Genomic DNA, 55595 nt, shown 5'->3' with positions numbered 1-55595 from the left:
GGGCATGCCACCGTGGAAACGGCGTATCAGTACTACGCCTCGGGCGCCCAGCCGCTCCGCGAAGACATGCGCCGCGCCTTCCCCTTTGCCGGCATCCTGTTCGAGGAATACAACGCCTCGGTCACGCTCTCGAACGGCACCACCGAGCGGCTGATCCCGGCGGGCGAAGGAATTGCCTTCCCGATGGGCACGATCGACACCTTCACCACCTACGGGGCGCCGGCCAACCTGATCGAGACCGCCAACACCGTCGGCCTGGAGCTCTACGCCCGCCAGATGACCCGCGAGCGCGGCGACGGGATCGATCTGCTCACCGAGGCCTCGATCCTGCCGGTCAACAAACGCCCCGCGCTGGCCGTGCGGCTGTTTTCCTCGAACTGAGGCGGGGTGACATGACTGCCTTTGCGGCGGCACTGGATGCGCTCTTTGCGGATATCAACATGGCAGTGGACGCCACCTGGTATCCGGCAGGTGGCGCGCCGCAGCCGGTCCGCGTGATCCGCAAGGCGCCGGATGACGTCACCGCATTCGGGTCTGCGCAGATCCTGTCGGAGACCACGATCATCGACGTGCGGGTGTCAGAGATGCCAAACCCGAAGCCGGGGGATGGGATCAGCATCGGTGCCGAAAACTTCACCATCCAGGGCGAGCCGAAGCGGGATCGGGACCGGCTGCTCTGGACCGTTGAGCTGGTACCGGCATGAAGCTGACGTTCCACACCGAGGAAGATCTACAGGCGCAGCTCCATCGCGAGTATCTCGTGGGCGAGCGGGCCGTCTCGCTGGCGATGGACAAGGCGGGCAATGCCGTAAAGCGCGGCTGGCGCGGGCAGATCACCGGGGCCGGGCTCGGGCGCCGGCTGGCCAACACCATCCGGGCGAAGCGCTACCCGGAAGGTACCGCAAGCATGAACGCCGCGGCCCTGATCTGGTCGAAGGCGCCGGAGATCGTCGGCGCGTTCGAGCGCGGGGCGCTGATCCGCTCGAAGGACGGGTTCTGGCTGGCGATCCCGGTCGACCGGGTGGCGAAGCGCATGCGCGGACCTAGAGGCGCCCGCATCATGCCACACATCTGGGAAGAGCGGACGGGCCGGCGGCTGCGGTTCGTCTACCGCCGCGGTCGCCATCCGCTGCTGGTGGACGATGGCACGGCGCGAGCGCGGAAAACGGCAGACCCCCTGCATTGGACGGCATCCAGGCGGCGGTTCCGGAAGAATGTAACGATCCCGATCTTCATCCTCGTTCCGCAGGTGAAACTGCCCAAGCGGCTGGACCTAATGGGCGAGGCAGAACGGGTGGCGGGTGAAGTCCCGAGTCTGATTGTGAAGAGGTGGGGGAATTGATCGCAACAGGCGTCGCAGAGCATCGCTCGGCGCAGGGGAAACGGGGGCTTTGCCGGTCACAGACCCAGCGCGTAGTCCAGATCCCCATGTTCGAACGCTGGCGCCATCCGGTCCATCTCGGCCGCAGGAGCCTGCCTGCGCCTCGCATAGCTGCGCCAGTTGCGGACCACGGCGGCACATTCCCGGATGATCTGCGCCCCCTCGGCAGGGCGCAGAAAATATTCGGCCACCTCCTGCAGCAATCGCAGCGATGCGGTCGCGTCATCAAAGTCGATCCGCGTCTTGAGAATGCGCGGGGCGTCCGCCACGGGGTTCAGGTCGTAGCACGGGCTGAGCGTCCAGCCGTGGCGGCCGCTCCAGAGAAAGCCATGGTTGCGCAGGTGGTCGTCGGTGTTGCTGATCAGGATGTTGAAGGCGATACGGCGAAACAGTTCGGTGCGGTCCTGCACGGGGTTGGCGCCGTGATCCGTGATGACGTCGACGATTTCGAGATAGCTGCCGTCCTCGTCGCCATCATCATGTTCGGTCATCGCCATGGCGCTGACGAACGGGATGCGAATGTTGCCCCTGCGGTCGAAACGCCGGGTGAGGAAGATGGGCCCGTGTGGGCTTGGCAGCAGATCGTAGTCGATCGTCGTGATGCCGCAGTCCCGGGCCATGTCGAGCGCGATGGCCTCCCACCGCGAGATCGAATAGCGGTCGGTTTCCTTGGGAAATTTCGCGATCGACAGGTGGCCGTGCTGGTCGAAAACGCTCGCCTTGGGCCGTGCGCCGCCCAATGACGAACCCGGCGCAAAGATCAGAAGAAGGTCCTCGTCGGTTTCCTCGCCACGCAAAATCCGTTGCGAGGCGGCAAGCAGGTCGCCGAGCGCAAGTGTCGTTGGAACGCCCCGCGTCTGAGGCGCCTGAAATTCGTCCTCGCCTTCAAACCGGAAACGCAGCGCACCAAGCCGGGTCTCGTCCGAGACGCCAAGCAGGTAGTCGGTTTCATGCAGGGTTCTGACAGATCGGCCTTCGCGCTCGGCCGCGCGGCGCTCGGCCCGGCGCATGAGCTCGCGCCCCCAGGTGTCCGGTGCGCTGTCCCCAAGTGCTGCGAACATCTCCTTGCCGCCGGGCGGAGAAATGGGGCCGTGCACAAGCGGCAGGGTGGGATCGTACTGGAATGCTTCGGGCGAGGTCAGCCAATCGGGATCGTGTTCGTAGGTCACGCGTTCCCGGCGGGCACCGGCATGGCGTCTCAGAAGGCCGATGCGGCGCAGCCTGCCATACGCGTCGAGAAAGACTTCGATGTTACTCACGGCTGCGGGCCCGTTTGGGAAGAAGCTCGGCGCCGAGCTGTTCGCTCAGAGCATCCTTGACGTCGCCAAATCCCTTGAGCAGGCCGAGCGCCTGCAGCACCAGCATGTAGGCGCCGATGCGCACGTTGGGATCACCACGTTCAATGCGATAGAGCGTGGCCCTGCTGGTTCCGGCACGCTCGGCGACCAGCTCCATGGGCAAGCGCCGCAGCAGGCGGGCCCGCTTGATGCGCGCGCCGAGCGTTCGCAATTCCCGCTTGACGGCGGGTGAAATATTCAGCGTCGGGGCCGGCATACTGTCTTACCTGTGATGCGAAGTCGCCGTTTATGTAATACAGGTAATTCAAAATGGCAAGATATACGGACTTGGCACCCACCCGGAAAACCATGCAGCGGCAACGTGAATATCAAACTGAAACGCAGCAGCGATAATGCCCACCCCCCGCGAAACCATCCTCTCCGCCCTCCACACAACCCTGCAAACCGTGCCCAACGCCACCGTCCTGCGCGGCGAGGTTCTGCCCGAGCGCGTGCCGACGGGCGGCCTGGTGATCCTGCGCGACGGCGAACCGGGCGAGCCGGAAGTAACGCTCTCGCCCCTGCAATACCACTGGCAGCACCGCGCCGAGGTCGAGGTGATCGTACAGGGCCGGACGCAGGAGGCCCGCGATGCGGCCTTTGATGCGCTCGCCGCCGCCATCGGCGCGACCTTGGCCGCCGACCGCACGCTGGGCGGCTTGTGCGATTGGTCCGAACCGGACGCGCCGCAACCGGCGGACCTGCCCATCGAGGGCGCGCAGGCGCTGAAGGCCGCGGTGATCGCGGTGACGCTGATCTACACGACGAGCGACCCGCTCGGCTGAAACGACAACGAAAGGATTGACGCATGGCACGCGCACAAGGCGCGCGGTCGCAGCTTGCGGCCGCGTTCGAGACTTCCTATGGCACCGCGCCCACCAGCAGCTTCTACCAGATGCCCTTTGCCACCGTATCGCTGGGCGCCGAGCAGCCGCTGCTGGAATCGGAACTGCTGGGCTACGGGCGCGACCCGCTCGCCCCGATCAAGGATGCGGTGACGGCCGACGGCGATATCGAGGTGCCCGTCGACCTCGAGGCGCTGGGCTTCTGGCTGAAGGCCGCATTCGGCGATCCGGCGACCACCGGTACCGCGCCGGATTACACCCATACTTTCACCTCCGGCAGCTGGTCCCTGCCTTCGATGTCGATCGAGGTGGGGATGCCGGAAGTGCCGCGCTTTGCCATGTATTCAGGCTGCGTGCTCGACCGCCTCGGCTTCCGGATGGAGCGCGCGGGGCTGCTGACCGCAACGGTCGGGCTGGTGGCCCAGGGCGAGGCAGTGGCCACGTCCAGTCAGGCCGGCACGCCCACCGCATGGGCGCTGCAGCGCTTCGGCCATTTCAACGGGGCGATCACGCGGGACGGCGCGAGTCTCGGCAACGTGGTCTCCGCCGAGCTCACCTATGCCAACAACCTCGACCGGATCGAGACCATCCGCAGCGACGGGCGCATCGACGGGGCGGACCCGTCCATTGCCGCGCTCACGGGCCGGATCGACGTGCGCTTTGCCGATACCACGCTCATGGATCAGGCGCTGAACGGCACGGCGGCCGAGCTGGAGTTCTCCTGGACGCTCTCGGCCACCCAGAGCCTGACGATCACGGCGCATGCCGTCTACCTGCCCCGCCCGAAGGTGGAGATTCAGGGCCCGCAGGGCATTCAGGCGAGCTTCGACTGGCAGGCGGCCTATGACAGCGTGGCCGGGCAGATGTGCACGGTGGTCCTCAACAACCAGGTGGCGGCATACTGATGATCAGGCTGGAGCTTTCGACCGAGCCGAAATGGCTCGACCTCGGGCGCGGCGTCCGCGTGAAGGTGGTGCCGCCCGTCAGCGCCATCGCCGCGCAGGTCTGGCAGGAAATGGCAGAGGCCGGCGCCTTCGAGGACGATGCCGAGATCGACGCCGGCGTTCTGGAGGCGAAAGCCTGGGCGCGGCGGGTAATCATCGAATGGGAAGGCGTCGGCGATGCCGAAGGCGCGGTGCTGGAAAAGCCCGCCCCTGCCCTGATCGACGCGCTGATGGACGTGCCCTGGGTCTATCTCGCCTTCCGGGCGCTCTATCTGGCGCCGTTGCACGCGCTGGAATCGGAAAAAAACGCCTCACCGCCCTTGCCGAATGGGAGTTCGGCGGGGGCGGCAGATACTGCGAATCCTGCGAAGGGCCGTGCCCGGAATGCCCCCGAAGCCTGAATGCGCCGCAGACCGTTGAGGGGTGCCAGGTCTGGGATTTGGTGGGCCGGCTCGGCGGGCAACTGCGTGTCTCGCCCTCGGGCGGGATCATCGGCTGGGACATGGGCGCGGCGCTGGCTCTGGCCCGGGCGCTGGGGTGTGAGGCCGCGGCGGTCGGCCACCTGCTGCCCGCGATCGAGGCGGTGATGGTGCGCTCCATGAACGAAAAGAACGAGGAATGATCCATGGCCGAAAAACGCGTTAGCGTGCGGATCGGCGCGACGGGCGGCAAGCAGGTGCGGGCCGAGTTTCGCGGCATCGGCGACGAGGGCAAGCGGTCCTTCGCCATGGTCGAACGCGAGGTCGACGGGCTGAACCGCCGCCTCGGCGTGCTCGGTCGCACCTCGCGCGGATCGCGCAATGCGCTGCGCAACATGGGGCTGCAGCTCAACCAGGTGGCCCAACAGGGCGCGGTGACGGGCGATTATTTCCGGGCCCTGACCATTCAGATGCCCGACCTGCTGCTGGGCTTCGGGGGCCTCGGCATCGCCATCGGCATCGTCGCGGGCGTACTCGGCCCTTTCATCGTCGACATGCTCAAGGCCTCGGATACCAGCAACAGGCTGGCCGACAGCATCAAGGGGCTGGAGTCCGCTGTTTCCGCCTATGCCTCGAGCGCGAAAAACGCGGCCGCCCCCACCAGTGATCTGGTCAAGAAATACGGCGCGCTGGCCGGCGAAGCCCGCGCCCTGCTGGTTGTGCAGCGCGATCTGGCCAAGCTCGAGGCGCTCGACCAGATCGCCGTCGGCATGACCGCCGCCCGCGATGCGCTGGGCGAAATCGGAAGCCTGACCCGCGCCGAGTTCGAAAAGGCGGCAGGCGAGGTCAGCAGGGTCAATGCCGAAATCGAGCAGCTGCGGCAGGAGCAGCGCCGGCTCGTTAGCAAAGGCCTGGACCTGGGCGACAACGCCCGGCGCAACCTCGAGATCATGAGCCGAATTTCCGAGCTGCAGACCAGCCTGATCTCGGTGGGCGATCTGACCGGCCCGGTCTATGAACTGAGGGACGCGCTCGGCATCACCATGAAGGATGCCGTCGCCCTTGCCGGGGCGATGGCCGACCTGCGGGACGCCAAGGGCATTGAGGACCAGGCGGCGGCGCTCGAACGCTTGCGCGAGTCCTACACCGCAGCGCTGGGCGGTGTCGAGAACATGACCGCCGAGCAGCGCACCCTGCTGAAGCAGCTCACCGACGCGGCGCTCGCCACGATCCGGTTCCGCGCGACCATGGACGATGCATCGGACTCGGTGGGCGGCGCGGCGGCGCAGGCGACCACGCTGGCCGACGAACTGGCCCGCGCCGCCGGCAACGCCATGTCGCTGGTGGCCCAAAGTCTCTCGTCGCTCCGCCAGAGCGAAATCCGCCTGAAGTTCAAGGACGACCCCACAGGGCTGGCGAAAGCGCTGGCGGGCGCGCGGTTCGATGCCCGCGTGGGCGACATCTCCGGGGCCGATCCGATCCTGCAGGAAGGGCTGCGTCGGCAGCGCGAGGCCTACGTCGCCAATGCCGAGGCCGTGGCCCGCAACCAGAAGACCTTGGCCGCGTGGAACCGCGAACAGCGCCGCGCCGCCGCTTCGGTGCGCGCCGCAAAAAAGGCGCTCGAGGAACAGGCCACCGGACTGGATGCGGCGAAGGAAACGCTGACCGCTTACGCCGAGAAGGCGGCCGATCTCGGCAAGGGCATCGGCGACAGCCTGGTGGGCGCCTTCCGCAGCGCCGAGCAGGCCATCGGCAATTTCGTGCGCACCGGCAAGCTGGATTTTCGTTCGCTGGTGACCTCGATGCTGGCGGATTTTGCGCAACTCTCGGCCCGGCGGTTCCTGCTGGGGCCGCTGGCGAACGTCCTGTCCGGCGCGCTGGGCGGGCTTGGCGGCACCGGCGGGCTGCTGGCCAATGTGCTGCACTCGGGCGGCGTGGTCGGCGCTGGTGGCCCGACGCGGGCGGTTCCGGCCCTGGCCTTCGCCGGTGCTCCTCGGATGCACAGCGGTGGGTGGGCCGGACTTCGGCCCGACGAGATCCCGGCGATCCTGCAACGCGGCGAGCGGGTGCTGTCGCGCCGCGAGGTTACGTCAGGCACAGGTCAAGCCGCCCCGGTCAACATCACCATTCAGACCCGTGACGCCGAGAGCTTCCGGCAGTCGCGTGCCCAGATGGCGGCCGACATCGCGCGGGCGGTCGCACTGGGCCGAAGGGGGATGTAGGTCATGGCTTTCCACGAAGTCAGGTTTCCCGACGACATCAGCCGAGGAGCCCGAGGAGGCCCCGAGCGGCGCACGCAGGTGGTCGAACTCGCGAGCGGCGACGAGGAACGCAACGCCAGCTGGGCCAACTCGCGCCGGCGCTTCGATGCGGCCTATGGCATCCGGCGGGCCGACGACCTGGCGGCGGTGGTGGCGTTCTTCGAGGCGCGGAACGGCCGGCTCTACGGCTTCCGCTTCAAGGACTGGGCGGATTACAAGTCCTGCCTGCCGTCCGAGATGCCGGCGGCAACCGATCAGGCCATCGGCACTGGGGATGGCGCCACGACCACCTTCCAGCTCGCCAAGGACTATTCGTCAGGCTCGCAGACCTGGACCCGCACGATCACCAAGCCGGTAGATGGTACGGTCCTGGTCGCCATCGACGGCGTGGAACAAGCCTCCGGCTGGTCGGTGGACACCACCACCGGGCTGGTCATCTTCACCACGGCGCCGGCATCGGGCGCCGCGATCACCGCCGGCTTCGAGTTCGACGTGCCGGTGCGCTTCGATACCGACCAGATCGACGTGACGATGGATATCGAGCGGCTCGGCTCGATCACCTCCATTCCGCTGATCGAGGTCCGGCGATGAACGACGATACCGGTTTTGTTGCCGCGGTGCTGCGCGAGCTTGCCGCCTCGACCGCGGTGATCCTCGCAGCCTGGGGCGCGCTCGGCGGCGCCACGAACGCGCTGACCACGAAGATGCGCCTGCGCGATGCGCTGCGTCACATCCTGCTCGGCGGGCTGATCGCCGCCGGGATGGGCAGCCTGTCCATGGCCATCATCACCCGCTGGCTCGGCCTGCCGCCGCAGGCGATACCGGCCGGCGGCGCCGCCGGCTCCGCAGCCTATCTGGTCGGCGTGTTCGGCCCCGCGGTGATCGAACTGGTGCTGGCCCGGTTGCGCCAAGCCCGGGAGGGCGACGATGACTGAACTCGTTCGTGTCCTGCGCAGCCTGCGCCGTGCCACCAACGATCCGCGTGCGGCCTTCACTCACCGTCTGCGCGTCGGCCTCGCCATCGCTGCGCTGATCCTGTTTCTCTCGCTCCTGAGGTAATCCCATGCAGATGACAGACCGGGGCCTTCTCGCCCTGGCCCGGCACGAGGGTATCGTGCCCGGGCCCTATCGCGATGCCACCGGCACCTGGACCTTCGGGATCGGTCACACGGCCGCCGCCGGAGATCCAGCCCCGACAGAGATGCCGCGGGGTATGCCCGATGATCTGGACGCCGCGATCCGCGAGGTGTTCCGGCTGTTCCGCGAGGACATCGGAAGCTACGAGGCTGACGTCCGGCGCGCCTTCATGGTTCCGCTCGAGCCCCACGAATTCGATGCGCTGGTCAGCTTCCATTACAACACCGGCGGCATAGCCCGCGCGGTTCTAACCCGGCATCTCAATACGGGCAATCGCGTTGCGGCCGCCAACGCGTTTCTGAACTGGCGCAGACCGACCTCCATCATTCCCCGCCGCAAAGCCGAGCGGGATCTGTTCCGCGAGGGACGTTATCCGACGGGTCCGATCCCGGTCTGGGGCGTGGACGCGCAGGGCCAGGTGGATTTCTCGCGGCCCGTCCGCCGGCTGAACGAAGAAGAGGCGCTGGCATTGTTGCGGCCCACGCCTCCCGAACCTGTTGCGCCAACCGGCTGGCTTGTCCGGCTGCTTGCTTTCCTAACCCGCCTGTTTCGAAGGAGCTGATCCTATGCGCTACATCCGACCCAATTCCCTGACCTGGTGGGCGGGGTGTCTCGCCATGCTCACCGGCATCGCCTCCGTGGCGCTGCCCGCAACCGGCCCGCTTGGCGAACTCTCCCGCCTCGTGGCGCTGCTCGCTGGCACCGGCGATGCCTCGCCCGCCGGGCTGATCTTCCTCGGTCTCGGCCTGATCGGTCTGCGTGACCGGATCGAACGGGGGTTCCGGGGCGATGATTGAGTTTCTCGCAGGCTTCATCCTGGGCGGCTGCCTTGGCGTTCTGGTCGTCGCCCTTTGTGTCGCCGCGGCCCGCCGGGAACGGGACGATGGCTGATGTCCTGATCTGGCTGATGGCGGCACTGGGCGCAATCGGCGGCTTGGTGCTCGGCCGCATCTGGGGCCGTGTGGAAGGAAAGCGCGCACGTAAACGGGAGGCCGAACGCGATGCATATGAAGAGACGCTCAGAAAGCTGGAGCAGGGCCGCCAGGCGGTTCGCGACGGTCGCAATTCTGATCCTGCTGAGCGGTTGCGCCGCAACGATGGGCGCTGGTGATGCGGGCTGCGCGGCCTATGGCGAGGCGCGGCTCGCGCGACCTCCGGCGCAGACCATTGCCACCGTCCCGCCAATTTGGGCACGCTGGATCGCCGATCTCGACGACCGCATGACGGGAACCTGCCGATGAAGACCCTCCCCACTGGCCTGCAGGCCCATCTCGACGGCGGCACCACCACACTTGCCTGGTGCTGGCGTCTGACCCGTGCGGACGGGCAGGTGTTCGGCTTCACCGACCACGACCTGCCGCTGACCTTCGATGGTGCGACGTTTCAGCCGGAGAGCGGCTTCACCGCCTCGGAAATCCGCGCGGGCTCCGATCTTTCGGTCGATGCGCAGGACGCCGAGGGCGTGCTGACCTCCACCACGATCACCGAGACCGATATCCTCGATGGGCGCTGGGACAATGCCGCCGTGGAAATCTGGCGGGTGAACTGGCAGGATACTTCGCAGCGGGTGCTGATGCGGCGAGGCGCCATCGGGCAGGTACGGCGCGGGCGGGTGCAGTTCGTGGCCGAGATGCGCTCGCTCGCGCATGTGCTGAGCCAGAGCGTCGGACGGACGTTTCAGGCCAGCTGCGACGCCATCCTCGGCGATGCCCGCTGCGGCGTGAATCTGAACGATCCGGCGAACATGGGCAGCGGATCGGTGGTGACGGTGTCGGGCGCGCGCGCCTTCACCGCATCCGGTCTGGCGGGCTTCGCCGACGGCTGGTTCGCGCTGGGCACACTCACCTGGACCAGCGGCGCCAATGCCGGGCGCAAGGCCGAGATCATGACCCATGCGCTCGCGAGTTCCACCGTCACGATCACGCTCATGGAGATCCCGGTGCGCCCGCTCGGCACCGGCGATGCCTTCGACATTTTCGTCGGCTGCGACAAGGCGTTCGACACCTGCAGGACGAAATTCGCCAACGCGACCAATTTCCGGGGCTTCCCGCACATTCCGGGCCAGGACACCGTAATTCGCATCGCCTCGAGCGGCGATCCCAATACCGGAGGCGTGTTGTGACGACCCGGAAATCCAATATCATGCCCGCGCGCATCGTGAAGGCGGCGCGCGGCTGGATCGGCACGCCCTATCACGACCAGGCGTCGGTCAAGGGGGTGGGCTGCGATTGCCTCGGGCTGATCCGGGGCGTCTGGCGCGAAGTCGTCGGCCCGGAACCGATGCCCGTGCCGCCCTATTCGCGCGACTGGGGCGAAGCGGGGCCGCAGGAGGTGTTGGCCGAGGCTGCAAGGGCTGCGATGGTCGAGATCGACGTGGCCGAGGCCCGCACCGGCGACGTGGTGCTGTTCCGCATGCGCGCCGGCGCCATCGCCAAGCACGCCGGGATTCTCACAAACGGGCGACATTTTTTGCAGGGTTTCATTCACGCCTATGAGCGCACGGGCGTCATTGAAGAACCGCTGACCGAGGCCTGGGCGCGGCGCATCGCCTTCGCCTTCCGTTTCCCCGTCCCCGAGCGCGGGAAGGGCTGAGCGATGGCGTCCATCATTCTCGCCTCCGCCGGTTCGGCTATCGGGGCATCCATCGGCGGCGGTATTCTCGGCGTGTCTTCGGCCGTCATCGGCGGGGCCATCGGCTCCATGGCGGGATCGCTGGTGGACAGCTGGATCGTTTCGTCGCTGGCACCCGGCCAGACCGTCGAGGGGGCGCGGCTCGAAAACCTCGCCGTCACCACCTCCACCGAAGGCGCGGTGATCCCGCGCGTCTGGGGCCGGATGCGCCTTGGCGGCAACATCATCTGGGCCACGGATTTCACCGAACACGTCAACACCAGCACGACCGGCGGCGGCAAGGGGGGCAGTGGGCCGAAGGTCACCACCACGACCTACACTTACACCGCGTCCTTCGCGGTGGCGCTCTGCGAGGGGCCGATCTCCGGCATCGGGCGGGTGTGGGCCGATGGCAAGCCCATGGACCTGAGCGGTGTCACGTGGCGGCTCTACAAGGGCGACGAGACCCAAACGCCCGATCCCTTCATCGAGGCGAAAATGGGCACGGGAAATGCCCCGGCCTATCGCGGCACGGCCTACGTGATGTTCGAGGGTTTGCCGCTGGAAAAGTTCGGCAACCGCATCCCGCAGCTGTCCTTCGAGGTGTTCCGGCCGCTGGTGGAGGCTGCCACCGCCGAGGGGCTGGTAAAATCGGTCACCATGATCCCCGGATCGGGCGAATTCGTCTATGCGACCGAGCCGATCACCCGCGGCACCTCGGGCAATACGACCTCGGAGAACGTGAACAACGCTATCGGCAAGCCGGACATTCTGGCCTCGCTCGACAACCTGAAATCCTCGGCGCCTGCCGTGCAGAACGTCTCGCTCGTGGTCAGCTGGTTCGGCCTCGATCTGCGCGCGGGCAACTGCCAGATGAAGCCGGGCGTCGAGACGGCGACCAAGACCACCGCGCCGAAGACCTGGGGCGTGAACGGCGTGACCCGGTCGGGGGCGCATCTGATCAGCACCGATGGGCAGGGCAAGGTCAACTACGGCGGCACGCCGGCGGATTTCTCGGTGGTGCAGGCGATCAAGGAGATGGAGGCGCGGGGCTATCGCGTGACCTTCTACCCGTTCCTGTTGATGGACATCCCCGCCGGCAACACCCTGCCCGATCCTTACAGCGACAATGCCGCCACGGTCGGCCAGCCGGCCCACCCCTGGCGCGGGCGCATCACCTGTTCGCCTGCGGCGGGATATGTGGGGACGGTCGACAAGACCGCCGCCACCACCGGCCAGGTCAACGCCTTCTTCGGCAATGCGCAGATCTCCGACTTCGCGGTGAGCGGCGAGACGGTTTCGTGGACCGGCGGCAACGACTGGGGCTACCGGCGGATGATCCTGCACTACGCCCACCTGTGCAAGGCGGCGGGTGGCGTCGATGCCTTCCTGATCGGCTCGGAACTGCGCGGCCTCACCACCATCCGTGACAGCGCAACCGGCTTTCCGGCGGTCACCGCACTGAAGCAGCTTGCGGCGGACGTGCGCACGATCCTCGGGGCCGGCCCCAAGATCAGCTATGCCGCCGACTGGTCGGAATACTTCGGCCATCAGCCCGCCGATGGTTCCGGCGACCGGCTGTTCCACCTCGACCCGCTCTGGGCGGATTCCGCCATCGACTTCATCGGCATCGACAATTACCTGCCGCTCAGTGACTGGCGCGACGGCACCGCCCACCTCGACGCGCAGGCCGGCTGGTCCTCGGTGCGCGACCTCGACTATCTGAAATCCAACATCGAGGGCGGCGAACGGTTCGACTGGTACTACGCTTCCGCCGCCGACCGCACCGCGCAGACCCGCACCGTCATCTCCGACAGCTTCTATGGCGAGCCGTGGATCTGGCGACCGAAGGACATGCGCGGCTGGTGGCTGAACCGGCACCATGATCGCCTGGGTGGTGTGCGCTTCGGCTGGTTCCAGAATTGCGCCGATGTGACGTCCTACGCGAAGAACCCGTCCTCGGTCACCATCACCGCCACCACCGGCAGTTTCGGGCCGTTCAAGACCCCGGCCCGCATCGCCTCGGGCGGCGCCACATGGCACGGGGCCACGCCGGGCTATCGCACGCTGGCGGTGGGCGAGCGCGTGGTGATCACGGCCTATGTGGCGGCGGGTACGTCGGGGGAGTTCTCCCTCAACCTCACGCTCGGATCGGGCAGCCAGCATGCCGGCTTCTTCGGCGCGCTGGGCGGGTGGAGCAGCACCGTCGCCGGGGCGCACACCATCAACGCCACGAGTCGCGCGGAAATCTCGCCGGGCCTCTGGAAGATCACGCTCGACGTGACGGCAGGCCTCGCAGGCTCTTCCGGCTTCCGGATCGGGCCGCGCTCGGCCACGGTGGGCGACGACATCATCGTTTACGGCGTCGAGGTGCTGCCTTACGGCAAATCCACCACCGGCTGGGTGCCGGAGATGAAGCCGATCCGCTTCACCGAATTCGGCTGCCCCACCGTCGATCGCGGCACCAACCAGCCCAACGTGTTCTTTGACCCGAAGAGCTCCGAGAGCGCCCTGCCGTACTTCTCGCGGGGCTGGCAGGACGAGGCGATCCAGCGCGCCTATGTCGTCGCGATTCTGGGCTATTGGGGCGATACGGCGAAGAACCCGGTCTCGAGCGTCACCGGCGCGCCGATGATCGAGATCGCCGAAGCCGCGCTCTGGACCTGGGACGCCCGGCCCTACCCGGATTTCCCGGCTCGTGCGGATATCTGGTCGGATGCCGCCAACTGGCGGCTGGGGCACTGGATGGGCGGTCGGCTCGGGCAGGTGTCGCTGGGCGCGCTGGTGCGGGACCTGTGCCGGACGGCGGGGCTCGATGCCGACTTGGTGGACGTCTCCGAGCTCTCCGACATCGTACCCGGCTTCACCGTGGCCGCACTCGAAAGCCCGCGCGCCTCGATCGCGGTGCTGGCCCGCCATTTCGGCTTCGATGCCGTCGAGAGCGGCGGGAAGATCGTGTTCCGGGTTCGGGGGCGGGCGGCGGCCATGACCATCACGCCGGACCAGCTGGTCGGCAATGGCCGGGCCGAGGTCATGGAACTGACGCGCGGGCAGGAGACCGAGCTGCCCCAGGCGCTCAAGTGGCAGCTGGTGCGGGCCGACGAGGAGTATGACGCGGCCACGGTCGAAGCCCGCCGCAGCACCGTCCAGGCCGCACGGGTGTCCTCCGAGACTTTCCCGCTTGCCGTTTCACTCGAGGAAGCCGACCGGCGCTGCCGCCAGGCGCTGCTGGAAGCCTGGGTGGGGCGCGAGACGCTGACGGCAAAGCTGCCGCCCTCACGCCTCGCGCTCGACCCGGGCGATGTGATCGCTCTCGAGCATGACGGGCGCAGCATCGACTACCGCCTCACCCGCATCGCCGATACCGGTTCGCGCGCCATCGAAGCAATCCGTGCCGATGCCTCGCTTTACGACCTTCCGCCGGGCAAAGCCCGCGCGCCACAGCTCTCAACTCCCACCGTCTTCGGCCCGGCCGATGTGGCGCTGATGGACCTGCCGCAGCTGAGTGACTCCGTGCCGGCGCATCGCCCGTATGCGGCGGTGTTCGCCCGGCCGTGGTACGGCAACGGCGCCGTCTGGCGCAGTGCCGACATCTCCGGCTTCCAGCTGCTCGACACCATCGGCGCACCGGCCCGCACGGGAGTTCTGACGGCCGATCTGCCGGCCGGTCCTGTAGACCGCTTCGACGCAGGAAACGAACTTCTGGTGGACCTCACATCGGACACGCTCGCCAGCGTCACCGATACCGAGCTCTCGAACGGCGCCAACGTGCTGGCCATCGAAAGCGCGCCGGGCGCCTGGGAGATCGTCCAGTTCGGCAATGCGGAACTCGTGGCAACAGGTCGGTACAAGTTGACCCGGTTGCTCAGGGGGCAGCGCGGCACCGAAGATGCCATGGGCAACCCGACACCCATCGGTGCGCGGGTGGTGATTCTCGACAACGCTGTTGCGCCGCTGTCCATCGCCGAGGCCGATCTCGGCATCCCGTGGAACTGGCGCATCGGGCCGGGCAATGCCGCGCCCTCCGACGCCATCATGCAGGCGCTGACCTTCAGGCCGAACGGGCGCGGTCTGAAACCCTTCGCCCCAGCGCAGGCCAGGATGCGGCGCGAGGCGAACGGAGATCTTGCCATCCGCTGGCTGCGCCGCGACCGGGCGCTCGCCGCCGACAGCTGGGTGTTGGCGGAGGTGCCAATGTCGGAGGCGAACGAGGCCTATGAACTGGAGATTCTGAACGCCGGCACCGTGGTGCGCACAGTCACCGGACTCTCAGCACCGGCCTTCACGTACACCGTCGCCAACCAGACCGCCGACTTCGGTGGGCCGATCGCCAGCGTTGACCTGCGCGTCTTCCAGCTCGGTTCGCTGGGCCGCGGTGTGCCGCTTGCCGCCACCCTCACCGTCACGGAGACGACCCCATGACCAGCCCGAACCTCGCCCTGCCGCTGCTTTCCGCTGCCCAGGCCCAGAAGCATGTCACCGTCAACGAAGCCCTCGCGCAGCTCGACGGGCTGGTGCAGCTTGTCGTGAAGGACCGGGATCTCGCCACGCCGCCGCCCAGTCCCGTCGAGGGAGACCGCTACATCGTTGCCACCGGCGCCACCGGGGCCTGGGCCGGCTGGGATAGCGACGTGGCTCTGTTCACCGGTGGGGCATGGGTGCGTTTGCCGCCGCAGGAGGGGTGGCGGGTCTGGGTCGAGGATGAAGGGGGGCTGCTGGTGCGCGCGGGCGGGGCGTGGCTCACGCTCGATGCCGCCCTGAACCTGCTGGTACGCGGCCCCGCCGTCGAGGTGGCTCGGGGGCCGAATGGCGCTGCCATCGGGCTGCACGTGGAGGAAGAGCTGCTGGCCGGCCTCACCGGCACCTCCGTCACCTCCGCCATCACCATCCCAGACCGCGCCATCGTGCTGGCGGTCTCGACGCGTACCGTCACAGCAATCACCGGGGCCGCGTCATATGATTGCGGCATTGCCGGCACATCCGCCAAGTTCGGCGGCAGCCTCGGCATCGCCGCCGGCAGCACCAATGTCGGGGTGATTGGCCCGCAGGCCTTCTATGCGCCGACGCCGATCGTGCTCACCGCCAATGGCGGTAGCTTCACCGGTGGCGATGTGCGCATCGCGATCCAGTACCTGCTGCCGACAGCGCCGACCGCCTGATTTCAGACCACTACAAGGAAACGACCATGACACCAAGGTCATAAGACGCAGGTTTCGTCTGCATGTAGGGTGTAAGGGATTGGAGAGAAAAAAGGGGATATGATCCCAAACCGAACAGGCGGGCCACGCCAAAACTGGGCCCAGAACTGGAACTACACAACAGCTTTCAGGATGGCTGCCATGCGCTCCGCAAGGACCGCCCGATCGTAATCTAGGGCAGCCTTTGGTCCTGCTTCGTGAAACGCGGCCAAGCGGTTGGGTTCGTTCACAAGACCAGCTATCGCGTCAGCCAAAGCGTCCGAGTTTTCAGGTTCAATGGAGATCCCGATACCCGTTCGGTTGACGATATCAGCGGATTCGCCCTCTACCCCATGCAGTATCGGGATTCCTAACGCCATACATTCGAACAGTTTCGATGGAATCACCGACTTGAACAGATCGGAACGGCGCAAATGGATGATCGCCACGTCAAGAATCGACCAGTAGCGAATGACCTCTTCTCGTGGAACGCGGCCGAGCAACAGGACGTTATCAATACCTTCATTGCGGATGCGGGCTTCCAGATGGTCACGCACTGCGCCATCGCCAAGGATGACCAGGCGGACGTCGCGCATTTCGGGCCTTGCGGCCAGGCGTTTTGCCGCGTCGAGCAGGGTATCGAGTCCGTGCGCCATGCCCAAGGTTCCAACATAGCCGGCAACAAACTTGCTTTCGAGGCCAAGGTCTGCGAGCAGGCGCTCATCCTTGGGGCGCGGTTCGAAGCTGGTCATGTCGGCGCCGTTGGTGACCACTTTCACCTTCTCCCTAGGAATGCCGCGACTGGCGAGGTTATCCACGAAGGAGTGGGTCACGCTGACCACAACAGCGGCGCGTCGATAAAGGAACAGCTCGATCCGTTCGAGAAAATCCAACAGCCGGCTTTCTTTCATCGCACTGACTGCCCGTATCGATTCTGGCCAGATGTCGCGCAGCTCGAACACGAAGGGCCGGCGTTTAAGGGCGGCTGCGCCCCAGGCGGCGCAGGCGGTGAAGAACTGGGGTGAGGTTCCGACGATCACGTCCACCTTTTGCACCGGCAGGGAGGCGAAAAATGCCATCACCATGAAGCTGAGATAATCGAGAATACGCAGCGCAAAACCTTCGTTGCGTGTCATGTATGTCCAGACACGGATCACCCGGACCCCGGCCATCTCCTCGCTTTGCCAAAGCCTGTTTTTGTATCCCTCGAAAACCTTCCCGGTCGGGAAATTCGGGGCGCAGGTGATCACGGTGACCTGATGCCCGGCCTTCACCCATTCACGAGCGTGCTCAAACGTCCGGTTTGCCGGCGCGTTTGTTTCAGGCGGAAAGTTGTCAGTCAGAAAGAGGATGTGCACGGGTCAGGTCCAGTCCAGTGTCAGCCGTGCCTGCCCTTGTCGGAGTGGCACCACCAAGCATTTTGTCGGCACACATTGGCCGAATTCCGGGTGCCAGCTTGCCTCCTCGATACGGGCAGGCCCTCCCGAAGCCGACCATCTTGCTTCCTGTCCGGTTTCAAGGGTGATCGTGCCCTCGTCCGGGCTGGTTTGCGAAAGCTGCGCGCTTGGGGCTAGATGATAGCGTGCTTCGGCTTCGACAACGGGGGATACACGATCTTCGACAACCAGTGAGCCTGAATTCAGGATCCAGCGCCGGAAGTGGACCGGTGCGCCCGGCAGGCGGCGGTAGCCATCATGAGAGCCGGAAACGATGAGGGCATCGGATGGCTCGCGGGATATGACGATATCGCGTGGTCTGGCCCGCCTAGCGACCCTGAAACCTCCCCAGACCTCGCTTGAGTCCTCGCCCGCGACGATGACGGTGTTATGCGCAGCTGTCCCACGCTGGCGCAGCCGTTCGGTGCCGGTGCCATAGACTGAGGTGCCGGAATTCACGAAAACGCGCTGACCGAAAAGCGACAGTTCGAAGCTCAGCGTATCTGCATGGGCGTGGCCAGGAAGGTAGTCCGGACCGATCCGGGCGAGGTCGGCCAGCAGCACCGCTGGCCCTGCCTCAAGTCGGGAATAGCCGCTGTCCGGTAGCAAGGTCAGGTTTTCGGGTGCCGGAGGCGCTGCAAAGCCCAGCCGCCTAGCATAGGCCAGCAGATCCGCCGGATCAGGCGCTATGCCAAAGGCTGCATCGTTGAAAAAAGCGATCTGCCCATCGGGATGGCACATCGTATCAAGCCAGCGCAGCATGTCTGGCACTACAGCCTTCGCGGTCTCGCCCAACGGGTCGTCAGTGCCACTTGCAGCGATCAGGTTGACGAGATCCAGCACATCTTCGAGTGCCAGGGCGTGATACATGGTGGAGAGCTCGAAATGGCCGCCATCGGGCAGGATCTGCTCTGGAAACTGGCGCAGGAGGATGCTTCGGCCGCGACGCAGCCATCCTTCCGCCTCAGCCCCCTCGAAGAACATACCGGCGAAGACCAACGCCTTGGCATTGGCAAAAAGATGGTTGCCCTGCAGGTGATGTTCCAGCCGCCGGGTAAGCCAGCGTGCCTGCACCGCCAAGCTGCCGCGGCAGGTGCCGGGCAGGTCGTTTCCGGCCATGGCCCATTTGACCCAGTTCACGATCCTGAGTGAGGTCGGATAGGGCTCCCAGCCGGTACCTTGCCCTGGCGGGTTACGCTTCACCCAATCTTCCAGCAGCGCTTGGTGCCAGCCGGTTCTTTCGGCGGCCCCTTCTGCGTTCAGGTCATCGAAATAATGCTGGTTGTAGCGCCAGAGCTTGTCGCGCTCGGGGCCGTCCCATCCGATTTGGTCCAATTTGCCAGTTTGTCCAAGGAAGGAAAACTCTCTCGGCGATATCACGCTGGCCCGGCGCGTTGCCGGTGTGATCCAAGTCCCCGAAAGGGTGCGAATGTTTGGAGGGGGTGAATGGTCTGGCCGGGGGCGTGCCATGCGAAACCACAACCGACCGTAGAGTTGCACCGATTTGAGGTGCCGGATCGTATGCCAAAGACGAAGAAAAGAAGCGGCGTTCACCGGGACAGGAGCCTTACGCCGAGCCGTTGGCCGACTCGATCGATATTCGGCTGGATTCAAGCACTTCATCAAGTGCGATGGGGGGTTTTCCCCCATTTTGGATCGCATTGACAAATTCCCGAACCGCCGCTCCAGCGCCTTTGTCTTGTCGCCACAAGTTCATTTTTTTGAACCCCGACCAGCCCCAGCCGCGCAGGCTTCGGAAATTGTCCAGTTGCAACACCCTGCCGCCGGCAAAGACTTCGACCCGCTCCTTGGGAAAGCTTTTGTGGCCATTGGCAAGATAGTGGACTGTTGCCATCGATCCGTCGGCAAAGCCCAAATTGATCGAGGCGGTATCTTTCGGTGCACCCCCGTTTTCCGATCGGCCCATTTCCAGTATTGAATGTTGGGTAATCGGTGCGCCGGCCAGGTGGCGGGCAAGGTCGATGAAATGGCAGGCCTCACCAATGATGCGTCCCCCGCCAACCTTTGGATCCTGTGTCCAGTGATCGGCCGGGATTGCGCCGGCATTGACGGTGATGACAATGCTTTTCGGCCCCTGTACCGGGCTGAGAAGTTCCTTCATCCGCACCACATGTGGTGCGAAGCGGCGGTTGAAGCCTACCATCAAAAACTGCTCGGGGCGGGCGCGGGCCTCGGTCTCGATTTCCTCCAGTTCATCCAGTGTCAGGCACAGCGGCTTTTCACAATAGACGTGCTTACCGTTCCGCAAGGCGGCAAGCACTTGGCGGGCATGAGCATTATGGCGAGTGGCGATCACTATGGTATCGAGGTTGGACGACTCGAGGCAGGCGTTTTCATCGGTTGAAGCCTCGGCAGCGCCATTCCTGCGCCCAGCATGAACAGCGCTGACGCCGCCCGCGCTGACGACGGTTGCAATGTCGGCCCCGGCTTGCCTGAAGGCAGGGATGAGCGTTCGCCGGGCGTAATTTCCGGCACCCAAAAAGCCGACGCTTGCCTTTGCCTTGGCAATAACCGGCGGGCTGGAAATCGGCTGGAGCGGTACGTGACGACGTGAAAGTGTTTCGCCGTTGGAATCAGGGGCGTACTCCAGAACAATCCCCATCGCGGATCTGTCCTCGGTCAGGAGGCCCAGCGCTTCGTCGGCGCGGTCGATGGGGAAACGATGGGTGATCAACGGTTCGACATCCAGCCTACCCGTAGCCATCATATCCAGCACCGCCTCGAAATTGCGCTGCTCGGTCCAGCGGACAAAGCCGATCGGGTAGTCGTTCCCCCCCTCTTCATAAGCGGAATCGTAGCGCCCTGGCCCGTAGGAGCATGAGACCTGGAACGTCAGTTCCTTTTCGTAAAAATCGGCCCGGCTCAGTTCCAGCCCGGTCACTCCGACCAGCACGATCCGCCCCCGCTTGCGGCACATCTTCGCGGCTTGGGAGACCGGCTCGCTGCTTTGCGTCGACGCAGTGATCAATACCGCGTCAACTCCAACACCCCGCGAGAATTCCAAAGCTGCGGAGACCGGATCTTCGCCAGCGCCAATGTTTACCGTCTCGGCTCCGAATTCACGTGCGAGGGCCAGTCTGTCGGGATCGAGGTCGATTCCCATAACGCGGCATCCCTGAGCGCGCAGCATCTGCACCGTCAGAAGCCCGATCAGCCCCAGTCCGGTAACCACCACGCACTCACCCAGTGTCGGATTTGCCAAGCGAATGCCCTGCAAACCGATCGAGGCCAGCACGGTGAAACTGGCAGATTCATCGCTGACAGTGTCGGGAATTTTTGCGCACAGGTTCTTCGGTACGCAGACGACTTCGGCGTGATTGCCGTTGGAAACCACTCTGTCGCCCGGAGCAAACGCACTGACACCGGCTCCGACTTCCGCGACGTGCCCAACGTTGCAATATCCCAGCGGGATCGGCTGATCGAGCTTGCTGCGCACCGCCTCCATGGTTGCGCCGACACCGTCGGTTCGCATCTTGTCCAGAACCTCGCGCACCTTGTCAGGCTGCTGACGGGCCTTGGACAGCATGTTGCCCTTGCCGAACTCGATCAGCATTCGCTCGGTTCCGGCCGATACCAGAGAGCGGGTCGTATGAATTAACAGATGACCAGGTCGAGCTGTGGGCGAAGGAATATCAGCCACTTCGGTCTTGCCGTCCTTGAGGGATTGGAGAACCTGTTTCATGTAGGCAAAAAACCTTTGTAGTGATTTGTGTCTAGAACATTGCCCCGAAGCGTCGTTTGCGAAGCATCATCGACAAATCTTTGAAACCACAGTTCAATGCACAGCAACGAGAATACCGTGTAACTGCCATCTACTTGCCCGAGCCGAGTTCTTTCAATGAGGGATCTAACCGCTCTCGGGTCGAAAATGCCTCGAAGGTTGATTTTTTCCATCGAGAGACTGGCATCCACCAAGTCTCTAAGCTCATGATTTATCCAGCGCCGAAGAGGTGCACCGAAACCGGTTTTGGGCCGATAAATCGCGCTTTTTGGTAATAACGGTTCCATAGCCTTCTTGAAAATCCACTTGCCTTCACGCCCCCTCTGTTTAAGAGTGTTGGGGAGGGTTGAGGCGAAATCAATCACCTCGGTGTCGAGCAGTGGCACACGCGTTTCGACACCCGCAGCCATCGACATCTTGTCCGTATAGCAAAGATTGTGATCGGCCAGGAAAAACCTTTGTTCGAGAGCCAGTATTCGGTCAATATCATCGCATTCCGGTTCCAGCTCTGACAGATGCGTAAACATTGGTAACGCAGGATCTGTTTTCTTCAGGCGGGTGCGGAATTCAGGACGGAAAAGAGCAAGCACGTCACTGCGACGGGACCAACGAAAATAGTTCACGATTGCCTCATCACCGTCATACGGAAGGGCTTCGAGTAGTTTGGACAGTTTGCGTAGCACTGGTTTGCGCTTGTCTAGTCGGGCGGCTTGGCTGGCGATTCCTTGACGCAGGCCGATTGGAAGCCATGACCACAGATGACGATAACGGATTGCAGCGTGGCGACGGTAGCCAGTGAAAAGATCGTCACCGCCCGCTCCCGACAGCAGAACTGTACAACCATTCTTCCGTGCCAGTTGGCTTATGAACAGCACATTGACTGTCGCCGGATCGGCCAGCGGCTCATCGAGAATGTAGACCATTTCATGCAGCTGCGCGACGAGTTGTTCAGAAGTGACCGTAACAACTTCGAGGGGGACGTTGAGGTGTTCGGCTACGCGGCGTGCATAGGGCAAGTCTTCTACCGTTCCATCCTGACGGTCGGAAGCGGTTTCAATTGTAAAGCACTGCAGGTTCGGCTGCAGTTCCCTTGCGAAGGCGACCACTGCGCTTGAATCCAACCCGCCCGAAAGAAAAGCACCAACAGGCACGTCCGAGACCATTTGGCGATGCACGGCTGTGCGCAATACATCGCGCAACTCTTTGGATGCTTCCTCAACGCTAGTCGCTCGCTTACGGCAATTCCTAGGCGGAGAGAACCATTGCCATTGTTTCTCGACCTTGCCGTCCTGGAGGACCATCGCTTCACCCGGCGCCAGTCGTTGCACAGAGTTTACGGGTGTTTCTGTTCCGGGGCACCAGAGAAAGCTCAGATACCGGCTCAGCGCTTCAATGTTCGTTGTTCCGAGATTTGCTCCGAGGGCTAAGAGGGCTTTCAATTCACTGGAAAAGCACACGCAGTCATTATCGACATAAACATAGAGCGGTTTGACGCCCATACGATCCCGCACCAGCGTGATCTTGTTTGTATCATGATCGCATAATGCGAAGGCGAAGATGCCGTTCAGCCTAGGTAAGCATTCGAGCCCCTGAGTTGCCAGTAGCCACAGCAATACTTCAGTATCGCTATCGCTCCGAAAGCTGCGGCCCTGCGCTTCCAACTCCTTTCGCAACTCCAGATAGTTATAGATTTCGCCATTGTAAACGATGCTATAGCGCCCGCAGTGGCTCTTCATAGGTTGTCGGCCGGCGTCTGACAGATCGATAATGGATAAGCGAGTGTGACCAAGACCGATCATCGCCTTTTCGTCGACAAGGTATCCTGACTGATCTGGTCCGCGATGTGCAATACAACTGAGCGCCGCGGCCATGTTCGGAAACGTAGCCAAGCCTGAATAACCAACGATCCCGCACATTAATGTGGCATATCCTCATGCAAATTAGAGGGAGTCAGGGGTTTGATCCCACTTATCAGCATGAATAGTCCTGCCCGAGGCAATAGGCGGCGTATTAACTTGCGCGGCAATAATCTTCTTCCTAGCGCTAACAGGATACCCCTATGCCTCTGACCTGCGGCCCCCTCAAGTAAATCTCCGTGGGTTAACACAGTTTCAATACGCAAGTTTTCGGCGCCGCTGAAGAGGTTGGCTGCTTCCGTTCGAGTGTAGGCTTTGGTCCCAGGGCTTTCGAGGTGATGGGCATAGATGTCATCCAAAGATCGGAAAGGCCTACCGATCATCAGCGCGTATCGTATCCAAAGCATGAATCCGACCAAGGAATACTTGTGGTAAATCATAACACGAAAATGGCCTCCGGGTCGCAAGACTCGTAGAATTTCCTGTACAGCTTTTGCAGTGTTTGGGGAGTGATGAATTACGCCCCAAGAATAAACTAGATCAAAGAAGTTATCGGGGTATTCAAGTCGTTCCGCATCACCTACCTTCAGTTTCGAGTTAAGGTTAAAGCATTTCAAGCGCGCGGCTGTTAGTTGTATGGCGCGCTCCGTTAAATCAATTCCAAACATATTGGCACCAGCCTCAGCGAAACGCTGATGATCTGAGCCAAGACCAACACCTATTTCAAGCACCCGCGCTTTTTCCCAACGCGAGAAATCCGCAAAGTCAGAGATATAAGGTTCCAACTCATATCTCTTTGTTGCTTGATAGAGAAAGCTCGCAGCGGTGATCTCTGGTAGGTAAAGATTTTCGCCGCATGCAGCTGACTCCCAAAATGCTTTGACCTTTTCCTTTTCATCTATCATTGGTTCTGACCTACCGGGAAAATTCCATCTGTTTCAGAGCAGCGCCATACACCGCGCGTGTCAATTAGCATGCCGTCGGGTGCAGAGCTCCGTTTGAATATGGCGTGGTCGACCAGCATCACATGGATATCGGCCTCTTCAAGGGCAACTTCGAGTGATACAAGGGTTCCGCAATTGACAACTTCTTTTGGCAAACTCGAAATATATGGCTCAACCACCAACAATCTCCCGTTCAGTTCCTGGCCAATCGACCGGGCAATCTCTAGTGCCGGACTTTCACGAAGATCGTCGATATCGGGCTTGAAGGTTAAGCCATAGCAAGCGACCGTCACTTCCTGAGGTGCGGTGTCGGGGTGCGCGGCCAGATGATGGGCCAGCGCCGCGCGGACTTGGTCCACCACCCATCGGGGTTTGCCGTCGTTGACCTCACGCGCGGTCCTGATCAGGCGGGCTTCGTCCGGGGCGTTGGCGACGATGAACCACGGATCGACCGCAATGCAGTGCCCGCCAACGCCCGGACCGGGTTGCAGAATGTTCACCCGAGGGTGACGGTTGGCGAGTTTGATCAACTCCCACACATCGATATCTTGCCGCGCACAGATAAGAGATAGTTCATTGGCAAAGGCGATGTTGACATCGCGAAAACTGTTTTCGGTCAGCTTGACCATCTCGGCAGTTCGTGGGCCAGATGCGTGAATACACTCGCCAGCGACGAAGATGCGATAGAGCCGGGAAGCAAGTTCCGAACAGCGTGGCGTCATGCCTCCAATAACCCGATCGTTGGTCACCAATTCCCGCATTACCTTGCCGGGTAGAACCCGTTCGGGACAATGCGCAATGCGAATGTCGGATGCTTCGCCATCGCTCCGCGGGAAGGTTAGATCGGGTCGCGCTTGGGCCAGAATATCCGCCATCCGCTCGGTGGTTCCAACTGGTGAAGTCGATTCAAGTATTACCAGGTTCCCTGGAGCCAGAACCGGCGCGATGGAGCGAGCCGCTGCCTCAATATAGCTAATGTCGGGCAGGTGGTTCCCATTGTCGAAAGGCGTTGGTACCGCGATCAGGAAGGCATCCGCCGGTTCGGGCGTTGTGCTGGCCGTCAAGTACCCCGCGGCTACGGCCGACCGTACAGCGATATCAAGGTCCGGCTCGACAATGTGCACCTCGCCGCGATTGATCGTTCTGACAGTCTTTTCGTTCACGTCGACGCCGATCACCCGGTATCGGCGCGATGCGAACATTGTTGCGGTGGGCAGGCCAATATACCCCAAACCTACAACCGAAATGCGCTCAAACTCGGAAATTCTCAAACCATCCTGGCTCACGGTATCAACAGTCCTTTTTGTTTTCGTACCAAGCGTGCAAGGCGTCAATAATCCGCCCTGTTGCCTTGCCATCCCCATAGGGGTTATGCGCAATACTCATCTGACGATAGGCTTCATCATCGTCGAGAAGCCTCGTTGCTTCACCGGCTATTTTCTGGACATCCGTGCCAACGAGCTTCACGGTGCCGGCCTCCACAGCCTCAGGCCGTTCTGTGGTTTCCCGCATCACCAGGACCGGCTTGCCGAGCGCGGGCGCTTCTTCCTGTACGCCACCAGAGTCGGTCAGGATAATGTGGGCCCGACTCATGAGATACACAAAGGGCAAATAGTCCTGGGGCGGCAGAAGATGAACGTTGGGTAGATCCGACAGGTTTTCCTCAACCGGGCCTTTGACGTTGGGGTTCAGGTGGACCGGGTAGACGATCTCGACATCTTGACGCTGAGCAAGTCGGCGAAGCGCCTCGCAGATGCGCTGAAAACCGTCGCCGAAGCTTTCACGGCGGTGGCCGGTAACCAGGATCATCCGCCTCTCGGGATCAAGTCGAAACTCACGAGCGAGCGCGTTACTCTTCTCCTGATCTACATCGAGTAGGGCGACGACCTCATGGAGAGCATCGATTACCGTGTTTCCTGTAACTTGGATACGAGAATCCGGCACGGCTTCGTCTAGAAGAGCACGGCGCGCCCGCTCAGTCGGGGCGAAGTGCAGTTCCGAAATCGCACCGGCGACCTTGCGGTTCACTTCTTCAGGCCAAGGCGAATAAATGTCATGGGTCCTAAGACCCGCCTCGACATGCCCCACTGGAATCCGGGCATAATATGCTGCCAATGTTGCGGCGAGTGTCGTGGTTGTATCACCGTGGACCAGAACGACGTCGGGGCGAACCTGTCCAAGCACTGGAGCAAGACCGCTCAGCACGCTGGATGTGATGCCGGTCAGGTTCTGACCCGGCCTCATCAGATCGAGATCGTAATCGGGACTGAGCCCGAAAAGCTCAAGCACCTGATCCAGCATATTCCGGTGCTGGGCGGTCACGCACAGTCGTGCCTCGATTCCGGGCCGCCGCAGCAGCCCTTTGATAACCGGGGCCATCTTGATGGCTTCGGGACGCGTACCGATTACCGTAAGAACGCGCATCAGAGTAGTTTTCTTGTCGAGCCTACGACCATGCTCACACCTCGGTTGTGGAAAAGGTAACTGGACCTGTAGGCCACAGGCTGAAAAGCAGGTATCGCTTCATTCAGAAGATTTCCGGCCCCAAAATGGGGAAAGTCCAAAGACGGCTCACTCGGTTGAAACAGTCGAAGCCTGAATAGCTTCTGGATTTGGGTCGCCTAAGGGGACGCGCGGTGGTTTGTAAACCGTTCCGAGAAGTTTCATCTCTTCGGCTTTTAAATCAATCATGCGATATACGTCGGCCCGACACCTGGCCCAGACAAAGCCCGCCCGCCCGGCACGCCATACACCTAGCCAGAAGTAACAATAAAGAAACATTAACAGATTTCGGAATGGCAATCTGTGACGAATGGATTTTAACCACATGCGCCGTTGCAAAGCCGACCCGAAAATTTCAGGCTTTTCTGCATATCCGGCTTTCTCAATCCGCATCACTGCTTCCATTGTAGAGTACCGATTTTGTTTGTCATACCAGTGATGCAAGTTGGGGCTGTCGTGATGTTCCAAATCACCTTTTAGATGCGCAACTCCACCTTCTACCAGAAGGTGTTCATTAACTGACACGTCAGAAAAACGACCGGTACCGGTGCGCCAAAGGCGAAGGATCTTCATGCGAACAGGTAGTGGCGTTCCCATGAACCAAAGTCGTCTGTTCATCAAAAATCCGTTAATTTCGTTCTTGGTAATCGCCCTTTCAATAGAAGTCTTTAATTCGTCCGTCAGCCTCTCATCCGGATCAAGCTTCATTGTCCAAGGAGCTGTGATTGGCAAATGGCTGAGGGCGAAATTCCACTGGTCTCCAAAGTTAGTGAACCGTCTCTGCACTACATATACCCCGCGTGCGAGGGCAATATTTACGGTTTGATCCGAACTGAAACTATCGACAAGGAAAACCTCCTGCGCCCAGCCCTCGAGGTTATCCAGAACATCTTCCATATTGTGTGCCTCATTGAGGCTGATTATTATCACTGCGATCGGTACTTTGCCCTTTGGCCGTGGAGATTGGGCGGATTTGTCGGCAGCTTGGGTCATGAGCTTTTCAGTATTGCAAGACAGTTTTGTGGCCAGCCCCAGTTCGCCCTTCATTGATTATGAGGGTCTGCGGGATGACAGTCATTGGTTTCAATTTGAGCGCACGCTAATCTTTGCGCACGCAGTTCGGCAGATTACCACCATTGATTAGCCATTCATAAAATGCCCCCATATCAGCAGCAATTTTATCCCAAGAAAAATCGCGGATCATCCACTCGCGGCCCAGACGACCCATCTCCTCTAGTGTTTCTGGTTCTGTTGCTAGGGCCTTTTCCAAAGCCGCGACCAAAGGCTCAACGCCAATATCAATCCACCAGCCCGCGCGCTGTGTTGCCAATCCTGCCCAAGGTGCGCCTTTGGTAACGATGGCCGGTGTCCCGGCAGCCAGTGCTTCCGCAACCGTCATGCCAAAATTCTCACTATAAGTTGGCAGCACAAAGATATCTGCCTGCCTATAAGCATTGAGCTTTTCCTCGCCATAAATAGGACCGGGAAATATGCATCTCTGCAAGCCCAGCTCCTCCGCCAGGACTTTCATCTTTTGCAAGTAACCACCATTATCGGGTCCCGCAACGACAAGCTGCCAGTTAACATGTCGAGCCTGAACCCTCTGCCAAGCTTGCAGCAGCTGGTGGATACCTTTTTTTTCGTGAATACGCCCGAGAAAAAGTAATTTCCGCATTTCTTTCCGGCACGACTTCGGCTTCTCGATTTCCGGTATGTCAATGCCGTTTGGAATGATCGCAATCGGCTGGTGAAAGCCCAACCGCCGAATATCGATATATTCAGAATCCGCAGTTACATGAAATGCGGTTGCCTGGCGCATCACAGGCTCGACGAACACCGGCCAAAGTATTTTCTTGCGCCACTTAGAATGCTCTAGCGCCCATTCAGACAAACTGCCACGGGGTGAAACTACTAATCGGCAGGCTGAATTGCGGACAGCTTTAGCCGGATACACATTGGTGGCCATCCATAGGCTATGATTATGAATGATGCCGATATTGCCCGCATGCCCCATGTGACGCAGCCAGTGTTTCATTTTGGGGGACACCCCCAGCCTTTTGGGGCCCAAACCATAAGGAAAGTGTTGTACGAAATCGAACGTTTCTTTTTCTTGCTGGGGTCCGAGTACGGCTAGTTTAGTCGTATGACCAGCGGCGACAAGTGCGCTACAAAGCCTTGGGACGGTGTACGAAGGCCCACTCGCTTCATGGCCAATGTGTGGAACTATATGGACAGAACTTGTTTTCACCCAATACCTCCACCTAATCTCGGAAACACCGATTGCCATGGCGGATTTGGCCTTGGGCCCATTTCGTATACGGAGGCTAGGATCCCAGTAATATAGGCGGCACCGGCTTCAGGGCCGAAGCAGCGCGCCCATTGTGCAAGTCTTTTCCGTTCATCAGCTGTCGGTGGGCCCTTATCCATTGCCTGTTTCAGAAAATTTTGCAGAGCCCGGACATCTCCCTTTGGGAAAACCCCGCCAACTCCTGACGCCTTCACCGCCTCAGAAGATCCACAAGCGTCACTGCAGATCGCTGGAACACCGGCCATGAGCGCCTCGGTGACAACTGCCCCCCAGCCGTCGTGGTCACTTGGCAGAACCAGACAATCCAGATCTGTCAAAATGGCGCGCGTTTTGTCCATAGACAACATTCCACGCATGGAAAATCCATTTTCTCCCAACTTTTCGACCGCAAGTTTTTCGATCGTTGACGCTAGCGGACCGGATCCGATAATCACGAATTCAAATGCATAATCTGACAAGCCCGCGAGGGCATCGACCACCAACTCGACGCGCTTGAGGGGAATGAGTCGGCCAATAAATCCAATGCGAAAACGGTTTTTGGAAACCTGTCTTGGTCCATCTTCACCCGATGGAAGCTGAATAAAATAAGTCATCGGAAATATGAGATTTTTCGGAAAGCCCCGTGCGGTCACCCAATCGCTTGTCCGCTCGCCTATCGCCAAAACGAAATCTGGGCGTACCGCCCACCTCCACAAACGACTGCGATAAACCAAGCGTTTGAGTGGCCATTTCCACGATCGTTCATCAACCGTTTCCATGATCGCCCCCCATTTCGCGCCATTGGACTTTAGCGCGCGGCGAACACTTTCCATAATCCCATTCGAGAAAACGCCCTGAACAAGGTGGACCGTATCGGAAGGCACGTCTGCAATTATGCGGTGAATATGCGCTTTATCTTCAATGAGGATGACCTCGACATCCTCTGGCTTTTCACTTTTCCAGCCCATTTCGGATCTTTGCCGGGACATTAACTCCTCAGCGACATACCGAACTTCGTACCCCTCGTCTTTCAAAGCCGAAGCTAGAGAAAACATATGAGGGCTGACAATTCGTTGCCAGAAAACTATCCGATCCATGATCGCTTTTTTACCACCCGAGCGGTCCCAGCCGGACTTGCCGCCCATGTCACAAGTATCATTACCAACATGCCTTGCCCCCCGGCCGAGAAAAACACGTTTTCTCCCAAATTCACAAAAAGACTTGTGAGAATGACTACCAGAGAAGCGAAGCCTGCCCGGCTGGCTCGGGCAATTAACATACCGATCCATGAAAAAAGAAGCAGTGCTCCAGGCACTCCCAATTCTTCAACTATGGCAACCGGCATGACACCCTTTTCGATACTGGCGCCAATTGGCAGCCCTGTGAAAGCGTCCCGCGCCACCGTCATGGTTTCCGGGAAGGAAGCAATCCCGAATCCAATTCCACTTATCGGATAATTTCTAATGTTGGCGATCATGTTGGTAACAAGCAAGCCACGCGATTCCTGATAGGCTCCAGCCAAATCCGAACCGGCCATTGATCGCCCGGACTTTGAAATGTACTGGCTGATTTCTGTCATAAAAACAGATCCAAAAGCGATCAATCCGAAGACAGCAACCCAGAGAGCGAGCGCGAATTTTCCCGTCCGAATTCCGGGTAGAATCGACCTCAATTCATGGATGCGAAAAACAAGAACGAAAAGAAACGGAAAGCCAAATCCAAGGACAAACGCGCCACCTGCTGTCCGAGCTTCGGAAGCAAAAATCATTACCAAAAGAAGTATGAGCAGACCAAAATGCCATGACGGCGGCTTCTTGTTACTGACAATTTGAGCCGCCAGCCAGCCTGCGAGCAAGGCTGCGAAGGGGCCAAAGGCTTGAGGATGGTTAAGGATGCCCTGAAACCCGGTACCATTGCGCAGATATCCAACCCCGCCAGAAATAAAGGGCAAGCTCACCAGCGCGACGGCGATCATTCCGCCAAAGACAAACATTTCAGTCTGCATTCGCTCGTCTGGATTTAGCGCGCCCCAAGCCGCGAGTAAGGATGTAAACGCGATCAAAAAAGAAATCGACTTAAGCAGGGATACATCGGGGATGGGGCTGACAAGCAATGAGTGGATAATGAGGAAAAGGCCTATAAGTAATGTCGCCACGATATGCTTTTTTATTGTCAGCTGGTTCTTGGAAAAATATCCCAACAATACAGAGGCCATTGCCCCGAAGATCACCGCATAGCGCCCTATGGCACCAAGAGAAGCCTCTGAGGCAAGACCTGGATTGAACATGGTGAACAACCAGGACATGAACAGCGCCTGGATGGCTTGCCGAGGGCCAAACAAGGCCCACGCAGCCAGGACCAGGTAACTCAAATTCGCGGTCGGCCCACTGGCTAACCGCAAGAACAGCGCCAACAATGGCACGATGAGTGACTTGGGCAGATGGTATCTGTGTTGTTTTCCTATTGGATACTGTCGGTAATTGGTCAAGCTCTGCACCGGCAACACTATCCTTCGCCTTCGCCGGCAAGAAACCGGATGATCTTTGCAGGGACACCTCCGATTATTGCCCCTTGCGGGGTGTCGCTGTGGACTACAGCCCCTGCCGCAACGACTGTTTTGTGTTTTACAGTTACACCGGGCAATATGGTTGACGTCGCTCCAACCCAAACACCATCCTCGATATTAATCGGTTCGCTAATGCCTTTTCCCGCAGTGCGAGGGCCACTTTCATCAATTTCATGCGTTCCGGTTCCAATATAAACCCTAGGGGCAATATCTACGTTACTACCGATATGCACCGGCGCGCTACAGACAATCAGACTCTGCGGGCCGATCCAAACATGGTCGCCAATTGTGAGCTTTCTGTGCCCGAGTATTGTAACGGATGAGCAAATATTAACATCTCTCCCGATCTCTGCTCCCGCCCAACGCAACAGGAGTGCCTTCAGTTTGAACAGTCGGGTTTCGGGGAAAAAAAAGAACAGTTTAAGAACGACGAAGAGGCGAAAAGGTCTCATATTTTTCGGACCGCCATGCGAGCATGGGCCTGCACCAACTTTTCTGACTTGATACTATAAACTGACAAAGCCAGCATAACGAAATACGAAATAGATAAAGAAAGCGCTCCCGCCCAAGCCCCATAATCCATAGCCATAGCCATGACGGCTACACCAATCATAGCGAGCAGAAAAACTAAATTTATCTTCAGCCATGTCCACTGATGGTTGGAAAATACGATAAGATTCCCGAGCATTTGCGAGGTGGCCGCCAGCATTGCAATCACCAAGAACACACTCAGTAACAGTATTTCGTCTTCGTACATGCGGCCATACAGCGCCATGATTTGACGCCCAAACAGCACGCCAAACACAACAAGAAGGCCAGAGGTGGCAAGTGACAACTTGAGTCCTAACAGGAGGTGTTTTTTCACTGGATCGTCAATGCTGGGCCGGTCGATGCTCCGCACCAATCGCGGTACGGAAACACGCGAGACACTACCCGGCAGGAACATGCCGAGCGCAAACCACTGCAGGCCTATTGAGTAAACCGCCAAAGCATACTCGCCACTGCTTCCGCTCAAGATGACCCGCCCCACGGCCCACGGTCCGGTGCTAGCGACCAAAGATATCAGAAACATGGGAAGGGAAAAACCGAAAACATGAAACAAATCAGATCTAGCGAATGGAAACCCTTTCCGTAAATTCTGCCAACCAATAACCCTGATGACAATGGCCCAGCAGCCAACGACCCTGATGAGACTGCCCACAATCAATCCTACCAGGGTCAGCGTAAGACTTTGAATTGTTGCTGCATAGAACGCCATACCAACGACGAACCCGCCGCTCAATATGGAAAGAAGGGCATCCTGGCGATATTTTTCCAGCCCATTCAAAGCATTTTGCGGCACCACCTCCAGTGCAAAAACCAATACTCCAAGCGCCAAAGCCCATGCCGGCAAAGGGAGGTTATCGGCCAGCCAATTCATTGGCAGCAAGAGTAGTCCGAGCGCCGGGAGTAGAGAAAAAATGGTGGAAACGCTCACCATAGCCGCAATCACTCGGCTCTTCGCCTGATCCATGTTGTCCGCGCCAACAAAATACCGGTTGGCTGTCACGCCCAACCCCATTGCGGAGTAGGTTGCCAACATATTCACAGTCAACAGGAAAAAACTGTACGCAGCGAAAACTTCAACGTCGAGATTTCGCGCGAGTATAATGGATGTTGCCAACAAGCCACCACGCGACAGCAGTCGACCAGCTGTCACCCAGAATATTTGTGATACAATAAATTTGCTCACCGCTATCGCCACGCGAGGTCTACAGGAGAGATTCGGAAATTGTGTTTCAACTCTTTGGCCCCCTCACAGCCGTCGCGCTGTATTCTTTTCTTTCACGGCCCGCCCCCATCTCCGCCCTCACCGCCTCAATCTCCGCCTTCAGCGCCTCATACTCCCGCATCTTCCGCGCCAAGAAGCGTCCGGTCAGGGCCGCCTTCTCGGCCACCCCCTTGGGTGTCAGCAGGTACATATACTTCCGCTTGTTCTCGGCTTCCTGGAAGTTCCGCATCTTCACGAAGCCCTTCTCGACCAGCGCGTTGAGGCAATAGTTGACGCCGCCGAGGCTGATGCCCAGCGCCTTGGCGATCTCGCGCTGGCTGGCGGTGGGGTTTTCCTCGAGGAGGCGCAGGACGCGGAAGCGGATGTCTTCGGCTTTGGCCTGGTTTCTATTGGGCATGGGGAATGGGTGGTGTGTGGCCCTTGAGCGAAGTCACGGCTACCGCACGGAGGCTCGCGCGGGGGGCCTCGGGGGTGGAATGGGCAGCGGTGTCAGCGAACCGAAAGGCATGATGGTTCAAGATTGAACATTTAGCCGATTCCTGTTGCGAGGGGAAGGCCCAATGTCACCTTCCCCGAGGGTTTGCGCGTGACGCAGGCGGCCCTACGGTTCCAGGCAAGGGCCGCCAGCCGGTGGTGCCACACTCTCGAACTCGAAAGACGGGTGAGAGACGCCGAAGATACGTCAACCTGAGCGCGCTGGGCGCTGCTCCTTCCCGGCGATGTTTTCAGTGTGTTTCGGTTACGAACAACCCCAAAACCCCCGAAAACATCCCCCAAATACCGTTGTCACATTTCGCCATATGTTCCCGATACGTCCCGCCGGAATTTTCCACTTACCCTTTGATATAACGCGATATTCCTTCCGGCTTGCAAATCTCCCGACACTGGTTCCGTTTTCGAGACAATCATGCCAGAATACGTCCGCATGCCAACAAATTGGAGACGACTGCCCGCTCACGATCATGACGGCCTGTCACCTGTTCTCCGCCCAGACAGTCTTGGCCCAGCCAAAGGCCTCCTCGATCCGCTTGCGATGTTTCAGGGACAGCCCATAGCCTTCATGCCGGGTGGTGCGCCCGTCGATGGCCGAGTGCCGCGATTTCCGTGCGACATGCGGGGTCACGCAGGCCTGCCGCAGTTCGGCGATGAAGCCGGTGGCATCATAGCCCTTGTCCGCACCCAGGGTCAGCCGCCGTGTCGATTCGGGGGAATGGCGGTGGATCATGTCCAGCGCCGCACGCCGCTCGGCATGCCCGTCGGCCCGGGTCGGGTTGCGGGAGGGGTGTCGGATGTGGGCGGGTCGCCCGGGTCGTCGTCATCGGGGCCATCGGGCGGTGCACTCCCGGCTTTCGCCTGAAAGCTCTTCATCGAGGCCCAGGCCTTGACCAGCGTCCCGCCGACCGAGAAATGCTCGTCCGACAACAGCGGTGCCACCTCGCGGTGGGCCAGGATCGCCGCCATGACCTTGCGCGACATCTCGGTCATCAGCAGCCGGTCGCGGTTCTTGCTGAACACCGTGGGCCTTCGGCCCGGGGCTCCGCCCGTTCAGGGCTGAAATCTGTCCACCGGACAGATTTCCGGGCGCCCTTCACCCCAGACAGGGTCGTCGATCCCGAGCCCTTTGAGCCAGCCAAACAGCAGGTTATAGTGCATCTGCTCCATCAACTGCCGCTCGGAGCGCACGGAAAACAGGATCTGGTGCAGGCTGGCCCGGATCAGCCGCTCCGGCGCGATCGAGGGGCGACCGAAAGCGGTGTAAAGCGCCTCGAACTCGGCATCCAGGCTGGTCAGTGCATCGTTCACCACCTGCCGGATCTTGCGCAAAGGATGCCGCGCCGGGATGCGCTCTTCCAGGTCAACATAGCTGAACAGCGACCCGCTCATCTCCTCCGTACCGCGCGGCATCACCCCCTGCGTTGCCCTGAACCAGAGTGAATCATGGTCTCAAAGCCGCAGCAAGAGATGGCTTTGTGTGGATGCCGCTCTGAATGCAAGGACATTTTGAACCTCCTGGATGTGTGATCGAGTGCGAGCTTGTGTCAGGCCTTTGATGTGCGGCTCTTTCACTTGCCGCTGGCCGGGATGGCGATCCGCAGGCCGGGTCCAACACTTTTCACCGGGCTCGAAGCCCTACGCATCTCGCTGGTTTTCCCAACCCCGATCTGATCGATCAGTTGTCCATTCAGTTCTTGCCTCCCTCACATCCCCGACACCCAGCCTCAGACCAACGGATGATCGATGATCATGCCGCCGCCATGGCCGGATCCCGGTAACTCTCGTTCTTCGTCAGCATTGCCCAGATCCGCCGGGCCATCTTGTTGGCAAGCGCGATGGCGACAAGGATACGGGGTTTTCGCAGCATCAGCTTGCCCAGCCAGGTGTCCTCGGGGATGCCACGTCGGCAAGCCCCGACCATTGCCGCCATGGCTCCGATGATCAGCAGCCTTCGGATGTCATGCTGCCCGGCCTTTGATATTCGTCCAAGCCGCGCCTTGCCACCGGACGACCTTTGTCGCGGGACGAGCCCAAGCCAGGCCGCGAAGTCGCGCCCGCGCCGGAAGCTCTCCATCGGTGGCGCAAATGCCTCAATGGCAAGAGCCGTGACCGGACCGACCCCGGGCATGGTCTGCAACAGTCGCGCGGTCTGGCCCTGCTTGCCCAACTCGTTGACCTGGTCGTTCAAGCCTTCGAGATGTCCGGACAGGTTGTCGATCTGATCCAGAAGCTGCTGACAGGCGACGCGTGCGACCTTTGGCAGGTCGCTGGTCTCATCCGCGATGACCTCTGCCAACCGGGGCAGATGCTGCAAACCGACCGGTGCGATATAGCCGAACTCATAGAGATGCGAGCGCAGCGCATTTATCAGCTCGATCCGTTGGGCGACCAGCTTCTGGCGGATACGGAACACGACCGCGCGAGCTTGCTGTTCGGCGCTTTTAGGTTCGACAAAACGCATGTTGGGACGCATCGCCGCCTCGACTATGGCCTCCGCATCGGCCGCATCATTCTTTTGCCGCTTCACGAACGGGGTCACGTACTGAGGCGAAATCACCCATACGGCATGACCCATGTCAGCCAGTTCCCGTGCCCAGTAATGCGACCCCGGACAGGCCTCCATCGCCACGGTGCAGGCGGGATGCCTGGCCATGAACCGCTGGAACTGTGGCCGTGACAGCCGTTTTCGGAACACCGCAGACCCGTCTGCCGCCCCGCCGTGCAACTGAAATACATTCTTTGCAAGATCAATTCCAATGATGGTAACATTTTCCATGGATGCCCTCTCCTTTTCCTTGTGTTTCTCAACATCACAAGCTTGGCACATTGCGATGCCGTCGGGGAGAGCGGCATCCACCCCATCTTTTCAGCAGCCTGTTAGATACTCGTTGGAATGATCGAAGAAAGGAAACGCTGCACATGGGCACCGCCCGACCACTCGCCGCGAAGCCCGACCAGAACCTGCGCGATCGCCTGCAGAATCTGGCCGCGACACGCGATCGATCCAGTGACCGGTTGCTGCTCCAGGATGGCCTCAGGGCCCGGGCCGAATACCCGGAAACCAACCTTCACGTCACCCGTTACGAGGCCGATGCCTGGCTGGCATGCCCGATCCTGCGGTGCAAAACCTATCGAGGCATGTCCGAAGGTGACTTCCCGCCCCTTCGCAAACTGTCAAAACATCGCAGTCCCGCCGGGAATATCTGGTGCCGGCAGAGGGACTTGAACCCCCGACCCCGAGATTACAAATCACGTGCTCTACCAGCTGAGCTATACCGGCCCGACGGCTTTCCATTACCCGACCGGATTTGCCGCTTCAAGCCGCATCTTCCGCCCGTTCCGCCCTCGCCACCACGTATCGGCCGGGGCGGCGCGGCAAAGACGTTTGACGGGCCGGGGGCGAAAGGATAACTCAGTCGGAACGCCGATCCGGCACGGAGCACGCTTGGAAACATGCAGGTCATCTTTCACGCCGGCGCCCATTGCACAGACGAAGACCGCCTGCTGAAATGCCTTCTGCGCAACAAGGCGCAGCTGGCCCGGCACGGCACCGCCGTGCCCGGGCCGGGCAAGTATCGGACGCTGCTGAAGGAAGCCTACAAGGCGATGCTGAACGCCCCGCCGGCCGAGGATGCCCGGGAGGTTCTGATCGACGCCATCCTCGACGAGGAAACCGCCGACCGCCTGGTCCTGTCCAACGAGAACTTCTTCGGGTCGCAGCGTTACGCGCTCGACGGCAACACGCTATACCCCCTGGCCGAAGAGCGTCTGGACCAGACCCGGCAGCTGTTCCACCTCGACCGGATCGAACTGTTCCTGGCGATCCGCAACCCGGCCAGCTTCCTGCCGCTGGTGCTGCGCAAGGCCTCGGCCAAGCGCCTGCACGAGGTCCTTTCGACGACCGACCCGGCCGCGCTGCGCTGGTCCGACCTGCTGACCCGCATCCGCGCCGCCCTGCCCGAAATCCCGATCACCGTCTGGTGCAACGAGGACACGCCGCTGATCTGGGGGCAGCTGCTGCGCGAGATGGGCGGGCTAGACCACGGCGCGCCGGTCGAGGGCGAGCTTGACCTGCTGGCGGAGATCATGTCGCCCGACGGAATGCAGAGGCTGAAGGCGTATCTTGCCGCGCGCCCCGAGCTGACCGAGATCCACCGCCGCCGCGTCTATGCCGCCTTCCTCGACAAGTTCGCCATCGATGAAGCGGTCGAAGAGGAACTCGACCTGCCCGGCTGGACCGAAGAGCTGGTGGACGACCTGACCGAGCGCTATGACGAGGACCTGCTGCGCATCCAGCGCATCCCCGACGTGACCCTGATCACGCCCTGAGAAGGGGCACGCATCGGCCCTGTTCGCTCTTGCGCGACGGGGGACAGGGCTGCGATACATCCGGGTAGATCCGGAGCGACACGAGAGAGCCGATGCCCCGCCCCCAGCCCCGACAGATGATCCTTGTCCTGGCGCTCTGGGCGTTCGGCGTCCTTGCCGCGGCCGGCAGCGCGGTGGCGGGCACGGTCACCGTTTTTGCCGCGGCCAGCCTCAAGACCGCCCTGGACGAGATCGCCGCCGCCTTCTCCGACGAAAGCGGCAACCGGGTCCGGCTGGTCTATGGCGGCAGTTCGGCGCTGGCCCGCCAGCTGCAGCATGGGGCCCCGGCGAACCTGTTCCTGTCCGCCAATGCCGCGTGGATGGATGCGGTCGCCGCCGACGGGCTGCTGGCGGAAGGCACGCGCAGCGACCTGCTGACCAACCGGCTGGTGCTGATTGCCGGCACCGGCGAAGAAGGTGGCGCACTGACGCTGGAGTCCGGGGTGGATTTGTTGGCGCGGATGGAGGGCGGGCGGCTGGCAGTGGCACTGGTGGATGCGGTGCCGGCGGGGATCTATGCAAGGGCCGCGCTGCAATCCCTGGGACTATGGGACGTGCTGGCTGACCGGCTGGCGCAGGCCGGCAGCGTGACCGGGGCGCTGCGGCTGGTGGCCAGCGGTGCCGCACCCCTCGGCATCGTCTATGCCACCGATGCGGCGGCCTCGCCCGATGTGCGGGTGCTGGGCGTCTTTCCCGAAGACAGCCACCCGCCGATCCGCTACCCGGTGGCGGTGCTGGCCGATGGCGACGGCGCGCAGGCGCGCGCCTTCCTCGACTTCCTGAAGGGTCCGCGGGCGGCGGACATCTTCCGCGCCACGGGCTTCGGGCTGGTGGAGGATCCGTCTTGAGCAACTGGCTCGGCCCCGACGAGTGGGAGGCGATCGGCCTTTCGCTGCGCGTCTCGATCTGGGCGGTGCTGGCCAGCCTGCCTCCGGGGCTGTTCACCGCCTTCGCGCTGGCGCGGTGGGAGTTTCGCGGCAAGCAGTTGGTGAACGCGCTGGTGCACTTGCCGTTGATCCTGCCGCCGGTGGTGACCGGCTACCTGCTGCTGCTGACCTTTGGGCGCAAGGGACCGGTGGGGGCGTGGCTTTACGATCTGTTCGGCGTCACCATCGCCTTTCGCTGGACCGGCGCGGTGCTGGCGGCGGCGATCATGGCCTTTCCGCTGATGGTGCGGGCAATGCGTCTGGCGATCGAGGCGGTCGATCCCAGGCTGGAGCAGGCGGCGGCGACGCTGGGCGCATCAAGGGTCTGGGTCTTCGTGACCGTCACCCTGCCGCTGGTGCTGCCCGGCATCATCGCCGGGGCGGTTCTGGCCTTTGCCCGCGCGGTGGGCGAGTTCGGGGCCACCATCACCTTCGTCTCCAACATCCCCGGCGAAACCCGGACCCTGCCGCTGGCGATCTACACCTTCCTGCAGGTGCCGGGCGGCGAGACGCGGGCGCTGCACCTGGTGGCGATTTCGGTGGCGCTGGCGGTGGCGGCGCTTCTGGTATCCGAAATCCTGGCCCGCCGCGCCGCGCGCAGGGTGGCCGGAGCATGAGCCTGCGGGTGGAGATCACGCATCCCTTCGCCGGGTTCCGGCTGGATGTCTCCTTCGAGGCGCCTTCGGGCATCACCGCCCTGTTCGGCCGCTCGGGGGCGGGCAAGACCACGGTGGTCAATGCGGTTTCCGGCCTGCTGCGGCCGGCACGCGGCCGGATCGAGCTGGCCGGCGAGGTGCTGTTCGATTCGCGCACGCGAGTGAACCTGCCGGTGCACCGGCGGCGGCTGGGCTATGTGTTTCAGGACGGGCGGCTGTTTCCGCATCTTTCGGTGCGCCAGAACCTGATCTATGGGGCGCGCTTCGCCCCGCGCGGGGCGCAGGGCCCGTCGCTGGAGGAGGTCTGCGCGCTGCTGGGCATCGACGCGCTGCTTGAACGCCGACCCGGATCGCTTTCGGGTGGAGAAAAACAGCGGGTGGCGATCGGCAGGGCGCTGCTGTCGCGTCCGCGGATGCTGTTGATGGACGAGCCGCTGGCGGCGCTGGATACCGCGCGCAAGGAGGAAATCCTGCCCTACCTGGAGCGGCTGCGGGACCGGACCGAGATCCCGGTTCTCTATGTCAGCCATTCGGTGGCCGAGGTGGCGCGGCTGGCCACCTTCGTGGTGGTGCTGGAATCGGGGCGGGTGGCACGGGCGGGCACGGCCGAGCGGGTTCTGTCCGATCCGGCCACAGTGCGCCAGATCGGCCTGCGCGAGGCCGGCGCGGTGCTGGGCGCGACCGTGATCCGGCATCACCCGGACGGGCTGACGGAACTCGCGGTCTCGGGCGGGCGGCTGTTCCTGCCTGAGACGGATGCGCCGGAGGGGGCGCGGCTGCGGGTGCGCATTCTTGCCCATGACGTGATCGTGGCGCTGGAGGCGCCGCACGGGCTTTCGGCGCTCAATGTCCTGCCCTGCGAGGTGCTGGCGCTGCGCTCGGGCGGCGGGCCCGGCGTCATGGTCCAGCTGCGTTGCGGCAGCGACCGGCTGCTGGCGCGGATCACCCGCCGGTCGGCCGAGGCGCTGGGACTTGCGCCGGGGATGAGGGTGTTTGCGGTGGCCAAGTCGGTTTCGGTGGCCCGCACCGATATCGGCAGCGGCTGAGGGGGCAGTCAGGGGCTCTGCCCCTCTGCGCGCCTGCGGCGCGCATTCACCCCGAAGTATTTGGAGCAAGAGGAAGGGGAAGAGGCGTGGTCACATGCCCAGCGCCTGCTTGTAGAGTTCCAGGACCGCCTCCTCCTCGGCGATTTCGTCCTTGTCGCGCTTGCGCAGCGCGATCAGCTTGCGCATCACCTTCGTGTCGTAGCCGCGGGCCTTGGCCTCGGCCATCACCTCTTTCTGCTGATCGGCGATGTCCTTCTTTTCGGCCTCCAGTCGTTCGATGCGCTCGATGAAGCTGCGCAGTTCGTCCGCGGTCACGCGATAGGTGGCGTCGGGGGAATGATCGTCCATGAACGGGCTCCGTCCGGTTGCTGTCTGGGTTGGGTGGGACTGCGGGATACAGGCGCGCAAACCGGGCCGCAAGGCGCGATTGCGTCATCGCCGGTCGCAATCGGTTCTTGATCGGCGCGCCGTCTGGCCCTATGAGCGGCTTGCTCTGGTTCGGCGGCGCGAGTCGCCGGCAAAAGGGAACGCGGTGCGGCCCGGGGGTGAGGAACCTCCCGCCAACGGCCAATGCCGCGACTGCCCCCGCAACTGTAGGCGGAGAGCGCCACCGGTTGATGCCACTGATCCCCCGGCGGGATCGGGAAGGTCCGGACGAGGCGCTGTGACCCGCGAGTCAGGAGACCTGCCAGAGCGATCACCTTCCACCGGCGCGGGGGGCGCCGGCAGGGCGGCGTCTGTTCCGTAGTGGTGACACCCTTACTCACCCGTTCGTGGACGGCGCTTCCCGTGCCTTCCGCGGCAAAACCGTAACAGAAGGTCTGGAAGGAATCGGGACCATGAAAAAACTCGTTGCCACCGTCTCTGCACTTGCCGTGGGCTCTGCGCTGGGCGCGGGCTTGCGTGGCGCAGCGGCGCAGGAAGCATTCGACCTGGGCGAGATTGCCGTTTTCGCCAACAGGTCGGGACAGGAAACTGAACTGAAACGCACCGGCGCCACGATCGAGGTCGTGACCGGGGAAGATCTGGGACAGGCCCCCGAAACCACGGTGGCGGATTACCTGTCGCGCCTGCCCGGCCTGTCGGTCAGCGCCAATGGCGCGCTTGGCGCCAGCACGCAGCTGCGCATCCGGGGGCTGGACGGAAAATACATCAAGGTCCTCGTGGACGGCATCGACGTGACCGATCCCAGCCAGCCCCAGACCCAGTTCAACTGGGCCGGGCTGACAACGACGGCCGTGAGCCGGATCGAGATCCTCAAGGGCACCAGTTCGTCGCTGTACGGATCGCGGGCGATCGGCGGCGTGGTCAACATCACCACCGCCCCGCGCCGGGATACGCCGGGCACCCGGACCACGCTGACCGCCGAAGGCGGCAGCTACGACACCTTCCGCACCGGAGCAAACATCGTGCACCGGGGCCAGCGTGGCGGGCTGAGCATCAGCCTGAACCATGTGAACACCCGCGGCTTCTCGGCCAAGGCCGGGGCTGCCAACACCGAACCCGACGGCTACCGGGGCACGCAGCTGAACCTGAGCGGCGATGTCCAGGCAAGCGATGTCCTGAATCTCGGTTTCTCGGCCTATGCGCTCAACGGCAACGGGGATTATGACGAATGGATCGGCGACGGCGCGCCGCCCTATGACGAGACATTCAGCACCCGGACCCGCGCCGCCCGCGGTTTTGCCGAGATGCAGACCGGTGGCGTGCAAAGCACGCTGTCCTACACCTATTACCAGAACGACCGGGTCTTCAATTCCAATGGCTTTTCCTCGCCCTTCTTCGGCAAGCGTCAGAAGCTCGACTATACCGGTGTCTATCGCCAGTCCGACGCGCTGCGCTATACCTTCGGCGCCGACTGGCAGCGGGAAAGCTTCAACACCGGCTTCGACCGCGGTTCGGAAGACAATTCCGGCCTGTTCGGAGAAGTCCTCTACGCCCCGCGTGAAGATGTCGATCTGGCCGCATCGCTGCGCTATGACAACTACCAGTCCTTCGGTGGGAACCTGTCGGGCAGGCTGGCCGCCGCATGGCAGCTGAGCAATGCCACGACGCTCAATGCCGTCGCGGCGACCGGGTTCCGGGCGCCGTCGCTTTACGAGCTCAACAGCACGCTTTACGGCAACCCCTCGCTGCGCCCCGAGGAAAGCACCAGCTTCGAGCTGGGCGTGACCCATCAGTTCGGCCCCGGCAGCTATCTGCGCGGCACCGCCTTCTACAACCGGATCGACAACCTGATCCAGTTCGTCGTCCTGTCATTCGTGCCCTTCTCTGGGCAGTATCGGCAGGTCGCCGGGACCTCGACCACCAAGGGGGTCGAGCTTGCCGGGGAGTGGGCGATCAGCGACCGGGTCAGGCTGTTCGGCAATTACACCTATACCGAGACTTCCGACGCCACCGGCGCGCGGCTGCTGCGGGTGCCGGGGCATGACCTGGTGGTCGGGCTGGACGCCGATCTGTCCGACAGGTGGCGGGCCAACCTCTCGGTGCAGCACGTGGCCGACCGCCCCGACGAGTTCGGCACCGCCATGCCGAACTACACGGTTGTCAATGCCGGCCTGTCCTACCAGCTGACCGACAGCGCGGCCGCCTGGCTGCGGGTCGAGAACCTGACCGACGAAACCTACCAGACCTCGGCCGGGTATAATGCCTCGGGGCGGGCGATCTTCGCGGGGCTGCGTGCGGCCTTCTAGGATCATATCCCTTGCCGCCGCGTTCGCCCTTGCGGGCGCGGCGGTGCCGGCCGGGGCGCAGGAGCCGCCGCCCCCCCGCCGGGTGGTGTCGATCAACCTGTGCACCGACCAGCTGGCGCTGATGCTGGCGGCGCCGGGGCAACTGGTTTCGGTGTCGCGGCTGGCCCACGACCCCGACAGCTCGGCCATGTTCGAGGCCGCGCGGAAACTGCCCGCGAACGGATCAGGGGCCGAGGAGGTCTATCTGCTCGCCCCCGACCTGGTGCTGGCCGGCACCTACAGCTCGGATGCCACCGTGCAGATGCTGCGCCGCCTCGGCATCCGGGTGGAACGCTTCGCCCCGGCGCAATCGCTGGCCGACATCCCCCGGCGCATCGCCCGCATGGGCCGGGTGCTGGGGCGCGAGGAGGCGGCCGCGCGCATGATCGCGCGCTTCAATGCCGATCTGGTGGCGCTGCGGCAGGCACCGAAGCGGCGGCCGCGCGCGGCGCTCTACTACGTCAACAGCTTCACCCTGGGCGACAGGTCGCTGGCCGGCGACATCCTCAAGGCCGCCGGCTTCGACAACATCGCCGACGAGGCCGGGCTGGACTGGGGCGGAACGCTGCCGCTGGAGCGGCTGATCCTGCTGGCCCCCGAGGTGATCGTGAAGGGGCGCGACTATCCCGGCCAGGCCCGGGCGGAAGAGCCGCTTTCCCACCCTGCCCTGCGGGCGCTGGAGCGCAGCCGGGTGATCGGCTCCCTCACTGATCGCGACTGGATCTGCGGCACGCCGCGGGTGCTGGAGGCCATCCGGTCGCTGCAGCAGCTGGCGGCGGGGCCGGGAACGGAGCGCGGGGCGCAGAGGGGAGCGGAGCCATGAAACTCGCCCTCGCCGCGCTGTGCGTGGCCCTTTTCGCCCTGTCGCTGGTGACCGGCTACGCCGAGGCGCCGGCGCTGCGCAGCCTTGCCGCGCTGGTTGCCGATGACGGCACGCCGTTGTCCATCGTGATGCGGGAAATCCGCCTGCCGCGGGCGCTGCTGGCGGCGATGGTGGGGGCATCGCTGGGCCTGTCGGGGGCGGCGCTGCAGGGCTATCTGCGCAACCCGCTGGCCGAGCCGGGCCTGATCGGCGTGTCGGGCGCGGCAGCACTGGGCGCGGTGCTGGCGATCCAGTCGGGTCTGGCGCTGCAATTCGCCCTGGCGCTGCCGCTGTCGGCGCTGGGCATGGCGGTGCTGGCGGTGCTGCTGATCCTCGCCCTGGCCGGACCGCGGGGCGGGTCGATCACGCTGATCCTGGCCGGCATCGCGATTTCGGCACTGGCCGGGGCGCTGACCTCGCTGGTGCTGAACCTCTCTCCCAACCCCTTTGCCGCCGCCGACATCGTGTTCTGGACCATGGGTTCGCTCGCCGACCGCTCCTTCACCCATCTGTGGCTGGCGCTGCCCTTCATGGCGGCGGGCTGGGCGATGTTGGCCGGGCTGGGGCGGGGGCTGGACATGCTGACGCTGGGCGAGGACGCGGCGCAGGCGATGGGGACCGATCTGGTCCGCCTGCGGCTGCTGCTGATCCTGGGCACCGCCGCCTCGGTCGGGGCGGCAACGGCGGTCGCGGGCGCCATCGGCTTCGTCGGGCTGGTGGTGCCGCACCTGCTGCGCCCGCTGGTCGGCGCGCGGCCCTCGGCGCTCTTGTGGGCCTCGGCGCTGGGCGGGGCGGCGATGGTGCTGGCCGCCGATATCGCCGTGCGCGTGCTGCTGCCCGAGCGCGACCTGAAGCTCGGGGTGCTCATGGCGCTGGTGGGGGCGCCGCTGTTCCTGCACCTGATCTACCGCACCCGGAAGGAAATGCCATGAGCCTGCTTTCGCTGGACCGGCTGACGGTGCGACGCGGCGGCCGCGCGGCGGTGGATGGGGTCAGCCTGACCGTGAACCCCGGCGAATGCATCGGCCTGATCGGCCCCAACGGCGCCGGCAAGACGACCCTGATGCGGGCGGCGCTGGGCCTGCTGCCGGCGGAGGGGCATTCGTCTCTGGCGGCGATGCCGCGGGGCACGCGCGCCCGTGCCGCCGCCTGGATGCCGCAAAGCCGCGACATCGCCTGGCCGGTCACGGTCGAGACGCTGGTGGCGCTGGGCCGGCTGCCGCACCTGCCGCGCGGCGCCCGGCTGCGCCCCGCCGACCGCGCCGCCGTCGAGGCCGCCATCGCCCGCATGGAGCTGGCGCCCTACCGCCACCGCATCGCCACCCGGCTTTCGGGCGGCGAACAGGCGCGGGTGCTGATCGCGCGGGCGCTGGCGCAGGAGACGCCGCTGCTTCTGGCCGACGAACCGATTGCCGGGCTCGATCCGGCCCACCAGATCGCCACCATGCAGGTCTTTGCCGGTCTCGCCCGCGAGGGGCGCTCGGTGATCGTGTCGCTGCACGATCTGGGGCTTGCCGCGCGGCACTGCTCGCGGCTGCTGCTGATGCAGGACGGGCGGCTGGTGGCCGATGCGCCGCCGCAGGAGGTGCTCACCCCCGCCAATGTCGAAGCGGTGTTCGGCGTCACCGCCTTCTACGGCTCCACCCCGCAGGGGCCGGTGTTCCAGCCCGTCGAGGTGGTCCGCCGATGAAGCTGACGCTGGAACGCCCCTGGCTGGAGCTGCGCCTGCCCGCGCCGCAGCGGGTGCTGAGCTGGTCGCTCACCCGGCCCGGCTTTGCCATGGCGGATCTGATCCTGTGGCGCCAGGTGCGCAATGCCGACCTGCCGCCGGGGCTGGACGTGGCCGCCTGGCTGCGCCGCGAGCTGGCGGCGCGCGGCCGCGACCGGGCGGTGGCGATGCTGACCTCGCGCGACCTGGACGCCTTCGAGCGGACCGAGGCCGCCGCCGAGGGAATCCGCGCCCGATGCGTGGCCACGGTGGGGCTGTCCAATGCCGAACGCGTCGGCGTCCGGCTGGCGCGCGACGGCGCCCGGGAATGGGGCACCATCAACATCGCCGTGATCCTGTCCGCGCCGCTCTCCGAGGCCGCCCAGATCGAGGCGCTGAGCATCGCCGCGCAGGCCCGCACCGCGGCGGTGATCGACACCGGCCTGCGGATCGCCACCGGCATCGCCACCGGCACCGGCACCGACTGCATCGCCGTGGCCGCCCCCGCCGGCCGCGTCCCCTTTGCGGGGCTGCACACGGCGGCGGGCGAGGCGGTGGGGCGTGCGGTCTATGACGCGGTGCGCCGCGGCGCGCAGCTGTGGATGGAAACCGTGCACCGCAAGCAGGGTGTTTCCCGATGTCCCTGATGCCCCCGATGTCCCTGCCGGCGCTCCGCGCGTGTTGCGACCTGCCCCCCCGCCGCCATATCTTCCGCCCCGCCGGCCCGACCCGGCATTTCGACAGGAGGTGCCCCGGATGCTGCCTGATTCGCTTCTGACCTTTCTCGACCGCGGCGGGCCTGTGCTGTGGCTGATCGCGCTGCTCAGCGTGCTGACGCTGGCGCTGATCCTGTGGAAGACGTGGCGCCTGGCGCTGATGGGGGCGTGGTCGGGGCGGGCCACCGCGCAGGCCGTCGCGCTGTGGTCGCAGGGCCGCCACGACGAGGCGCTGGCGACGGTGGCGGGCCGGCGCAGCCTGCGGGCGCGGCTGGCCCACGCCGCCATGAGCGCCCTGCTGGACCCGGCCCTGACCGAGGCGCAGGCGCGCGAGGAAACCGCCCGCCGCGCCCGGGCCGATCTGGTCGCCGCACGGGCCGGGCTGCGCGGGCTGGAGCTGATCTCCACCATCGCCCCGCTGCTGGGCCTGCTGGGCACCGTGCTGGGCATGATCGCGGCCTTCCAGACCCTGCAGGAGGCCGGCAGTCGCGCCGATCCGTCGCTGCTGGCCGGCGGCATATGGGAGGCGCTGCTGACCACCGCCGCCGGCATGGCCGTGGCCATCCCCGCCGGCGTCGCGCTCAGCTGGTTCGAAAGCGTCACCGATGCGCTTCAGGCGGACATGGAGGATGCCGCGACCCGCATCTTCATTCGCGGGGGGCGCGGGTGATGTTCTCCTTCGCCGAACCGCGTCCGCGCCGGCGACCCAGCCTCACGCCGATGATCGACGTGGTGTTCCTGCTGCTGGTGTTCTTCATGCTGGCCGCGCGCTTCGGCATGGAAACCAGCCTGCCCCTGACCGCGGGTGCCAGCGGCGACGCGCCGTGGGAAGGGCCGCCGCGGCTGGTCGTGGTCCTGCCCGAGGCGGTGACGCTCAACGGGCAGCCCCTGGCGCTTGCGGATCTGCCCGCCCGGCTGGCGCCGCTGATGCCGGACGCGGATGCGCCGGTGCTGCTGCGCGCCGGCGACGGGGCGGATCTTTCGCGGCTGGTGGCGGTCATCGACGTGCTGCGGGCGGCCGGGTGGCGGCGGCTGATCGTGGTGGAGTGACGCCCCATGCGCCTTGCCCCCCCGCTTCTTCCCCCGCCCCGCCGCCGGCACGCCAGGGAAAACGTCGTGCCGATGATCAACGTGGTCTTCCTGCTGCTCATCTTCTTCCTGATAAGCGCGCAGATCGCCCCGCCCGACCCCTTCGAGGTCACACCCCCCGAATCGGCCAGCGATGCACGGGCCGGGACAGGGGCGGTCCTGCTGATCTCGGCCGAAGGGGAACTGGCGCTTGGCGATGCCCGGGGCGAAGAGGCGGTTCTTGCCGCCCTTGCCGGGCTGGACCCGCGCCAGCCGCTGACAATTCGCGCCGATGGCCGGGCGCCGGCGCGCGTCCTCGCCCGGGTGCTGCCGCGGCTTGCGCAGGCGGGGTTTGCCCGGATTTCCCTGGCGACCGGAGCCGCCCGATGATCCGCGCCGCCGAAGCCGCCGCCTTTGTCGTGCTGGCCGCCGGGCTGCATGTCGGGCTGTGGTCTCTGGCGCCGCAGCTTCCGGGCGCGGCCACGGGCCGGGGCGGGCCGGCGCCGGTGGCGCTGATACCGGCAAGCGCCGAGCAGGCCACACTTGCCCGCGCCTGGTCGACGCCGCCCGAACTGGCCGAGGCCGTGGCACCCCGCCCCACCCCGTCCGAGACCACCCCAGCGCCCGCAACCGCCGCCCTGTCCTCCCGCGCCCGGTCGTTGCCCCTCTCGCTTCCCCCGGCGCCGCGACTGCCGGCTCTGGTGCCGGTCGCGCTGCCGCGCACAGACGCCCCGCCCGCACCACCCCCACCGGGACCCGAAGCCGCGCCCGCCACCGCCGCCCTGCCCCAGCCCAGCCCGCCCGCGCCGGAACGGGCCGCCCCGCGCCCGCCCCGGAATGCCGATCGCAAGGCGCCCGCGCCGACCGCGCCCCGGCCGCTCTCCCCGCCCGAACCCGAAACCCCGACCCGGGCCGATACCGCCCCGCCACCTGCTCCGGCACGACGCCCCGCGCCCGGCACAACATCGGCGACGGCCAGAGGCGGGGTGGAATCCGCAACCCGTTCCGGAAACGGCGGCAGGGGCGTGTTACCGAACGCCGCCTCGAATGCGGCGGCGCGACAGCTGCAGGCGCAATGGGGCGCACGCATCCTGCGCAAGGTTCACCGCCGCCTGATCTATCCTCGCGGAGCCTCGGGCACCGGAACCGCCCGCATCGCCCTGACGGTGGCGCGCTCGGGGCGGCTGGTCGGGCTGCGCCTTCTGCGCTCTTCGGGCAACGACCGGTTCGACCGCGCCGCACTGGCCGCGGTCCGGCGCGCCGGCCGCTTCCCCGCCGCCCCCAAGGGCCTGACCCGCGCACGCTACGACTTTGCGCTGTCGCTGACCTTCCGGCCCTGACCTTGCCTGCGGCCACGCGATCCGCTAGACGCGCGGCGACGGAAACGGCCACGCGGTGGAGACATGTTCGAGATGATGATCTGGGTCGGAACCGGCCTGACCCTGCTGGGCATCGGCGGCCTGATCTGGTGCGTCCTGCGCGCCAACCGCATCCGCCGCGACGGGCTGAAGGACGAGGAACTGCGCGCCGCGCTGATGGCGATCCTGCCCTACAACCTCGGGTCGCTGCTGCTTTCGGCGGTGGGCCTGATCCTCGTGGTCATCGGGATCATGCTGGGCTGAATCGCGGCGCCGGCACTCAGACCGGCATGTTGTCGAACCGCGCCTCGATCGCCTCGTCGGCCAGTTCGGCCTCGAGCCGCTGAAGTCGCGCTGGCACGTGGATACCCTCTATCCGCATACCCTCGACCAGCCGGGTCAGTTCGGGCTGCATCCGGATGCGCGTAGCGACATCTGCCGCTTCCGCCTTCCTTGCGAGCCGTTCGGCCTGCTGCAGAAGACTGCCTGTGGACATTCCGATTCTCCTCCTTGCAGTTCCGCCTTTCCCATGGCGCCTTCTTTTCTGGAAACGGGCCGGCAAGTCCGTATTGTCGAACCTGCAGAATGACACACCCCCGGCGGACACGCCTTGACCGAGGTCAAAAGGGGCCTCCCGCCGGGGTTGATACATATTCCACCCGCCATATATGAAGATGGAGACAGCCGGATGGAGAGCCTCATGTCGCCTCAAGTGAAAGCATTTTTCGACACCGATACCTGCACCGTCTCCTACGTGGTCCGGGACCCCAACGGCACCGCCTGCGCCATCATCGACAGCGTGCTCGATTTCGATCAGGCGGCGGGGCGGACAAGCACGAAATCGGCCGATGCGATCATCGACTACGTCCGACGCGAAGGGCTGAACGTCGAGTGGATCCTGGAAACCCACGTCCATGCCGACCACCTGTCGGCCGCGCCCTACATCCAGGAAAAGCTGGGCGGCAAGATCGGCATCGGCGAACGGATCACCGTGGTCCAGGAAACCTTCGGCCGGATCTTCAACGAGGGCACCGAGTTCCAGCGCGACGGCAGCCAGTTCGACCGGCTGTTCCGCGAAGGCGACAGCTTCCACATCGGCCAGATGCGCGGAGACGTGCTGCACACGCCCGGCCACACCCCCGCCTGCCTGACCTATGTGATCGGGGATGCGGCCTTTGTCGGCGACACGCTGTTCATGCCCGATTTCGGCACCGCGCGCTGAGATTTCCCGGGCGGTTCGTCGGAAACGCTCTACGAGTCGATCCAGAAGATTCTGTCCCTGCCCGACGAGACGCGCATCTTCGTGGGCCATGACTACAAGGCGCCGGGGCGCGACGAATATGCCTGGGAAACCACCGTGGCGGAAGAGAAGGCCCGCAACATCCACGTCGGAGCCGGCCGCAGCAAGGAAGAGTTCACCGCCATGCGCGACGCCCGCGACCGTACGCTGGGGATGCCCCGGCTGATCCTGCCGTCGCTGCAGGTCAACATGCGCGCCGGACACATGCCGCCCCCGGACGACTCCGGCAAGGTGTTCCTGAAGATCCCGGTCAACGTCCTGTAGGCTTGCACCGCGCAGGGAAGCGAGGCAATCTGCCCCGCCGCCCCCGCTGGACAGGACCGTGGGCTGCGACTAAGCACGAGAGACCAGACAGACCCGGCTGCCGAGGAAGCGATCATGGACCCCCGCCCGATCACGCCCAGCTACTACGTGTCGCCGCAGATCAGTGCCCAACACATGCCCGCGATCGCGCAGGCAGGTTTCGGACTGGTGATCTGCAACCGGCCCGACAGCGAAGTGGGAGACGATCTGAAATCCGACCTTCTGCGCGCAGCGGCCGGCGAGGCCGGGCTGCGCTTCGAGGTGCTGGAGCTCACGCACCAGACGCTGACCCCGGAAAATGCCGCGATTCACCGCGAACTGATCGAATCGGCCGACGGGAACGTTCTGGCCTATTGCCGCAGCGGCACCCGTTCGTCGGTGATCTGGGCGCTGGCACATCTGAACGAGCTGGGCGTCGATGGCGTCTTGGCCCGCGCAAGGGCCGCCGGCTATGATCTCGAAAAATACCGGCCTCTCTTCGAACAGGCCGCCGCAGGCGCCGGCTGAGCGCACACCCCCCTCATTCGTCCGCGCGCGCTGCCACCCGGTCAGCCGGGGCGGTGTCCGGGGTGTCCAGCCCGGCAAGCTGCGAGATCTCGGCCGCAGCCTCCTCGGGGCTGAGTTGCCGCAGGTGACGCTCGAACGCTTCGGCCTCCTCCGTCCTGTCGGGCACCGGCCCCATCGCCGGAGAGGGCGGCGGCACCTCTGCCTCGCCCGTCACGGCCTGCGGCACGGCGCGGTCGGCACCGGACGGCAGATCGGCCGGGGCAAACCCGGCGCCAGTCGCCCCCTCCGCCCCATGCGGCGCCGTGGAGCCTAGGCGAATGGCACGCATCCCGTCGCATTGCCCGAGTTGCCCGGAGGCAATCCTGCGCCCGTCGATCGCCACCAGCTCGGCCCTGTCGAAAGGGCCCGGCGCAAGGGGCAGGACATCCCCCGGCCGCAGCGCCTCCAGCCGCGCCAGCGGAACCCGCAACCGGCACATCACCGCCGAGAGCTCGGCCCGGATCGTCCCGATGCAGCGGTCCAGTCCGGGCCCGTCCTCCCCCCCGGTCTCGTCCGCCCCGTCTTCCGCCCCGGCCCGGTCGGGCAGGACCAGCGTCACCCCGCCCTGCCATTCGGCACCGGGGATCTGGACGGTCAGGGAAAAGACCCGGAAACGATCGTCTTCCAGCGTCAGCGCCAGATCGCGCGCCGACGCCATGCGGGCACCGAACCGGTAGCCTTCCAGGCAGGCCGCATCGGCCGGCGAGGCGGCAAGAGCGCCGGCCCGCGTCATGATGTCATCGACCAGCGGCGCGACAAGGGCGGCGTCGGCCTCGGTAAAGGGGCGGTCCGGCGGCTCCCCCTCCCCCACGGTGCCGGTGGTGAGCTGACGCACCACCGCCACCACGACGGCCCGGCCAAGGCAAATTCCGCCGATCCGGCCGTCGGGGCCATCCAGAAGCAGCGGCAGATCGCCGGACGGCAGGTGATCGGCCAGATCGTCCTGCCCGCACCACCCCTGCGTTCCGCCGAGAACCGCGAGAGGCAGCCCCGCCCGGGCCGAAGAGGCACGCGTGATCGCCTGCCGCAACGCCCGCAGCGCCGACTTCGCCTCGGCCCGTGCGCCCTGCCGCGCCGAAGCCAGCTTGCACGCGATCGCGTTGTTCGTATCGGTTTCGGGTTTCATCGCCTCCGACCTGGCCCTGCGCCCTCTCGGTTCCGGGTTTAGCGCGCGGTTGGTTACGAATGCGTTGATGCCCCTCTACTGGGCGGCCACTTTCTCCCGCGCCGAAGTCAGCGTCACCCGGAAAGCGCCCCCCTTCTGACCGCTCAGATAGGTCACCTCGCCGCCTAGGCGGTGCATGATCTCGCGGCAGATGGCCAGCCCCAGACCGGCACCGCCGGCCTGGTCCGACCCCACGCGCGCGAATTTCTCGAACACCATCGCCTGGGCCTCGGGCGGCACACCGCTGCCATTGTCGAGGAAGTCCACCGTCACCTGACCGTTCAGGTCGTGCACGGAAATGCTCAGTTCCGGTTTTTCCGCATCGCAGTATTTCGCGGCGTTCGAGATCAGGTTGATGAAGACCTGCGCCAGCCGGTCCAGGTCGGAATGCACGACGATACCCTCCCTGGCGCGGCGGCGATTGACCTTCAGCGGCCGCTCGACCCCGGTCAGGGCGGTGGCCACCGCGCGGTCCAGCACATCGCGCAGAAGGCCGGTGCTCATGTTCAGGGTCACTTCGCCGTTCTCCAGCACGCTGAGGTCGAGCAGATCGTTCAGCAACCGCGTCAGCCGCAGCGTCTCGTCGTGGATGATCGCCGCATAGCGGGTCTTTTCCGCGGCCGAGAGCCCCTCGGTATCGCGCAGGATCTCGGAAAAGGCGCGGATCGAGGTCATCGGCGTGCGCAGCTCGTGGCTGATCTGGCTCAGGAAGGCGTCCTTCTGGCGCGAAATCTGGGTCAGCTTCTCGTTGGCCTCCTGAAGCTTGCGGGCGGTGCGGGCAAGTTCGGCCGATTTCGCCTCCAGCCGGCTGGAATATTCCAGCAGTTGCGCGCTCTCGTCGGCCACGGCCAGAAGATCCTCGACCGACACCGATGAGCCGCCGACGATCTGGCCGATCATGGCATGCGCCGTCGCCGCCCCCACCGAGCCGGCCAGCTTGCGCTCGAGCCGCTCCAGAAAGGCCGGGGTCGGCTCGGGCAGGTTGCCGCGCACCCCCTGCATCTGCGCTTCGCGCCGGAAGAACTCCTGCGCCTCGCCCGCGCCCATGATGCGCTGGGACATGATCATCAGATCCTCGCTTTGCGCGACCGAGCCGGTCCAGCCCCGCGGGCCGGCGGAATGTTCGAACACGTTGACGAACTGGGCGCCCTGAAGCCGTTCGAGCGGGCCGGGGAAGGACAGCAGCGACACGATGCAGAACGCGGCAGTGTTGAGCGCCATGCTCCACATCACCGCGTGCACGGTGGGATCCAGCCCTTCGATGCCGAACAGCGCCTGCGGCCGCAGCCAGCCGATCCCGAACGGCCCCTGGGAGAGCAGGCTTTCGGGCACCAGCCCACCGCCGATGCCAGGCAGCAGCAGGGTATAGACCCACAGCGCGAACCCCGTGCTCAGCCCGGCCAGAGCGCCCGCCCGCGTAGCCCCGCGCCAGAACAGCCCGCCCACCAGCGCCGGCAGGATCTGGGCCACGCCGGTGAAGCTGACCAGCCCGATGGTGGCCAGCGCCGCCCCGCCGCCCGACAGTTCGAAATAGAAATACCCCAGCGCCATGATCACGCCGATGGCGATCCGGCGCGAAATCAGCACCAGATGCCGCACATCCCCCGACACCGAGGCTCCGCCACCGCGCCGGCTCAGCCAGATCGGCATCACGATATGGTTGGACACCATGGTCGAAAGCGCCATCGCCGCCACGATCACCATGGAGGTCGCCGAGGAGAACCCGCCCAGAAACGACAGCATCGCCAGCCCCTCGCGCCCCTGGGACAGCGGCAGGGTCAGCACGAACATGTCGGGGTTGGAGCCCGCAGGCATCAGTTCAAGCCCCACCGCCGCGATGGGAATGACGAACAGGCTGATCAGCAGCAGATACAGCGGAAAGGCCCAGGCGGCGGTGCGCAGGTGGCGCTCGTCATCGTTTTCCACCACCATGACCTGAAACATCCGCGGCAGCGTCACGAAGGCGGCGGCCGACAGGAAGGTGATCGCCGCCCAGCGCGAACCATCCACCTGCCACGTCCCGATCCGCGACTGGTCGATCCGCGCCAGCGTCTCGCCGACCCCGCCGGCCAGCCCCCAGACCACGAAGATCCCCACCGCCAGCAGCGCCACCAGCTTCACCACCGCCTCGACCGCCACCGCCGTGACCACGCCGTGGTGGCGTTCATTGGCATCAAGGTTGCGGGTGCCGAACAGGATCGCGAAGACCGCCAGCCCCGCCGCCACCCACAGCACCAGCCGCGTATCGTTGTAATGCGCGACCTGCTGGCCCTCGAAGAAGTTGGAAAAGGACAGGGTGATGGATTGCAACTGCAGCGCGATATAGGGCGTCACCCCCAGAACCGCCAGCACCGTCACCCCGATCGCCAGCATGTTCGACTTGCCATAGCGGGACGAGATCAGGTCGGCGATCGAGGTCACCCGCTGGCTGCGCCCGATCCGCACCAGCTTGCGCAGCCCGTACCACCAGCCGACCATGACCAGCGTCGGCCCCAGATAGATGGTGACGAATTCCAGCCCCGAGCGCGCCGCGTACCCCACCGCTCCGTAAAAGGTCCAGGCCGTGCAGTAGATCGACAGCGACAGGGTATAGACCAGCGGCGTGCGCAGCCAGGTGCTGCGCCCGGTGGCGGCAAGCCGGTCGGCAATGAAGGCCACGGCGAAGAGAAACGCCACATAGACGAGGCTGACGACGATCAGGACGTTGACCGTGGCCATCAGACGCCCCCCGGTTCCCCGGCCCCGCCACTGCCCCCGTCATCCCTCTCGTCACCGCTCGCGACATCGGACCGCTCCTGCCCGCGAACCAGATACCCGAACAGACCGCTGAGCACGATCAGCCCGGCCCAGACGGCGAAAATGTAAAGGCTGGCCGATGACGTGGGCACGGGATCCGCGCCCCCGCCCTGCCCCCGCGGCCACAAGAGCGGGATCGCGAACAGCACCCCGCCCAGAATCGGCAGCAGCCGGGCCGCGTCGATCAGCCGGCGCCGCCGATAGCTCTGCCGCTCGAGGAACACCGGCGGCGGCGCGGCTGGGGATCTGCCCCGCCCGGCGCCCGCGCCGGTCATGTCCCCGTCGCCCGCTTGTAGAGATCGCGCACGGCGTCGAGCACCTCTTCATTCGAAAAC

Annotated in this window: 56 protein-coding genes, 1 tRNA gene, 2 pseudogenes and 1 riboswitch (2 of these 60 only partly in view); of the genes and pseudogenes, 34 read left to right on the top strand and 25 right to left on the bottom strand. The window is 63.9% G+C overall.

Annotated features, from left to right (window positions below):
• The 3 genes in view from ACZ5CM_RS05210 to ACZ5CM_RS05200 are tightly spaced (at most 11 nt apart) and all read left to right on the top strand, a layout consistent with a single transcriptional unit that may run on beyond the window.
• On the top strand, positions 1-381 hold the 3' end of the coding sequence (locus ACZ5CM_RS05210; protein WP_464641655.1) for a major capsid protein. 639 nt of this gene lie to the left of the window's left edge; only the last 381 of its 1020 coding nucleotides appear in the window; its start codon lies beyond the left edge, outside the window; the stop codon is at positions 379-381.
• A gap of 11 nt (positions 382-392) precedes the next feature.
• Positions 393-704, top strand: a complete 312-nt coding sequence (locus ACZ5CM_RS05205) for a head-tail joining protein (RefSeq protein ID WP_464641654.1) — start codon at positions 393-395, stop codon at positions 702-704.
• Complete coding sequence (locus tag ACZ5CM_RS05200) at positions 701-1342, top strand: DUF6441 family protein (protein ID WP_464641653.1); 642 nt, start codon at positions 701-703, stop codon at positions 1340-1342. The genes ACZ5CM_RS05205 and ACZ5CM_RS05200 overlap by 4 nt, the downstream gene beginning before the upstream one ends.
• Before the next feature lie 56 nt (positions 1343-1398).
• On the opposite strand, the gene ACZ5CM_RS05195 is transcribed toward ACZ5CM_RS05200, so the two are convergent.
• Together ACZ5CM_RS05195 and ACZ5CM_RS05190 are read right to left on the bottom strand one after the other, a co-directional pair.
• Positions 1399-2640, bottom strand: a complete 1242-nt coding sequence (locus ACZ5CM_RS05195; protein WP_464641652.1) for a type II toxin-antitoxin system HipA family toxin — start codon at positions 2638-2640, stop codon at positions 1399-1401.
• Complete coding sequence (locus tag ACZ5CM_RS05190; protein WP_464641651.1) at positions 2633-2935, bottom strand: helix-turn-helix domain-containing protein; 303 nt, start codon at positions 2933-2935, stop codon at positions 2633-2635. Before ACZ5CM_RS05190 ends, ACZ5CM_RS05195 begins: the two co-directional genes overlap by 8 nt.
• A 136-nt stretch (positions 2936-3071) precedes the next feature.
• On the opposite strand from ACZ5CM_RS05190, the gene ACZ5CM_RS05185 reads away from it, so the two are divergent.
• The 15 genes from ACZ5CM_RS05185 (at position 3072) to ACZ5CM_RS05115 (ending at position 16093) form a co-directional block, all read left to right on the top strand.
• Entirely contained in the window at positions 3072-3503 is a 432-nt protein-coding gene (locus ACZ5CM_RS05185) for an acyl-CoA transferase (protein ID WP_464641650.1), read from the top strand.
• A 23-nt stretch (positions 3504-3526) separates the two neighbouring features.
• Entirely contained in the window at positions 3527-4468 is a 942-nt protein-coding gene (locus ACZ5CM_RS05180; protein ID WP_464641649.1) for a phage tail tube protein, read from the top strand.
• Complete coding sequence (locus ACZ5CM_RS05175) at positions 4468-4908, top strand: hypothetical protein (RefSeq protein WP_464641648.1); 441 nt, start codon at positions 4468-4470, stop codon at positions 4906-4908. The genes ACZ5CM_RS05180 and ACZ5CM_RS05175 overlap by 1 nt, the downstream gene beginning before the upstream one ends.
• A 41-nt stretch (positions 4909-4949) precedes the next feature.
• On the top strand, positions 4950-5129 hold the full coding sequence (locus ACZ5CM_RS05170; protein WP_464641647.1) for a DUF7697 family protein: 180 nt from the start codon (positions 4950-4952) through the stop codon (positions 5127-5129).
• A 3-nt stretch (positions 5130-5132) separates the two neighbouring features.
• A complete protein-coding gene (locus ACZ5CM_RS05165; RefSeq protein ID WP_464641646.1) occupies positions 5133-7148 on the top strand; it encodes a phage tail tape measure C-terminal domain-containing protein in 2016 nt (671 codons plus the stop codon).
• A gap of 3 nt (positions 7149-7151) precedes the next feature.
• Complete coding sequence (locus tag ACZ5CM_RS05160) at positions 7152-7778, top strand: phage distal tail protein, Rcc01695 family (RefSeq protein WP_464641645.1); 627 nt, start codon at positions 7152-7154, stop codon at positions 7776-7778.
• Positions 7775-8122: a hypothetical protein gene (locus ACZ5CM_RS05155; protein WP_464641644.1), complete on the top strand. Its 348-nt coding sequence runs from the start codon at positions 7775-7777 to the stop codon at positions 8120-8122. The genes ACZ5CM_RS05160 and ACZ5CM_RS05155 overlap by 4 nt, the downstream gene beginning before the upstream one ends.
• Positions 8115-8246: a hypothetical protein gene (locus ACZ5CM_RS05150; RefSeq protein ID WP_464641643.1), complete on the top strand. Its 132-nt coding sequence runs from the start codon at positions 8115-8117 to the stop codon at positions 8244-8246. Before ACZ5CM_RS05155 ends, ACZ5CM_RS05150 begins: the two co-directional genes overlap by 8 nt.
• Positions 8247-8250: 4 nt before the next feature.
• The gene (locus tag ACZ5CM_RS05145) at positions 8251-8886 is read left to right on the top strand and encodes a lysozyme (RefSeq protein WP_464641642.1); all 636 of its coding nucleotides are present in this window, start codon (positions 8251-8253) and stop codon (positions 8884-8886) included.
• 4 nt (positions 8887-8890) lie between these two features.
• Positions 8891-9121 (top strand): hypothetical protein, encoded by a 231-nt coding sequence (locus ACZ5CM_RS05140; protein WP_464641641.1) that lies wholly within the window; start codon positions 8891-8893, stop codon positions 9119-9121.
• 86 nt (positions 9122-9207) lie between these two features.
• Complete coding sequence (locus tag ACZ5CM_RS05135; protein WP_464641640.1) at positions 9208-9435, top strand: hypothetical protein; 228 nt, start codon at positions 9208-9210, stop codon at positions 9433-9435.
• 126 nt (positions 9436-9561) lie between these two features.
• Positions 9562-10446: a DUF2163 domain-containing protein gene (locus ACZ5CM_RS05130; protein WP_464641639.1), complete on the top strand. Its 885-nt coding sequence runs from the start codon at positions 9562-9564 to the stop codon at positions 10444-10446.
• A gap of 20 nt (positions 10447-10466) precedes the next feature.
• Positions 10467-10916 carry an NlpC/P60 family protein gene (locus tag ACZ5CM_RS05125; RefSeq protein WP_464641638.1) on the top strand — a complete coding sequence of 150 codons (450 nt, stop codon included), beginning with the start codon at positions 10467-10469 and terminating at the stop codon, positions 10914-10916.
• 3 nt (positions 10917-10919) lie between these two features.
• Positions 10920-15356 carry a baseplate multidomain protein megatron gene (locus tag ACZ5CM_RS05120; RefSeq protein ID WP_464641637.1) on the top strand — a complete coding sequence of 1479 codons (4437 nt, stop codon included), beginning with the start codon at positions 10920-10922 and terminating at the stop codon, positions 15354-15356.
• The gene (locus tag ACZ5CM_RS05115; protein WP_464641636.1) at positions 15353-16093 is read left to right on the top strand and encodes a DUF2793 domain-containing protein; all 741 of its coding nucleotides are present in this window, start codon (positions 15353-15355) and stop codon (positions 16091-16093) included. The genes ACZ5CM_RS05120 and ACZ5CM_RS05115 overlap by 4 nt, the downstream gene beginning before the upstream one ends.
• A gap of 152 nt (positions 16094-16245) precedes the next feature.
• Here the strand turns inward: ACZ5CM_RS05115 and ACZ5CM_RS05110 are convergent, their stop codons facing one another.
• From ACZ5CM_RS05110 to ACZ5CM_RS05030, 17 genes and pseudogenes are all read right to left on the bottom strand, one after another.
• A complete protein-coding gene (locus ACZ5CM_RS05110) occupies positions 16246-17469 on the bottom strand; it encodes a glycosyltransferase family 4 protein (protein ID WP_464641635.1) in 1224 nt (407 codons plus the stop codon).
• Between the two features lie 3 nt (positions 17470-17472).
• A complete protein-coding gene (locus ACZ5CM_RS05105) occupies positions 17473-18882 on the bottom strand; it encodes a heparinase II/III family protein (RefSeq protein WP_464641634.1) in 1410 nt (469 codons plus the stop codon).
• A 232-nt stretch (positions 18883-19114) separates the two neighbouring features.
• Positions 19115-21250, bottom strand: coding sequence for a bi-domain-containing oxidoreductase (locus ACZ5CM_RS05100; protein WP_464641633.1), 2136 nt, complete (start codon positions 21248-21250; stop codon positions 19115-19117).
• Positions 21247-23205 (bottom strand): asparagine synthase (glutamine-hydrolyzing), encoded by a 1959-nt coding sequence (asnB, locus tag ACZ5CM_RS05095; RefSeq protein WP_464641632.1) that lies wholly within the window; start codon positions 23203-23205, stop codon positions 21247-21249. Before asnB ends, ACZ5CM_RS05100 begins: the two co-directional genes overlap by 4 nt.
• A complete protein-coding gene (locus tag ACZ5CM_RS05090; RefSeq protein WP_464641631.1) occupies positions 23205-24050 on the bottom strand; it encodes a class I SAM-dependent methyltransferase in 846 nt (281 codons plus the stop codon). Before ACZ5CM_RS05090 ends, asnB begins: the two co-directional genes overlap by 1 nt.
• Entirely contained in the window at positions 24047-25375 is a 1329-nt protein-coding gene (gene wecC / locus ACZ5CM_RS05085) for a UDP-N-acetyl-D-mannosamine dehydrogenase (protein ID WP_464641630.1), read from the bottom strand. The genes ACZ5CM_RS05090 and wecC overlap by 4 nt, the downstream gene beginning before the upstream one ends.
• 4 nt (positions 25376-25379) lie before the next feature.
• A complete protein-coding gene (gene wecB / locus ACZ5CM_RS05080; protein WP_464641629.1) occupies positions 25380-26513 on the bottom strand; it encodes a non-hydrolyzing UDP-N-acetylglucosamine 2-epimerase in 1134 nt (377 codons plus the stop codon).
• Positions 26514-26660: 147 nt separating this feature from the next.
• Positions 26661-27638, bottom strand: coding sequence for a glycosyltransferase family 2 protein (locus ACZ5CM_RS05075; protein WP_464641628.1), 978 nt, complete (start codon positions 27636-27638; stop codon positions 26661-26663).
• Positions 27639-27690: 52 nt separating this feature from the next.
• Positions 27691-28878, bottom strand: a complete 1188-nt coding sequence (locus ACZ5CM_RS05070; RefSeq protein WP_464641627.1) for a glycosyltransferase — start codon at positions 28876-28878, stop codon at positions 27691-27693.
• Positions 28836-30023 carry a glycosyltransferase family 4 protein gene (locus tag ACZ5CM_RS05065; RefSeq protein ID WP_464641626.1) on the bottom strand — a complete coding sequence of 396 codons (1188 nt, stop codon included), beginning with the start codon at positions 30021-30023 and terminating at the stop codon, positions 28836-28838. The genes ACZ5CM_RS05070 and ACZ5CM_RS05065 overlap by 43 nt, the downstream gene beginning before the upstream one ends.
• Complete coding sequence (locus ACZ5CM_RS05060; protein ID WP_464641625.1) at positions 29963-31183, bottom strand: hypothetical protein; 1221 nt, start codon at positions 31181-31183, stop codon at positions 29963-29965. Before ACZ5CM_RS05060 ends, ACZ5CM_RS05065 begins: the two co-directional genes overlap by 61 nt.
• 200 nt (positions 31184-31383) lie before the next feature.
• The gene (locus ACZ5CM_RS05055) at positions 31384-31896 is read right to left on the bottom strand and encodes an acyltransferase (protein ID WP_464641624.1); all 513 of its coding nucleotides are present in this window, start codon (positions 31894-31896) and stop codon (positions 31384-31386) included.
• Entirely contained in the window at positions 31893-33188 is a 1296-nt protein-coding gene (locus tag ACZ5CM_RS05050) for an oligosaccharide flippase family protein (protein WP_464641623.1), read from the bottom strand. The genes ACZ5CM_RS05055 and ACZ5CM_RS05050 overlap by 4 nt, the downstream gene beginning before the upstream one ends.
• 34 nt (positions 33189-33222) lie before the next feature.
• Positions 33223-33612, bottom strand: a complete 390-nt coding sequence (locus ACZ5CM_RS05045) for a MarR family EPS-associated transcriptional regulator (RefSeq protein ID WP_464641622.1) — start codon at positions 33610-33612, stop codon at positions 33223-33225.
• 576 nt (positions 33613-34188) lie between these two features.
• Positions 34189-35120: pseudogene (locus tag ACZ5CM_RS05040) on the bottom strand (transposase).
• Between the two features lie 337 nt (positions 35121-35457).
• Positions 35458-36486: an IS110 family RNA-guided transposase gene (locus tag ACZ5CM_RS05035; RefSeq protein WP_464641621.1), complete on the bottom strand. Its 1029-nt coding sequence runs from the start codon at positions 36484-36486 to the stop codon at positions 35458-35460.
• 428 nt (positions 36487-36914) lie between these two features.
• Positions 36915-36990 (bottom strand) — tRNA-Thr (locus ACZ5CM_RS05030).
• Between the two features lie 173 nt (positions 36991-37163).
• On the opposite strand from ACZ5CM_RS05030, the gene ACZ5CM_RS05025 reads away from it, so the two are divergent.
• The 4 genes from ACZ5CM_RS05025 to modC all read left to right on the top strand — a co-directional run bounded on the left by ACZ5CM_RS05025 (position 37164) and on the right by modC (position 40706).
• The gene (locus ACZ5CM_RS05025) at positions 37164-38039 is read left to right on the top strand and encodes a hypothetical protein (RefSeq protein WP_464641620.1); all 876 of its coding nucleotides are present in this window, start codon (positions 37164-37166) and stop codon (positions 38037-38039) included.
• 92 nt (positions 38040-38131) lie between these two features.
• Positions 38132-38926 carry a molybdate ABC transporter substrate-binding protein gene (gene modA / locus ACZ5CM_RS05020; RefSeq protein ID WP_464641619.1) on the top strand — a complete coding sequence of 265 codons (795 nt, stop codon included), beginning with the start codon at positions 38132-38134 and terminating at the stop codon, positions 38924-38926.
• Entirely contained in the window at positions 38923-39621 is a 699-nt protein-coding gene (modB, locus tag ACZ5CM_RS05015) for a molybdate ABC transporter permease subunit (protein WP_464641618.1), read from the top strand. The genes modA and modB overlap by 4 nt, the downstream gene beginning before the upstream one ends.
• Complete coding sequence (modC, locus tag ACZ5CM_RS05010) at positions 39618-40706, top strand: molybdenum ABC transporter ATP-binding protein (RefSeq protein WP_464641617.1); 1089 nt, start codon at positions 39618-39620, stop codon at positions 40704-40706. Before modB ends, modC begins: the two co-directional genes overlap by 4 nt.
• 90 nt (positions 40707-40796) lie before the next feature.
• Here the strand turns inward: modC and ACZ5CM_RS05005 are convergent, their stop codons facing one another.
• Positions 40797-41054 carry a DUF2312 domain-containing protein gene (locus ACZ5CM_RS05005; RefSeq protein ID WP_464641616.1) on the bottom strand — a complete coding sequence of 86 codons (258 nt, stop codon included), beginning with the start codon at positions 41052-41054 and terminating at the stop codon, positions 40797-40799.
• A 129-nt stretch (positions 41055-41183) separates the two neighbouring features.
• Positions 41184-41413: riboswitch (cobalamin riboswitch) on the top strand.
• A gap of 132 nt (positions 41414-41545) precedes the next feature.
• Here ACZ5CM_RS05005 and ACZ5CM_RS05000 point away from each other — a divergent pair.
• The 10 genes from ACZ5CM_RS05000 (at position 41546) to ACZ5CM_RS04955 (ending at position 49414) form a co-directional block, all read left to right on the top strand.
• On the top strand, positions 41546-43399 hold the full coding sequence (locus ACZ5CM_RS05000; RefSeq protein WP_464641615.1) for a TonB-dependent receptor plug domain-containing protein: 1854 nt from the start codon (positions 41546-41548) through the stop codon (positions 43397-43399).
• A gap of 43 nt (positions 43400-43442) precedes the next feature.
• Positions 43443-44261 (top strand): ABC transporter substrate-binding protein, encoded by an 819-nt coding sequence (locus tag ACZ5CM_RS04995; protein WP_464641614.1) that lies wholly within the window; start codon positions 43443-43445, stop codon positions 44259-44261.
• Positions 44258-45232 (top strand): FecCD family ABC transporter permease, encoded by a 975-nt coding sequence (locus tag ACZ5CM_RS04990; RefSeq protein WP_464641613.1) that lies wholly within the window; start codon positions 44258-44260, stop codon positions 45230-45232. Before ACZ5CM_RS04995 ends, ACZ5CM_RS04990 begins: the two co-directional genes overlap by 4 nt.
• Positions 45229-45990 (top strand): ABC transporter ATP-binding protein, encoded by a 762-nt coding sequence (locus tag ACZ5CM_RS04985; protein ID WP_464641612.1) that lies wholly within the window; start codon positions 45229-45231, stop codon positions 45988-45990. The genes ACZ5CM_RS04990 and ACZ5CM_RS04985 overlap by 4 nt, the downstream gene beginning before the upstream one ends.
• A complete protein-coding gene (locus ACZ5CM_RS04980) occupies positions 45987-46655 on the top strand; it encodes an adenosylcobinamide amidohydrolase (protein WP_464641611.1) in 669 nt (222 codons plus the stop codon). The genes ACZ5CM_RS04985 and ACZ5CM_RS04980 overlap by 4 nt, the downstream gene beginning before the upstream one ends.
• Before the next feature lie 109 nt (positions 46656-46764).
• A complete protein-coding gene (locus tag ACZ5CM_RS04975; RefSeq protein WP_464641610.1) occupies positions 46765-47394 on the top strand; it encodes a MotA/TolQ/ExbB proton channel family protein in 630 nt (209 codons plus the stop codon).
• A complete protein-coding gene (locus ACZ5CM_RS04970; protein ID WP_464641609.1) occupies positions 47394-47774 on the top strand; it encodes an ExbD/TolR family protein in 381 nt (126 codons plus the stop codon). The genes ACZ5CM_RS04975 and ACZ5CM_RS04970 overlap by 1 nt, the downstream gene beginning before the upstream one ends.
• 6 nt (positions 47775-47780) lie before the next feature.
• Positions 47781-48182 carry an ExbD/TolR family protein gene (locus ACZ5CM_RS04965; RefSeq protein WP_464641608.1) on the top strand — a complete coding sequence of 134 codons (402 nt, stop codon included), beginning with the start codon at positions 47781-47783 and terminating at the stop codon, positions 48180-48182.
• Positions 48179-49132, top strand: a complete 954-nt coding sequence (locus ACZ5CM_RS04960; RefSeq protein WP_464641607.1) for a TonB family protein — start codon at positions 48179-48181, stop codon at positions 49130-49132. Before ACZ5CM_RS04965 ends, ACZ5CM_RS04960 begins: the two co-directional genes overlap by 4 nt.
• Positions 49133-49195: 63 nt before the next feature.
• Positions 49196-49414: a hypothetical protein gene (locus ACZ5CM_RS04955; RefSeq protein ID WP_464641606.1), complete on the top strand. Its 219-nt coding sequence runs from the start codon at positions 49196-49198 to the stop codon at positions 49412-49414.
• A gap of 16 nt (positions 49415-49430) precedes the next feature.
• On the opposite strand, the gene ACZ5CM_RS04950 is transcribed toward ACZ5CM_RS04955, so the two are convergent.
• Complete coding sequence (locus tag ACZ5CM_RS04950; protein WP_464641605.1) at positions 49431-49646, bottom strand: hypothetical protein; 216 nt, start codon at positions 49644-49646, stop codon at positions 49431-49433.
• 204 nt (positions 49647-49850) lie between these two features.
• Between ACZ5CM_RS04950 and ACZ5CM_RS04945 the strand changes: the two are divergent.
• Positions 49851-50714: pseudogene (locus ACZ5CM_RS04945) on the top strand (MBL fold metallo-hydrolase).
• A gap of 114 nt (positions 50715-50828) precedes the next feature.
• Positions 50829-51260, top strand: a complete 432-nt coding sequence (locus ACZ5CM_RS04940) for a protein tyrosine phosphatase family protein (protein WP_464641604.1) — start codon at positions 50829-50831, stop codon at positions 51258-51260.
• Positions 51261-51273: 13 nt separating this feature from the next.
• On the opposite strand, the gene ACZ5CM_RS04935 is transcribed toward ACZ5CM_RS04940, so the two are convergent.
• The 4 genes from ACZ5CM_RS04935 to ACZ5CM_RS04920 form a co-directional block, all read right to left on the bottom strand.
• Positions 51274-52425: a FliM/FliN family flagellar motor C-terminal domain-containing protein gene (locus ACZ5CM_RS04935; RefSeq protein ID WP_464641603.1), complete on the bottom strand. Its 1152-nt coding sequence runs from the start codon at positions 52423-52425 to the stop codon at positions 51274-51276.
• A gap of 75 nt (positions 52426-52500) precedes the next feature.
• Positions 52501-55182 (bottom strand): ATP-binding protein, encoded by a 2682-nt coding sequence (locus ACZ5CM_RS04930; RefSeq protein ID WP_464641602.1) that lies wholly within the window; start codon positions 55180-55182, stop codon positions 52501-52503.
• The gene (locus tag ACZ5CM_RS04925; protein ID WP_464641601.1) at positions 55182-55535 is read right to left on the bottom strand and encodes a hypothetical protein; all 354 of its coding nucleotides are present in this window, start codon (positions 55533-55535) and stop codon (positions 55182-55184) included. The genes ACZ5CM_RS04930 and ACZ5CM_RS04925 overlap by 1 nt, the downstream gene beginning before the upstream one ends.
• Positions 55532-55595, bottom strand: partial view of a response regulator transcription factor gene (locus ACZ5CM_RS04920; protein WP_464641600.1) — the end only. It continues 317 nt past the right edge of the window; the window shows 64 of its 381 coding nt (coding positions 318-381); its start codon lies off the right edge, out of view; its stop codon occupies positions 55532-55534. Before ACZ5CM_RS04920 ends, ACZ5CM_RS04925 begins: the two co-directional genes overlap by 4 nt.

The organism is Piezobacter thermophilus (assembly GCF_055386745.1).
This window is presented reverse-complemented; position numbering and strand designations above follow the sequence as displayed.

Bases quoted from the DNA above. Each gene is read 5' to 3' on its own strand.
- ACZ5CM_RS05205 (WP_464641654.1), top strand. From the start codon at position 393: ATGACTGCCTTTGCGGCGGCACTGGATGCGCTCTTTGCGGATATCAAC.
- ACZ5CM_RS05200 (WP_464641653.1), top strand. From the start codon at position 701: ATGAAGCTGACGTTCCACACCGAGGAAGATCTACAGGCGCAGCTCCAT.
- ACZ5CM_RS05190 (WP_464641651.1), bottom strand. From the start codon at position 2,935: ATGCCGGCCCCGACGCTGAATATTTCACCCGCCGTCAAGCGGGAATTG.
- ACZ5CM_RS05185 (WP_464641650.1), top strand. From the start codon at position 3,072: ATGCCCACCCCCCGCGAAACCATCCTCTCCGCCCTCCACACAACCCTG.
- ACZ5CM_RS05180 (WP_464641649.1), top strand. From the start codon at position 3,527: ATGGCACGCGCACAAGGCGCGCGGTCGCAGCTTGCGGCCGCGTTCGAG.
- ACZ5CM_RS05175 (WP_464641648.1), top strand. From the start codon at position 4,468: ATGATCAGGCTGGAGCTTTCGACCGAGCCGAAATGGCTCGACCTCGGG.
- ACZ5CM_RS05165 (WP_464641646.1), top strand. From the start codon at position 5,133: ATGGCCGAAAAACGCGTTAGCGTGCGGATCGGCGCGACGGGCGGCAAG.
- ACZ5CM_RS05160 (WP_464641645.1), top strand. From the start codon at position 7,152: ATGGCTTTCCACGAAGTCAGGTTTCCCGACGACATCAGCCGAGGAGCC.
- ACZ5CM_RS05155 (WP_464641644.1), top strand. From the start codon at position 7,775: ATGAACGACGATACCGGTTTTGTTGCCGCGGTGCTGCGCGAGCTTGCC.
- ACZ5CM_RS05150 (WP_464641643.1), top strand. From the start codon at position 8,115: ATGACTGAACTCGTTCGTGTCCTGCGCAGCCTGCGCCGTGCCACCAAC.
- ACZ5CM_RS05145 (WP_464641642.1), top strand. From the start codon at position 8,251: ATGCAGATGACAGACCGGGGCCTTCTCGCCCTGGCCCGGCACGAGGGT.
- ACZ5CM_RS05140 (WP_464641641.1), top strand. From the start codon at position 8,891: ATGCGCTACATCCGACCCAATTCCCTGACCTGGTGGGCGGGGTGTCTC.
- ACZ5CM_RS05135 (WP_464641640.1), top strand. From the start codon at position 9,208: ATGGCTGATGTCCTGATCTGGCTGATGGCGGCACTGGGCGCAATCGGC.
- ACZ5CM_RS05130 (WP_464641639.1), top strand. From the start codon at position 9,562: ATGAAGACCCTCCCCACTGGCCTGCAGGCCCATCTCGACGGCGGCACC.
- ACZ5CM_RS05125 (WP_464641638.1), top strand. From the start codon at position 10,467: ATGCCCGCGCGCATCGTGAAGGCGGCGCGCGGCTGGATCGGCACGCCC.
- ACZ5CM_RS05120 (WP_464641637.1), top strand. From the start codon at position 10,920: ATGGCGTCCATCATTCTCGCCTCCGCCGGTTCGGCTATCGGGGCATCC.
- ACZ5CM_RS05115 (WP_464641636.1), top strand. From the start codon at position 15,353: ATGACCAGCCCGAACCTCGCCCTGCCGCTGCTTTCCGCTGCCCAGGCC.
- ACZ5CM_RS05100 (WP_464641633.1), bottom strand. From the start codon at position 21,250: ATGAAACAGGTTCTCCAATCCCTCAAGGACGGCAAGACCGAAGTGGCT.
- asnB (WP_464641632.1), bottom strand. From the start codon at position 23,205: ATGTGCGGGATCGTTGGTTATTCAGGCTTGGCTACGTTTCCGAACATG.
- ACZ5CM_RS05090 (WP_464641631.1), bottom strand. From the start codon at position 24,050: ATGATAGATGAAAAGGAAAAGGTCAAAGCATTTTGGGAGTCAGCTGCA.
- wecB (WP_464641629.1), bottom strand. From the start codon at position 26,513: ATGCGCGTTCTTACGGTAATCGGTACGCGTCCCGAAGCCATCAAGATG.
- ACZ5CM_RS05075 (WP_464641628.1), bottom strand. From the start codon at position 27,638: ATGAAGGGCGAACTGGGGCTGGCCACAAAACTGTCTTGCAATACTGAA.
- ACZ5CM_RS05070 (WP_464641627.1), bottom strand. From the start codon at position 28,878: ATGGCAATCGGTGTTTCCGAGATTAGGTGGAGGTATTGGGTGAAAACA.
- ACZ5CM_RS05065 (WP_464641626.1), bottom strand. From the start codon at position 30,023: ATGGGCGGCAAGTCCGGCTGGGACCGCTCGGGTGGTAAAAAAGCGATC.
- ACZ5CM_RS05060 (WP_464641625.1), bottom strand. From the start codon at position 31,183: ATGTCCTGGTTGTTCACCATGTTCAATCCAGGTCTTGCCTCAGAGGCT.
- ACZ5CM_RS05055 (WP_464641624.1), bottom strand. From the start codon at position 31,896: ATGAGACCTTTTCGCCTCTTCGTCGTTCTTAAACTGTTCTTTTTTTTC.
- ACZ5CM_RS05045 (WP_464641622.1), bottom strand. From the start codon at position 33,612: ATGCCCAATAGAAACCAGGCCAAAGCCGAAGACATCCGCTTCCGCGTC.
- ACZ5CM_RS05035 (WP_464641621.1), bottom strand. From the start codon at position 36,486: ATGGAAAATGTTACCATCATTGGAATTGATCTTGCAAAGAATGTATTT.
- ACZ5CM_RS05025 (WP_464641620.1), top strand. From the start codon at position 37,164: ATGCAGGTCATCTTTCACGCCGGCGCCCATTGCACAGACGAAGACCGC.
- modA (WP_464641619.1), top strand. From the start codon at position 38,132: ATGCCCCGCCCCCAGCCCCGACAGATGATCCTTGTCCTGGCGCTCTGG.
- modC (WP_464641617.1), top strand. From the start codon at position 39,618: ATGAGCCTGCGGGTGGAGATCACGCATCCCTTCGCCGGGTTCCGGCTG.
- ACZ5CM_RS05005 (WP_464641616.1), bottom strand. From the start codon at position 41,054: ATGGACGATCATTCCCCCGACGCCACCTATCGCGTGACCGCGGACGAA.
- ACZ5CM_RS05000 (WP_464641615.1), top strand. From the start codon at position 41,546: ATGAAAAAACTCGTTGCCACCGTCTCTGCACTTGCCGTGGGCTCTGCG.
- ACZ5CM_RS04990 (WP_464641613.1), top strand. From the start codon at position 44,258: ATGAAACTCGCCCTCGCCGCGCTGTGCGTGGCCCTTTTCGCCCTGTCG.
- ACZ5CM_RS04985 (WP_464641612.1), top strand. From the start codon at position 45,229: ATGAGCCTGCTTTCGCTGGACCGGCTGACGGTGCGACGCGGCGGCCGC.
- ACZ5CM_RS04980 (WP_464641611.1), top strand. From the start codon at position 45,987: ATGAAGCTGACGCTGGAACGCCCCTGGCTGGAGCTGCGCCTGCCCGCG.
- ACZ5CM_RS04975 (WP_464641610.1), top strand. From the start codon at position 46,765: ATGCTGCCTGATTCGCTTCTGACCTTTCTCGACCGCGGCGGGCCTGTG.
- ACZ5CM_RS04970 (WP_464641609.1), top strand. From the start codon at position 47,394: ATGTTCTCCTTCGCCGAACCGCGTCCGCGCCGGCGACCCAGCCTCACG.
- ACZ5CM_RS04965 (WP_464641608.1), top strand. From the start codon at position 47,781: ATGCGCCTTGCCCCCCCGCTTCTTCCCCCGCCCCGCCGCCGGCACGCC.
- ACZ5CM_RS04960 (WP_464641607.1), top strand. From the start codon at position 48,179: ATGATCCGCGCCGCCGAAGCCGCCGCCTTTGTCGTGCTGGCCGCCGGG.
- ACZ5CM_RS04955 (WP_464641606.1), top strand. From the start codon at position 49,196: ATGTTCGAGATGATGATCTGGGTCGGAACCGGCCTGACCCTGCTGGGC.
- ACZ5CM_RS04950 (WP_464641605.1), bottom strand. From the start codon at position 49,646: ATGTCCACAGGCAGTCTTCTGCAGCAGGCCGAACGGCTCGCAAGGAAG.
- ACZ5CM_RS04940 (WP_464641604.1), top strand. From the start codon at position 50,829: ATGGACCCCCGCCCGATCACGCCCAGCTACTACGTGTCGCCGCAGATC.
- ACZ5CM_RS04935 (WP_464641603.1), bottom strand. From the start codon at position 52,425: ATGAAACCCGAAACCGATACGAACAACGCGATCGCGTGCAAGCTGGCT.
- ACZ5CM_RS04930 (WP_464641602.1), bottom strand. From the start codon at position 55,182: ATGGCCACGGTCAACGTCCTGATCGTCGTCAGCCTCGTCTATGTGGCG.
- ACZ5CM_RS04925 (WP_464641601.1), bottom strand. From the start codon at position 55,535: ATGACCGGCGCGGGCGCCGGGCGGGGCAGATCCCCAGCCGCGCCGCCG.